Genomic DNA, 57671 nt, shown 5'->3' with positions numbered 1-57671 from the left:
CACCGCCGGCGACGATGCCCTCCTCGACAGCAGCGCGGGTAGCCTGCAGGGCGTCCTCGACGCGGTGCTTGATCTCCTTGAGCTCGGACTCGGTAGCAGCGCCGACCTTGATGACGGCAACGCCACCGGAGAGCTTGGCCAGGCGCTCCTGGAGCTTCTCGCGGTCGAAGTCAGAGGTGGTGTTCTCCATCTCACCCTTGATCTGAGCGATACGAGCGTCAATGGCCTCCTTGGAGCCAGCGCCGCCGACGACGACGGTGTTGTCCTTGGAGATGGTGACGGACTTAGCGGTACCGAGCATATCGGCGGTGATGTCAGCGACCTTCACGCCCAGCTCGTCGAGAGCAGCCTGACCACCGGTGAGAACAGCGATGTCCTCGAGGATGCGCTTGCGGCGATCGCCGTAGCCCGGAGCCTTGACGGCGCAGACGTTGAGAGCGCCACGGATCTTGTTGAGGACGAGGGTGGGCAGGGCCTCGCCGTCGATGTCCTCAGCGATGATGAGCAGGCCACGGCCGGCGCGCTGGACAGCCTCGAGAACGGGCATGATGTCCTGGACGCTGGAGATCTTCTGGTCGGTGATGAGGATGTACGGATCCTTCATCACGGCCTCCATGCGGTCGTTATCCGTGACGAAGTAAGCGGAGACGTAGCCCTTGTCGAACTGCATGCCCTCGACAGTGTCGATGGTGATGTCGAACGTCTGGGAATCCTCGACGGTGATGACGCCGTCCTTGCCCACGACCTCCATAGCCTCGGCGATCTTCTCGCCGACCTCGGGGTCACCGGCAGAGATGGTACCGACGGAAGCAATCTGCTCCTTGGTCTCGACCGGCTTGGCCTGCTTCTTCATCTCGGCGACGGCGGCGTTGACGGCCTTGTCGATGCCGCGACGGATGGCCAGCGGGTTGGCGCCAGCGGCGACGTTGCGCAGGCCGTCGTTGACGATGGCCTGGGCGAGCAGGGTTGCGGTGGTGGTGCCGTCACCCACGGTGTCGTTGGTCTTGGTGGCAACCTCCTTCACCAGCTGGGCGCCCATGTTCTCGATGTTGTCCTCGAGCTCAATCTCCTTAGCGACGGAAACGCCGTCGTTGGTGATGGTCGGGGCACCGAACGTGCGCTGCAGCGCAACGTAACGGCCCTTGGGGCCCATGGTGACGGTAACGGCGTCGGCCAGAGTGTTGACGCCCTTGGCGAGCTTAGCGCGGGCATCGGTGTTGAACGTAATGTTCTTTGCCATAGTGAGTAATCCTCCAAAAGAAATGTGACTCGCGTCGCCGCTTCCGAGTCCTATGCGGCGGGCGCGTTCAAAGACGAATCAGAGATTCTGACGAGACTAGGCCTCGACGACAGCGTAGATGTCATCGGCGCGCATGAGCAGATACTTCTCGCCGTCGACCTTGACCTCGTTGCCACCGAACTTACCGTAGATGACAACGTCGCCGACCTTGACGTCCATGGGGATGCGCTCACCCTTGTCGTTGACCTTGCCGGCGCCCACGGCAACGATGGTGCCGCGCTGCGGCTTCTCCTGAGCGTTGCTGGCGATATACAGACCAGAAGCGGTCTTCTGCTCGGCCTCGTCGGGCTTGACCAGAACACGATCTGCAAGCGGCTTCAAAGACGACATGCTTGTCTCCTCCTTTTTGGGCCGCGCGGTTATACCACGCGAATTAACCCTTTTTGTTTGCGTACGCGTTGAATGGTACCCACGAATGGCGGGTTATACAACACAGAGTCAAAAAATCTTATTTTTTGGCACTTAGATTTTCTGAATGCCGGGGGATAACTTAGCAGTGGCTCCCGTGTGGCTCCGGAGGGGCGGGGCATAAGGTTTTCTGCTCGGGCAGTCCTGCTCGCACGAAGGCCACATTAAGTGGCCTTCGGCTCGTGCGGAACTCGCGATAAACCTTATGCCCCGCCCCTCCGGAGCCACACGGGAGGCAGGTTAACTAATTCGGGCCCGGCATTCAGAAAAGTCAGTGCAGCAAAATGGCGATGCGGATGGTGCGAACAAGAAAGGGGCACGTTGCTGAAACGTGCCCCTTATGGGTGGGATATGGGGTTAGCGCTCGTAGATGAGGTTACCTGCAAGGTAGGTGGCCTGAACCTTGGTAGCTTGCAGCTCCTGGGGGTCGATGGTGAGCGGGTTTTGGTCTAGGACTACCAGGTCGGCGTATTTACCGGGTTCTAGGCTGCCGAGGTTTTGCTCGTCGCCTGCCGCATAGGCACTTCCCAAGGTGTAGTTGCGCAGGGCCGTTGCCGCGTCGATACGCTCGCTCGGTAACCAGCCGCCCTCGGGCCAGTGGCTGCGGGGGTCTTGGCGCGTGATAGCCGTGTAGAGCACGTTCATGCTAGTAACGGCTGTGATGGGGCTATCGGTGCCGAAGGCTTGGCGGATGCCGCGCTGCTTATAGGTCGCAAACGGCCACATGATGTGGCTGCGCTCCAAGCCCAAATCACGCTCGGGGCCGCCTGGATCGAGCGTGATATGGCAGGGCTGGCTCGAGGCGATCACATTGAGCTTGCGCAGACGATCGATGTCCTCGGGCAGTAGATTCTCGAGATGTTCAAGCGTGTTATGGCCGTGGTGAGGCAAGCCGTAGAGCTCTGCCGCCTCCTCAAAGATATCGAGTGCGGCATGGATGGCGCCGTCGCCGATAACGTGGATGCGCACGGTGTGGCCGCGCTCGGCTGCCGCCAGAACCAACTTGCGCATGCGCTCGGCGGGAACCGTCAGGCGGCCCTGGTCGCCCGGGAAGCGCGGATTAGCATAAGGCTCGGTGAGATATGCCGTGTGTTCGCTCGACACGCCATCGAAGAACTGCTTAAAGCCCGGAGCCGAGAGCAACGCGTTGTTTGCGTAACGGGTCTGAAGTTCTTCCAAGCGCGATTGGTCATCCAGCAGCGTGGGGAACAGGTGAGCGCGGATGCCCAGCTTGCCGGCCACCTGCAGTTTGTCGTAAACGTCATCGCGGATAAAGTCGCAGCCCGGCATGGGCATGAGCGACATATCGCAGATCGAGGTGATGCCCTGCTCGGCCATGCGCTTCATTTGATCGGCGTAGGCGCTCGCGATGCGATCCTCGCCCAGCCACTCAAGACAACGCGGCAGCAGCTGCATGGCCGCAGCCTCGTGGGCAATACCCGTGAGCTCGCCATTTGCATCCTTGTCGTAGCTACCACCCGCCGGCGGCTCGCTGTCGCACGTCACGCCAAGCGCCTCGAGCGCGCGGCTATTGAGCCACAGCGTATGCCCGTCACCCGAGTACATCACACAGGGGCGATCGGGAAAAGCAACATCGAGCGATGCCTTGGTGGGATGCTCGGGCGGGTCCCAGCGGTAATCACGCCAGCCCTGCGTCACGACCCAAGCGTCATTGGGCAGGTCTTGAGAAAACTCGAGCGCATGCTGGACCAGCGCTGCCTCGGACGTGCCCATATCCATGAGCATATACGGCGAGGAGCCAACCGAGGTATGAAAGAAGTGCAAGTGCGCGTCATGGAAACCGGGGCAGACAAACTGCTCACCGTAGTCGATAACCGGCGTGGCGGCGGGAGCGGCGGCAATCACGTCATCGGGCTTGCCGACTGCGACGATACGGTCGCCTGCGATGGCAATCGCCAGCTCGCGGGCGGTATCGATGCCGTCTTGCGCGGTAAAGACGTTCTTGGAGCGGATAATCCGATCGATATGTAGCATGGGCGCCCCCATCTCTGGCAGGAAATTCAATATCCTCGAGTGTACTCCCCCACCCCTGATACAAAACGCCAAGCGGCAAACGGCGACTTTCCCCACCCCAACGGCCCCTACCTGCCACCTGGGGACGGGGTAGAAATGGTAGATTTCAAGCTTGACAATCGCATTTGAAGCTGCATGCGCAAGCAATCTGGACCTGTCAAGGTTACGGAGGCATCCATTTCTTCCATTTCTACCCCGTCCCCAGGTGGCAGGTGGCATACTGGAGAAAGCCTGTACGATTTTGCGATCAACCCAGCAAGGAGCAAATCGACCATGACGAAGACCAAGGCACAGCAAATTATGGCGGCGACCGAGGCGCGAGCGGCAGACGACGTCACCGCAGCCATTCAGGATATCGCCGCCGAGTTTGAGCCCTACATCATCAAGCAGCGCCGGCACTTTCATAAGCACCCCGAGCTGAGCCTTGCCGAGGAGCGCACGACCTCCGACATCGCCAACCAGCTCGACGCCATGAATATCCCCTACGAGCGTCCGCTCAAGACCGGCTTGGTGGCAACGCTTCGCGGTACCGCGCCGGATGCCTACCGCGAGGACGGCACGCCGCGCCGCCGTGTCCTGCTGCGTGCGGATATCGACGCCCTACCGGTCACCGAGCAGACCGGCGAGGAGTTCGCCAGCGTCAATGAGGGCTGCATGCACGCCTGCGGTCACGATTGCCACATCGCCATGATGCTCGGCACGCTGCAGATCCTGCGCCATATGACCGACGACATCCACGGCGAGGTCCGTATCGTCTTCCAGCCCAGTGAGGAAAACGGCCAGGGCGCCAAGCTCATGATCGGCACCGGCGTGCTCGATGGCGTCGATGGCGCCTACGCCGCGCACATCTGGAGCGAGGTCGATGCCGGCACCGTAAGCTGCGAGCCCGGCCCGCGCATGGCCAATACCGACTGGTTCCGCATCGACGTTCGCGGCACCTCATGCCACGGCGCCATGCCCCAGCGCGGCCACGACGCCGTTATGGTGGCCGCCGAGATCGTCAATGCCCTGCAGACCATCGTTTCGCGCGAGATCAGCCCCTACGAGCCGGCTGTCATCACCGTCGGCGAGCTGCACGGCGGCACCGCGCGCAACGTTATCGCCGGCACGGCCTACCTCGCCGGCACGGTGCGCACCTATGGCAATTCGACCCACGAGGAAATGCCGGAGCTTATGCGCCGCATCGTGGAGCATACCGCGGCCGCCTTGGGCGCCGAGGCCGAACTTACCGACTACACCATCGCCAACTACAAGGTCGAAAACGATGCCGCCTCGAGCGAGCGCTGCCGTCAGGCCGTGGTCAAGTGCCTGGGTGCAGCTGGCGAAGGCCATTATCGCGGCACACTTTCGGGCGAGGACTTCTCGGAGTATCTGCGCCGCGTGCCGGGCGTGCTCGCCTTTATCGGCACGCGCAACCCCCAGATTGGCGCCACGTACGCCCAACATTCTTGCTTCTACAAGATTGACGAGTCGGTACTGGCCAAGGGTTCCATGGTAGCCGCCCAGTATGCCATCGACTTTTTGGCCGAGCCCACGCAAGAGGAACTCGACGGCCCCACGATCGCCGCGGTTGCCGAGACCAACCCCGACTTGGCCGCCAAGCTGCGCTCTGCCAAGGCCACAGCCGCCGAGGCCCGCGACGCCATGCACGACGCCCGCGCCGCGCGCCACGCAGCAATCAAAGGTATCCATGATGCACGCGCTGCCGCTCGTCACGAGGAAAGCCATGACGAATAGTCGGCTCGCGGCCAGCGCACAGTCATAGCCACATCGCAATGACAAAGCGGGGGCGGACGTTTCGAAGACGTCCGCCCCCGCTCATTTGTCAAGCGCTATTTCTACCATTTCTACCCCGTCCCCAAATGGCAGACGGCATGGCTACTCGTCCTGAGGGTCCTCATCGGAACTTGACTCGGGCGCCGGCTCAGGCTCGGGCTCGGGCACAGGCTCGGGCTCGGGCACAGGCACCGGCTCAGGTGCAGGTGCCGGCTCAGGCGCAGGTGTCGGCTCAGGCTCGGGTGCCGGTGCGGGAGCAGGCGTGACATCCGGAGCGCTGTAACCCGAAGGAGCGGACTTCTTCTCGAAGGGCAATACAAAAGTCAGGACGTCGTCCTTGTCCTCGTCGGCCCACTCACTTGCATAACGTGCAACCCAATAGCCAACGGCACGGTACTTGAGCATCTTGCCAAAAACCGTGAGGAATACCGTGACAAACGCCGTCAGCACCAAGAACAATACGAGCGTAATGCCACCGCCGGTAACAAGCGCCTCAATAGCCGTAGGACGGTAGTAGTAGCTATACATACCGACAGAGGCAATGGTGCCAAAGACGAGCGCCAGGATCCATGTGACAACGTTGGCGACCAGACCCGTCAAAAACTCGGGAAGGAACGATGCGCAGAACAGCTTGGTCTTATTGTTCTTAAAGGCCGCCCAGACCTTATCGAGCGAAAACGCGCTCTCGACGCGACCGGTCACCGCAAAGTGCATCACGGCGATGTCGGCGAACATAGTAAAGAAGACACCCAGGACCGCCGTGGCAATCATAGCCAGAACAAACAGGCCCAGCGAGCCAAACAGCGCGGCCTCAAGCGCATAAGTGCCGTAATACGAATACGAGCCCGCGGCACCAATTACCACGCTCTCCACCAGCGAAAGCGCTACACCAATAACGGGAATAGCCGCGATAACCTTGAGCACGCTCGAAATAACGCCCGAAAAGACGCCAAGGCCAAACGACGTGGAGCGCATCAGCGGACGATCCATGCCGATATCGACCTTAAGCGACAGGTCGCGACCCCACTCGATGCCAAAGCCCGAACCGCACGCGCTCGCCACGTAAGCGGCCAAAAAGCCGATGGCAGCTGCAATACCGCCGATAACGGGAATAAACAGCACGAGCACCGACACGACGCAGATAAGCGCCGGCAAAAAGGCGATCTGGCACACGCGCTGCAGTACGCCCGGCGTCTTGGTCATATCCTCGAACGCCTGAGCCGTGCAGCCCTTGGGCACGTTCATGACAGGCTGAGGCTCAAACTGCTGAGACTGCCCCTGAGGATTGGAGGTTGCAGCACCGGCATTAGGAGCACCGCACACGCCACAGAACTTGTCGTTATCGCCCATGGGAGCGCCACACTGCGAACAGAACATCGAAATCATCCCTTCGTATCTAGAGCGAATCACCTGGATCGCAAACGATGTCTTTGGCAACATTATCGCCCAATGTGGGGACAAATACTCCAACATGACGGATTTGCAACGCACGGGGCGTTATTCGATTGTTCGATATGCGTACCCGCATTAGTTCGTTCCGCGGAAACCTTTGCCAACAATCTCGGAGCTGTCGACGATGGTGATAAATGCGCCCGGATCAATCTCGCGCGCATAGCGACGCAGCTGCACGGCCTCGCGACGGCTCAGCACGCTCATGATTACCGTCACGCACTTGCCCGAGAAGGCGCCATAGCCGCGGCTGATGGTCGCCGTACGGTTGAGATGCTTGACGATAAACTCCTCGACCTTAAGGGGTTCTGAGCAAATGACCGTACAGACCTTGCGCAGGTGAATGCTCTCAATGGCCTTGTCGACCACAAGCGTCTTGGCAAACAGACCGAGCACGCAATACAGGCCGACGCGTGGTCCGTACAAGAAGGCCGCAATAGTCACGATGCCGATATCGACCAGCAGCAGCGCGCGACCGATTTCGAGCGTGGTGCGCCGCTTGAGGATCATCGCCAAGATGTCCGTGCCGCCCGTCGAGGCACCGATGTCAAAGACGATGGCGCTGCCGAGCGCCGGCAAAATCACGGCAAAGCACAGGTCGAGCCACATATCGCCCGTCATCGAGACATCGGTCGGAATAAAGAGTTCAAACAGCGAAACATAGGCGGAAAGCGCAAACGAGGCGAAGACACTCCACAGAATTGCCTTGCGCTCCAAAAAGATAAAGCCCAAAACGACCAGGACCGCGTTGATAATCCACATGAAGACGCCGACAGGCAGGGTCGGAAACAGCGTGGAAAGAATAACCGACACGCCCGAGGTGCCGCCAAAAGCAAAATGATTAGGGGTTTTAAATGCGACGATGGCGAATGCCGTGAGAATCAGGCCCAGATTGAGCTCGGCGAAAAAGCGCGGGAAGCCCGGCTCCTGGCTGCGCTTTTGGCCGGCGCGCTCGCCGCGCTCGATATCGGCGCGATCGACCACGCGCTCCATCGGCACCACGGGAGGACGATGTGCCTCCTCGGCGGCACGCGACGCCGCCTCTACCGCAGCGGCCTCAATAGTCCATGCCTTGCTCTCTGCTTCGTGTTCGTCGGCCATTACGGCAGCCCCTCGTTAACAATTTAGAAACAATGTGCCCATTAGGGTAACGCGGAACGCAGCGATTGCAACCCCTCATTTGACGAGCGGCATGCCTTCATCGGGGACATACAAATACGGCCGGCCGCGCTTTTGCGTGCGCGGCCGGCCGTTTGACGTTTTCGCAGATAAAACCTGCCAAAATAAACCTGTCCCTTTTTGGCACTTTTTGGCAGGTTACTCGTGCTGGCTGGTGCGGTGCTCGTATTCCTCGGGAGTGATGACATCCTCGATGCTCAGGTTGACGCCTGCCACCTCAAGGCCGGTCATCGCAGCAAGGCGCTCGGTCACGCGTGCCTTGACATCGTCGAAAATCGCGGGCGCATAGGCGCCGTACTCGATAATGACGGAGATGTTGACGACCACGCGATTATCGTCGGTGACCTCGACCGTCACGCCCTTGGTCAAGTTCTCGGCACCAAACTGCTCCTGCACAAAGTGCATGAGGTTGCCCTTCATGCCCAAGACGTGCGGCACCTCGCGGGTGGCCATGGCGACGATCTTCTCGATCACGCCGTTGGAATAGGTCAACGAGTCCTCAGACTCGTCCGTTTCCTCATCATCCTCATCCGCATCGTCGGCGGGCTCGGCCTCGACGAGTGCCTCATCCTCGAGCGTTACGTCCTCGACCTCGGCGGCGACGGTCTCGTCTGCCTCGAGCTCGGTATCGGCCACATCGACCTTCGTGTTAAAAGCCATGGTTCCTCCTTATGCCCACCGCACACGCGGCGGTCGAATACATGCTAGCGGCCGCTAAACAGACGGCCGAAGAAGTTGACGATCCCGTTCTCGCCGTCTCGAATTTGGCCAATCACGGCGCCGATCAGCACAAAGAAAGCGATGACCAGCGTGTCCCACAGGCCAAGCGTGAGCACCAGCACGGCGAGCACAAAGCCCGCGACGGCTCCAAGCGTGGTGTTGGGATGACGGACGGCATAGCTCCAGATAGCCGCCCCCGTACCCTTGATGAGACCCATGGCCTCATCAAAATCATCGGCAACCGCGTCATGCGACTCGGCGCCCTCTTCCTTGGAATCGACGGCCTCGCTAGCCGGCGCGGTGCTCTGATCGATTGCCAGGCGAGGTGTGCGGACGATCTTTTCTTGATTGGTATCACTCACCGGAAACCTCCACGGTCTGGACGGTAGTCTTGGACGGCAAAAAACGGACACGCGCGGTCGTGCCCGGCATACCGAGCATGGCGTCGCAGGCCTCCTCGATGCGCTGCTGCATCGCAGCGGCAAGGGAGACCACATCCTTGTCGTCGAGCGCAATGGCATCGACTTTAAACCGAACGCGCGATTCATCGGAACCCTGGACGCGCGCCTCGACATGCTCGACCATCACGCGGTCGTCGCGCTCCGCCGCGGCACGGGCGCACGAAGAGAGCGCCGCAAGGGTGACCTCGATGCTGCGCTCGCCCGCCGGATGCACGCAAGGCGGCTCGCGGCGCGCAAACATAAGTCGGCCGACGCCCACTAACACACCGAGCGCCACAATGGCGCCGCATACCGTAACAACAATGCGGGGCGCGGGGTCGCGCATGAGCAGCATAAATCGATACGTATAGGGACCCCAGTACAGACAGACAAACGTACCCAGCGCCACGATGGCTGCGGCAAGATACACAAGTGCTAGAGCTCGTTTGAGCACGCGCATGCGGCGCTCCCTTCTTTTGGCGACAGGCTGCAAAACGATTCGCATCATTATAAAAGAGCCGGGTCCGGTGCCATACGCACGCGGATCCGGCTCATCTATTCCACGAGACTTGCATGCTCGCTTCATTATGCCCAGATATACACGGCTTAACCCGTGCGGGCGCTACTCCTCCTCGAGGGCAGCGATGACCTCGTCGGTCATGTCCATGGTGCTGTAGACATCCTGGACGTCGTCGAGCTCCTCAAGACGGTCGATGAGGCGCTGAACCTTCTTGGCATCGGCACCGGAGACCTCGGTCGGGGTGGTCGGGACCATGGTGGTCTCGGAGCCCTTGACCTGGACGCCCTGCTCCTCGAGCGCCTTGGAAACAGCCATGACCTCGTTGGCAGTGGTCCAGACGATCCACTCCTCGCCGGCGTCCTCGTAGTCCTCGCCACCGGCCTCGGCGATTGCCATCATGAACTCGTCCTCGTCACCGGCAGCACCGTTGGCGATCATGGTCTCCTTCTTGGCGTTCTCGTCCAGGATCTCCTTGGCGACGACGATCTGACCCTTGCGCTCAAACTGGAAGGCAACGGAGCCGGAAGTGCCCAGGTTGCCACCAGCGTGAGAGAAGGCGGAACGGACGTCGGCAGCGGTACGGTTGCGGTTGTCGGTCAGGCAGTCAACATAGACGGCGACACCGGCAGGACCGTAGCCCTCGTACACGATGTTCTCGTAGACTGCGGCATCGGCACCCGAACCAAAGGCTTTATCGATAGCGGACTTGATCTTGTCCTTAGGCATGGACTGAGCCTTGGCCTTGGCGACGGCAGCGGCGAGGCTGGCGTTATTCTCGGGCAGCGGGTCGCCGCCGAGACGGGCAGCAACGGTGATGTTGCGGCTCAGCTTGGAGAAGAGGGCGGAACGCTTGGCGTCCTGCGCGCCCTTACGATGCTTGGTTGTGGCCCACTTAGAGTGTCCGGACATACGTGTCTCCTATCGGTTTCGACCTAAAGCCCAGCGCGAATGCTCGGGCAATATAAACAAACGTCGTTATGATATACCTACCAGCCTGCAAGATAAACCCCAAAATGAAGGCGTCGTGATGATGCAAACCCTTGGTACATTGGGGACAGGTTAATCTGCACCAAGTTGGTGCAAAATAACTTGTCCCCAATGCACCAATCTTGTCTCCGATGCACCGACATGCCCTGCAGCCGCTAGGTCCATAGAAGATCGCTGCGGGCGATAGTGGCACCGACGGCAAACGGCATGCAGGCAATGACCGGGTACAGGTAGCGCATGTAGGTCGAGCCGTTGCAGGGACCGATCAGGCACATGGCGAGCACGCCCAGCAGCGGCACCCAAATGGCCAGCCCGCGCCACGAATGACGACGTAACAGATAGACCACCACGGCGATCATGATCCATACATAGGTGGCCGAGCTCATGGTGAGCGAGATAAACGGGACGCGTTGTACTGCCACGCGATACAGGTTGCTCAGGTGGTCGCACCAGCGCACGACCTTGCTATCGACCGGATGGAAGTCGAAGTACTTGAGATTATTGGGACGTGCCATAATCTCGGCACTGCGCGCCGTGCTGTAGACCCACGCATCGCGGGCACTCGGATAAAAGTAGCCGTAGTAGTTATTGATGAGCGCCGAGATATAGCACTCGGGATCCTTTTTTAACATCTGGGCCCACACCTCAAAATAGGCCTTGATGTCCTCCTGCGAGGCGTACTCGTTAAAGCAATTTTTGACGGCGTCCGACTTATTCGGGTTGTAACGGCGGCCCAGATTGTCGTACTTGAGTACCCGGTCGATCACGGCACGCTCTTCATCGGTCACCAAGCCGTCGCAAGGAGCCTCCACGATGGTGCCGTCCTCCTTAACCGTGGGGTTGACGCCCGAGTTGAGGCCATCGTGCTTTTGGACGAAACGAGCCGTCTGCTGGAACGGAATCGAGAGGATTTCGCGCTTGGAACCAGGCGTGATGTCGTGCGCCGGCATAAAGACCTTAGTGAAGTACATATTAGAGGCAAGGCAGAGTGCAAGCACCGCAAGAACTCCCACCCAGCGGAAACGCGGGATGGCGCCCGAAGGCGCAGCACCAGTCTGCTTGGCTGCACGATGGACCACATGCGCGTCCCATGCGCAAAACGCCGCCGCGATTACGCATGCCGCCAGGGGAAACACCAGGCCGCCGTTGCGCAGAAACGTGGAACCCATGGCGCCCAGAGCGAGCAGCAGCCAGTCATGGCGTGCAAAGAGCACGGGCCTGGGATCGCCCGCACGCTCGGCATTGGCATAGCGATGGGGCAGGCCGCAGGCCACGAGCTTCACGGTCTGAACCAACAGCACCAAAAACGCGTCGGCAAACAGCACATCTTTGGTAAGCAGGGCCGCGTAGTTGGAGAACATGGGCATAAACACAAAGAACAGCAAGATCACGCCGCGGACTGGCAGACTCACGCCCAGCTTGCGCAGCGACGAGATGGAATAGGCCATGCAGGTGGCCGTAATGACGAACTGAGTACAGGTGTAGATGGCAAGACCTGCATTGGCGCTGTTGAACAGTGAAAGCCCCAGCTGGACGCACGAACCGATGATAGCCGTGTGCACCACGGGGTGATGTCCGTTGAGCAACACATTGGGATTGAGCAGACGCAGGTAGTCACTCGTGCCGTTGGGGTAGTTGAACCACTGGCGAATCTGCGCACCCGTATCTCCCATAAAAAGGCCGGGCAGCGAAGCGATGAGCGTGGGCGCCCAGGCGATCATAAGCACCAGGAAGGGCCCGGCAAAGGGATGAACCGAGAGCGCGGCGTGAGCCACGCGCCATACGCGGCCAAAGTGCGCTTCGGAAAACGGAATGCGCCGAGAGCTCAGCCAATCTAGACACTCAAAGGCAAGGTAGAAGGCAACGACCGCCAAGAGCATCCAGCCCACACCGCCTATCCAGGCGCAGATGATGCGGGCCTTGTCGCCGAGCACGATCTCGGCCGAATCGGTGAGGTCGTAGCTGCGGCCAAACACCATGCAGACGGCAAAGAACAGCGACGGAAGGACCACCGAGGGACGCCAGGCGTCGCCGCGGCCAAAGAATACGTAGCGAAACGGCAGCGTGAGCAGGCAGGCAAGTGCAAGCAGCATGACCGCGTCGGTATGGCCGGCAAACGAGAGGAGCACCTCGTAGCACACGTACAGCGCACCCGTCGCCTTGGGGTCAATCGCCAAGACTGCGTTGCTTGACACCGGGGCGGGATCGATGGAAAACGCCGTGGTCGCCAACAGCGCGAGCAAAAATGCGATGAGCGTCTGTTTGGCGGGGTAGCGCTTAAACCAGACGATGCGGGCAGCGTCGCGCGCAGCCGTTGTGGAGAGGTCGGAATCCTTCACAGTCCGAAAGCCTTTCTAGAAGCCTGCCAAAAAGGGACAGGTTTATTTTGGCAGGTTTTATCTGGGAAAACGTTACGGTTTTGTCATCGTTGTCCAGCGAACCACCACAAAGGCGCCTGTCCCCTTTTGGTGGTTTTGGTGGTTAGGCGTCCAGGTAGATGCGCTGGGGGCGATTGCGGTGTCGGGCGAAGATGATGAGCACCAGACCGGCGATCACGAGCGGCAAACTCAGCAACTGGCCCATGGTGATGACACCGCCCAGCAGATAGCCCAGCTGGGCATCGGGCACGCGCACGAACTCAACGAGAAAGCGGACGATGCCGTACCCCATCACGAACACGCCCATAAACGTGCCCTGGGGCAGCAGCGGCTTTTTGCGGCTGAGCACCTGCAGAATGCAAAAGAGCACGATGCCCTCAAGAAATGCCTCGTAGAGCTGGGAGGGATGACGCGGCATATCGCCCGCGGTGCCGCCAAGGACAACACCCCAGGGCAAATCGGTCGGCTTGCCCCACAGCTCGCCGTTGACAAAGTTGGCACAACGGCCCAGGCACAGGGCCAGCGGGGCGCCGATCACGGCAAGGTCGGCGACGGTCCATGCATCAAGCTTGTACATGCGGCACACGATGATGCCGCCGATAATGCCGCCCACCAAGCCGCCATGGAAGCTCATGCCGCCCTCGTTGGTGGCAAAGATCTCGAGCGGGTGGGCCCAATAGTAGCCATCGCCGTAAAAGACGACGTAGAACAGGCGCGCACCGATAATGAGGCCAAAGACCACGCCGACCACGACGCTCGTCAGGTCATCAATCGTGATGTTAAAGCCCCAACGACGCTGCGTGCGGTACATAACGACCGCCGTGAGCAGGGCGCCGACCACATAGGCCAGGCCATACCAGTAAATCGTGATGGGCCCCGCCGAAATCGCGACGGGATCAAGCATATGGTAGAAGTCGTTGAGCATGTCGACCCTCCTACTCCCTACATACAAATGCGGCCGCGGGCCTTGCGCTCGCAGCCGCATATTTGGACGTAACGTCTATGCGGAGTATGTCGTCCGCAGCCTTCGCATCTTAGAACGGCGCGTACTCGTCGTACAGGTCGTCGGCCTCACCGGAGGCATTGACCTGCTCGACGCGGGTAACGCCGGGCACGTGCTCCTTCAGGATGCGCTCGATGCCCATAGACAGGGTCAGCGAGCTCATGGGGCAGCCGGCGCAGGAGCCCTGCAGTTCCAGCTTGACGACGCCCTCGTCGTCGACGCCCACATACTCCATATCGCCGCCGTCGGCCTGCAGGTTGGGGCGAATCTCTTCAAGAACCTTCTTAAGCAGCTCTTCGTTAACAGCCACAGGGGCTCCTTTCTCACAACAACGCGGGCACGCCCGCGGACAGAAAGCTATGTTACTACAGCCATGTACCCGCTCGCGAGCCGTCCATGCGCGCAGACGCTACTTTCACGAGCAGTCAATTTGGGACGTGGCTTTTTTAGCTGCCTTTTGTTGCCAGCTAGCGTTGCCACGCGCTACCGCCGAGCCTGTCCCCCGGTACCAATCTGGACATCGACGATAACCTGGCGGTAGCTGATGCCGCAGGAGTCGAGAATGCGGCGGCTGATACGGCCGTCGTCGGTGTCGGCATACTTGTTGTCCAGGTAGACAACCTCGCCTACACCTACCTGCGCCAGGATCTTGGCACAGTCGTGGCACGGGAACAGCGTGACGTAGACTGTGGAACCCTCAAGATCTTTGAGCGAGCCGCGGTAGTTGAGCACGGCGTTTGCCTCGGCATGCACCACGTAGTTGTGCTTGTCCTGCAACGGGTCATCGCTCGTTCCCCACGGGAAAAAGTCGTCGTTGAGCGCCGAGGGCGTACCGTTGTAGCCCACCGAAAGGATGCGGTGGTTGGTGCTGGCGATGCACGCGCCCACCTGCGTGTTGGGGTCCTTGCTGCGGCGCTGAGCGGCGATGGCCACGCTCATAAAGAACTCATCCCAGCTAATAACGTCGCGGCGCTTGCCCGACGCGGCTTGATGAAGATCGTCCGACATGGCAGACACCTCCGAAATCGCAATAGTTTGACCCATTGTAGCAGGTGAAAGGTGGGGGCGTTTGTCCCACCGGCACCCTCACTTTACACGCGGCGGGGCTTTTGGTTGATGTGGTAGAGCTCGGCGAGACCCCGCAGCGTCAACGCGTCATCGACCGTCAGGCTATGACCGACCAGGGCCGCAAGTGCCTCGGCATCGTTGCCGGTAATGACAATGGGCACATCGCCCTCCCCCGCGGCCTTGGTCGCACGCATCTCGGCAAGCACCATGTCGAGCATGCCGTCGATGCGGGCTACCTCGCCCAAAACCACACCCGAGCGCATGGCCTCGCGCGTGTTGCGTCCGATGACGTGCGTTGGCGCCGAGGGCTCAACCTGGGGTAGGCGCGCTGCTGCCGCCGAAAGCGAACGGGCGCCGAGGGCCAGGCCTGGCGCGATAACGCCGCCCACAAAGGTACCGTGCGCGTCGATGACCTCGATATTGGTCGTCGTGCCCAGGTCAATCACGATGCACGGCGAGCCGTAGACGGCGCGGGCCGCCACGGCATCGGCGATGCGGTCGGGACCGATCTCGGCCGGGTCATCGTAGTGCACAGGCATGCCGGTCTTGAGACCCGGCCCCACGGTGAGCACGCGCCCCGTGCAGGTGCGGGAAAGCGCCGTCTTCCAAGGGCGCTCGAGCGCCGGGACTACACAGCTCAGCACGGCCGCGGCGGGTGCAAGCACCCCGGGCACACCTGCATCGGCGGCGAGCGCGCCCATGACCTGTACAAGTCGCATGCGTGCCTCGTCGGCCGTAATGCTCGACGGCGTCGTGATCTCGCATGTCGCAAGCGGACATTCCTGCGCCGCGGCCGAATCCTCTGCAAACAGGCCAAAGCGAATGAACGTGTTGCCCACGTCGACCGTCAATATATATGCGCACCCATTAAGCATCGTCGGCGCTCCTTTCGTCTGCCCAGCAGTATATCCCGATGATTATTCTGGGACGGGGATATAAAAATCATTGCGTACCTGATGATTTTTAAATCCCCGTCCCAGAATAATCATCCTTCGGCTTCGCTTGGGATAGCTAAAAAAGCCCAGTCCCAAATTAACTGCCGTGCCGCTATACTGGTGCGCGGTCGTTTGCGAGCTCATGCGGCGGCCCTTGGTAACCCGACTTCCCGCGCCGTATCCGTAGCGGCGCTCCCGGGGGAAGCGGATATACGCAAAGGAGTTTTATATGAGCAATCCCTCGAACCGCGCTTCGATGCGCGGGCAACTCACGCTGCGCGGCGTCGTCATCGGCGTCCTTGGCTGCGTGGTCATCACGGCAAGCTCGGCCTACACCGCCCTCAAGATGGGCGCACTCCCCTGGCCGATTATTTTCGCTGCTGTCATCTCGCTGTTCTTCCTGAAGCTCATGGGCAACGCCAGCCTCAACGAGGCCAACGTCACCCACACCATCATGTCCGCGGGCGCCATGGTCGCCGGCGGCCTGGCGTTTACCATCCCGGGCGCCTGGATGCTGGGCTATGCCGACCAGATCAGCTGGCTCGACATGTTTATCGTGGCACTCGCCGGCACCATCTTGGGCCTGCTGGCAACGGCGCTCATCCACCGCCACTTTATCGTGGACGCCGCGCTGGAGTTTCCCACCGGCAATGCCGCAGCTCAGACACTGCGCGCCACCGAGGCCGGCGGCAAGACCGGCAAACAGCTCTTTGGCTCCATGGCCATCGCAGGCATCTACAGCGTGCTTCGCGACGCTCTGGGCGTGGTGCCCAGCATGTTGTGCACGCTCAATATCCCCGGCGTGACCTTTGCCATCTATAACTCGCCCATGCTGCTCTCCATCGGCTTTTTGGTTGGCTTCGCCCCGGTTGCCTTCTGGTTTGCCGGCGCGCTGCTAGGTAACTTTGGCATCATCGTGGGCGGCACCGCTGCCGGTCTATTCGACGTTGTGACTGCGCAGGGCATCGTCAAATCGCTCGGCATGGGTCTCATGATGGGCTTTGGCGTCGCCGTCGTCCTCAAGGACATCCTGCCGCAGGTCGCCGGCATCGCCCGCGGCCTCGCCGCCGACAGCTCCAGCGACACCGACGAGCAGTCGCTCATCTCGGGCTCGCTTAAGCTCGACGCCGGCATCATCGGCCTGGGTACTGCCGCCATCGCCGTGATCGTCGCCATCGCGCTCGAGCTGGGCCCCGTCCCGGCCGTCATCGTCACGCTGTTCACCTTTGTCACCACTATCATGAGCGCGCAGAGCTGCGGCCAGACGGGCATCGACCCCATGGAGATCTTCGGCCTCATCGTCATGCTCATCGTGGCTGCCTTCGCACAGATCGCCCAGGTCAAGCTGTTCTTTATCGCCGGCATCGTGGCCGTGGCATGCGGCCTTGCGGGCGACGTCATGAACGACTTTAAGGCCGGCGCCGTGCTGGGCACCAATCCGCGTGCGCAGTGGATCGGCCAGGCCATCGGCGGCATCGTGGGCGCCCTGGTCGCCGCTGCCGTCATGGTCGCGCTCGTCACCGCCTATGGTCCGGATGCTTTCGGCCCCGACAAGAGCTTTGTGGCCGCGCAGGCAAGCGTCGTCGCCACCATGGTCTCGGGCATCCCGAGCGTGCCGTGGTTCGCAGGCGGCTTTATCGCCGGCATCGTCATGTACTGGCTCGGCATTCCGGCCATGATGATCGGCCTAGGCGTGTACCTGCCGTTCTACATGTCGCTCACGGCCTTCTTGGGCTCCTGCGCCAAGCTCGCCTACGACAAGTGGGCCGCACGCCGCGACGCCGCTGCCGGTCTTTCGGACGAGGAGAAGGCCTCCAAGGATGCCGCCTTCCAGGAGCAGGGCCTGGTCGTCGCCAGCGGCCTGCTCGGCGGCGAGTCCATCGTCGGCGTTATCCTGGCGTTTGTCTCTGTTGGTCTGAGCCTGCTAGGGTAGGACGAACAACAACGCACCAGCGCAGAGCGCGGGGTCGGAATCAAACCGGCCCCGCGCTTTTTTGTCTATTTGACTCTTATGATCCTCACGGCGTTTTAGCCATGTCGATTAGCCTGACTTCCAGGTCAACAAACCTTGTCTGACACCTCGCCTAACGCGGTGTAGAGTAAAGACGACAGACGCAAGAAGCGGCTCAGAAGCTAAACGAGGTAAGCATGGAACTCGACAAACAACAGATCAAGCGGCTGCGCGAGCGTCATCATCGTCGTCACGGTATACGCCCTGCACACAGCGAGGCCATGGAGAATGCCACCCGTTTCCTTAAGCAGGCGTTCAACATACGCGAGGGACGCGCGCCCTATCACGTGATTCGCAAGCGCTTTGTAAACGGGGCGCGCCTGACTGGCTCGCACTTGTGCATCCTCATCATCGCCATGCTGATCGCGAGCATCGGCCTCGATATCGACTCGGATATCGCCATTGTAGGTGCCATGCTCATCTGCCCGCTCATGGGCTCGGTCCTTGCCATGGCATACGGCATTGCCACGCTCGACCGCGAGATTGCCGTCGAGGCAATTGCCGGCCTCGCGCTGCAGATGGTCTTTTGTCTAATCACGTCCACGCTGTACTTTAAGCTCTCGCCCCTTGGCACCACCACGGCCGCCATCATCGATAACTCGACACCCACCGTATGGGACCTTGCCGTCGCGCTCGCGGGCGGCTTTGCGGGCGGACTGGGCAACTCGCGCGACCAGGAACCCGCCACGCTCATCGCCGGCGTGGCCGTGGCGACCGCGCTCATGCCGCCCCTGTGCGCGGCGGGCTATGGCATCGCCATCGCAAGCGGGTCGCTGTTTCTTTCAGCCCTCTACGAGTTTGGCATCAACGTGGTCTTTATCGCACTGGCTGCCGAAGCCGTGCTGCTTCTTTTGCGCGTGCCGCTCAAGCGCGACCTCAACGGCGACGGCATTGTGACCGCCGAGGAAAACGCCGAGGTCGATGAGCTGTCACACAAGGTGCGCCTCCGCATCATCGTGGGCACGGTGATCTTTGCCATCCCCTGCATCGTTATGACCGCGGGATCCATTGGCTCGGCGCAGGCCGGCGTGCAGGACGGCTATGGCGTCACCGAAACCACGCGCGAGCTTGCCGCGGTGCTGCCGGGCTTTAAGGATTACACCGTTGCCGTCGAGACCTCGGCCACCGAAGGCGAGGAGGAGGGCCTTGTCGAGCGCGAGGTTGTCGCCCATGTGACGACAAGCGAGGCGCTTGGGGCACACGACCGCCGTGTAGCCCGCAAGCTCATCGACCTCAATGTGCCCGAGCTCGATCGCGTGGAGTTTGATGTGCAGTAATACGCGACGTGGGATGGATGCGCGCAGCCGCGAGTCACGACATGGCGCAGACGTGACGCGGGCCACGAGCAAATAGCGGGACGCGGTCCATGGCCGCGCTCCGCTCGCTGATTTATTGCCGTGAATCAGCTGTCCGCATCGACATCGCCAGACTCCACTGTAAACGCCGGACCGGTACTCACCAGATAAAAACGGGTCACCCTGGTATCTCTAAATAGGTAGAGCAAGCCCTGATCGCGTCGGCGCGAAATATACGCCACGTGGACCGTACCGAATTCTTCGCCGTTTTCCTTCTTTAATATCAGGATGTTGGGGTCATCCGTACGCTTAAACTGCCCGTCTGTGCAGATTCCGTCTTGGTCGACCAGCTGCCATCGACAGTTGTCCTCCTCAAGAAAAGCCAGGGTTTCCCGACTTGTTTCGTCATCCCGATAGTAACCGTCAATGGCAAAGCCTTCGGAAGCACATTCCTGCATATAGGATGTTTCTCGACTTATAGCGAACTGCCCTATAGCGCCCAGGAGCACAGCTAGGCAAACCACTGCAAGGGTTATCGAGATAGTACGGCGGCCCATATTAACCAGCCCGATACTTGTTTAACGGAGCACGAAACATACTTGGTACCTCCGATATCATGGCGAATGTCACCTACGGCCTGTCGGCAATCATATGTTTCCAACATCAAACCATATGGCAACCACTCGCGAGAGGAGTATCGGCGAACGGTGCATTTTTGCGTTCTATTGGGCAAACGTCAACGCGCGCTACAGCTCTTGCTCGACCTATTCAGATCTTGTCGCATACTACCGTAGATCCTCAACGCTTCCGCCCCCAAGAGATCATTTTTAGTACGTAAAGAAGCCCTCGCCCGAGCTTTCGCCCAGCTTACCTTCGTCGAGCATCTTCTTGAGGACGGACGCCATAGCCTTAAAGTTGTAGGGCATCATCATCTTCTTGAGCAGCGGGCTCACCAAGCCCGGGACCTTTTGGTACTGCATAACGATGTTGTACACCGTCTGGATGCCCACGGTGTCGAACACGCGGAACGGCCCCTTGGGAGCGCCGGTGCCGCGCGTCCACGCGAGGTCGATGCTCTTGGGGTCACTCACGCCCGAGACATACAGGTCAAGGCCCGAAAGCAGCCACGGCACCAGCATGGAATTGAGCAGGTAGCCGTTCTTTTCCTTGTTGACGGGCAGGGCAAGCATACGGATATCGTTGGCAAAGTCGACGAGCTCGTCGAAGTAGCGCTTGTCGGTTTGGTCCTGTGCCATGACCTCGGTCATGTTGTTCTTCCAGATAGAGTTGGCAAAGTGCAGCGACAGGTACTTCTCGGGACGACCGGTGTACTTGGCAAAGGTGCTCGGCAGCAGCGTGGATGAGTTGGTCACGATGACGGTCTTTTGCGGCAGAACCGGGGCGAGCTTCTTGTAGAAGTCGATCTTTGCCTGGGTGTCCTCGGCCATAGACTCAATGACCAGGTCGGCGTCGGCCACGGCCTTGGCAAGATCGAGCTCCAGCTTGAGTGTGGAGTAGGCACGCTCGACGGCGGCGAGCGCCGCTTCCTTGTCGAAGGGCTGGGTGCCATCGGCGATACCGGCGCACCACTCGCCCGTACCGTCCGCCATGCCCTCGATTGCCGCGATGTACTCCTCGCGCACATGATCGATCTTGGGCCGGGTGCGGCCGATGCTGCCCTCGCTGCGCAGCCAAATCGTTACATCAAAGCCGCAGTAGGCAGCCTGAAAGGCAATCTGGCTTCCCAACACGCCGCCGCCGGCAACACAAACGGTCTTGTAGCTCATAGGACGGTCCTCTCTTACGTAATTCCATAGATGTGTATTTATTCAACCGTAAGGATGACGCGCGCTGGGGGTAGGTTCTATAAACGGGCGGTATTTCGCGGCAAACGGCTACATATGTTCATTATCTCAGGGTTCCGAGGGCAGTTTTTGGTGCCACCGAGACGTCGTTTTCGGAAGTATGCGGCAAATTCCGGAACTCATGAGCACATCCTGGTTTTTCGCCAATAAAACCGCAGGTACAGAGCTTGGACATATCCGATGTGCTCGGCCTATTCAGATTTTGCCGCATACTTCCGAAATCTAAGTTCGCAAAGGGTGATAGTTGGGGCGTTTACGCAACAGATGTCTAGTAAAAACGGGTGGTAGCCGGTATGGCTACCACCCGTTTGTCTCATATCTAGCCCATAGCGGGCAAGCTACTTCTTAATGCCGCGTCCCAGACGCTTGGCGACCGATGCAACGGCCTCCTCGCTGGCCGGTCCGCAGCTCACGCAGCCATCGTGGGCACGCATCTGGCCGGTGACCTCGTCCATCGCGAGCGGCGCCACCTTCTCGAGCTTAAAGCCCTTGCCGGCGCGCATGTTTTCCTTGGCAACGCTGATCATGAGCTTAATACGGTTGAGCTGGTTGACCTCGGACGCACCGGGGTCGTAGTCCACCGCGACAATGTTGCTCTCGGGATGCTGGCGGCGCAGCTCCTTGATCACGGCCTTGCCAACCACGTGGTTGGGCAGGCACGCGAAGGGCTGCGTGCAGATGATGTTGGGCGCACCGTGGTCGATGAGGTCGAGCATCTCGGCCGTGAGCAGCCAGCCCTCGCCCATGTTGTTGCACACCGAAAGCACCGTACGGGCCTTGTCGGCCATAGTACCGATGCGCTCGGGCGCCTCAAAGCGTCGGGACTTTTCGAGCATCTCCTCCACCGGCGTACGCATCCAGTCCACGAGCTTGATGAGCGCCTGCATACCAGCGCGCGTGGTAGCAGAGCTTCCCAGCTCGTCCTTCTGCAGCTCGGCATTACTCATGGAGTACAGGAAGAAGTCGAGCAGGCCCGGCACCACGGCCTCGCAGCCCTCGCGCTCAATGACATCGACCACGTGGTTGTTAGCCGTGGGATGGAACTTGACCAAGATCTCACCGACCACGCCCACGCGCGGCTTGGTGCCCTCGCCCACGAGCGGCATGGTGTCGAACGCGCGGATGGCCTCGCGGCACAGCTTAGTGTAGTTGTGGCGGTTAAACTTGGGCGCCAGCTTACGGGCACGCGCCATGTACTCTTCATAGAGCGTGTTGGCGGCACCAGGCGTGGCCTCGTACGGGCGGCAGCGGTAGAGCATCTGCATCATCACGTCGCCAAAGAGCACCGCGTAGACTGCCTGCTTAAGCAGCGCCGGCGTCAGTTTAAAGCCGGGGTTGTCCTCGCCCAGCGCCACGGCCGAAAGCGAGATCACGGGGATCTCGGGGTGGCCGCTCTCGCGCAGGGCCTTGCGGATGAGCGCGATGTAGTTGGTGGCACGGCAGCCGCCGCCGGTCTGGCTGATGACCACGGCGGTCTTGGACAGGTCGTACCGACCGCTCTCGATGGCCTCCATAATCTGGCCCGTCACCAGAATCGACGGGTAGCAAATGTCATTGTTCACATAGCGCAGGCCAGCCTCGACGGCATCGTGGTCGGTCGAGGGCAGCAGCTCCAAGTTGTAGCCGGCACCGCGGAACACCTCTTTGACCAGGTCAAAGTGGATCGGCGCCATCTGCGGGCACAGGATGGTATAGCCCTCGTCGCGCATCTGCTCGGTAAAGGGCACCTTGGGCCATGCGGTCGAGGCGCTCTCACGCTGTGCCTCGAACGTGTACTTGCGGCTCGCGAACGCGGGGGCATCCGTGGAGGGCGCCACCGGCGCAGCGTCGCCCTGCTCAAAGACCTTGCCCGCAGCCGTGGCCTCGGCCAAGCGCTCGGCCTCCTGGTCCTTGAGCGCCGCCATGAGCGAGCGGATGCGGATGCGCGCGGCGCCCAGGTTGGACACCTCGTCGATCTTGAGCACGGTGTAGATCTTGCCACTGGCCTCCAGGATCTCCTGCACCTGATCGGTGGTCAAGGCATCGAGGCCGCAGCCGAAGGAATTGAGCTGGATCAGGTCCAGGTCGTTGCGCATCGTCACAAAACGGGCGACGGCGTACAGGCGACTGTGGTACATCCACTGGTCGACGACGCGAATCGGACGCTCGGGCTTTACCAGATGCGCGAGCGAATCCTCGGTAAAGACCGCAAAGCCAAAGCTCGAGATAAGCTCGGGCAGGGCGTGGTTGATCTCGGGGTCGTTATGGTAGGGACGACCGGCGAGCACGATGCCGTGACCGCCGTGGTCCTCGACCCACTTAAGAGCCTCCTCGCCCATGGTCTGGATGTCCTCGTGGAAACGCGCATCGGCCTCAAAGGCAGCGTTGACGGCGGCATCGACCTCGGAACGCGTGATTTTGGGACCGCGCACGCGGCCGCGCCCGGCCTCAGCATCGGCCACACGGTCGACAGCGAGCACCTGGTACAGACGGCGCTTGAGCTCGGTCTTATCGTGATAGGGCACAAACGGGTACAGGAACTCGATGTTCTGCTCGCGGATCTCGTCGATGTTGAGCGCCAACGCGGTGGGGTAACTCATGACGATGGGGCAGTTGTAGCAGTTACCGGCCGTCGGGTCCTCTTTGCGCTCCCAGCGCACGCACGGCATCCAGATAAAGTCAACGTCGCGGTCGATAAGGTTCATCACGTGGCCGTGGCTCATCTTGGCCGGATAGCACACGCTCTCGGACGGCATGGACTCGATGCCCGCCTGGTAGGTCTTCTTGCTCGACTGGTCGGACAGCTGCACGCTAAAGCCCAGACGCGTAAAGAACGCGTGCCAGAAGGGGTAGTTCTCGTACATGTTGAGCGCGCGCGGAATGCCCACGGTGCCGCGCGGGGCCTCGTCGGGGCTCAGAACCTCGCGGTTAAACAGCAACTCGTTTTTCTTTTTGAAGAGGTTGGGGGCCTCGGTCTTCTGCTTTTTGTGGCCGGCGCCCTTCTCGCAGCGGTTGCCGGTGATAAAGCGCCTGCCGCCGCCAAAGTCGTTGACGGTAAGCTGGCAGTTGTTGGAGCAGCGGCCGCAGCGAACATGCTTTTGCGTCACGGTGAGGTGCGCGATGTCCTCGGCCGAAAGGATGGTCGAGGTGCCGTCGGCGCCGGCGCGATCGCGGGCGAGCAGGGCCGCACCGTAGGCGCCCATGCAGCCGGCGATGTCGGGACGCACGGCATCAACGCCCGTGAGCTGCTCAAACGCGCGCAGCGTGGCATCGGACATAAAGGTGCCGCCCTGGACGATCACCTGGCTGCCGATCTCCTTGGGGTCGCGCAGCTTAATGACCTTGAACAGGGCATTCTTAATGACGGAATAGGACAGGCCGGCCGCGATGTCGCCCACCGTGGCGCCTTCCTTTTGCGCCTGCTTGACGCGCGAGTTCATAAAGACCGTGCAGCGGCTGCCCAAATCGACCGGGGCCTTGGCATGGATGGCGGCATCGGCAAACGCGCGCACGTCCATGTTCATAGAGACGGCGAAGCTCTCGATAAAGCTACCGCAACCCGACGAGCAGGCCTCGTTGAGCATGATGTGCTCAATCACGCCGTCCTTGACGCGCAGGCACTTCATGTCCTGGCCGCCAATGTCCAGAATAAACTCGACGCCGGGCAGGAATGCCTTGGCACCGCGCAGGTGCGCGACGGTCTCGATCTCGCCGGAGTCGGCCTTGAGGGCCTCGATGAGCAGCGCCTCGCCGTAGCCCGTGGTGGTCACGTGGCCGATGGTGCAGCCGGCGGGGATGTGGTTGTAGAAATCGGCCATGATGACCTTGGCCGTGCCCAGGATGTCACCGTTGTTGTTGCCGTACCAGGTGTGCAGCAGCTGGCCGTCCTCGCCCACGAGCGCGGCTTTCATGGTGGTGGAGCCGGCGTCGATACCGATGAACACGCGGCCGGTGTAGCCGTCGAGCTTGCCCTTGGGGACGACTTCTTGGTCGTGGCGACCCTTGAACTCGGCAAAGTCCTCGTCGGTGGCAAAGAGCGGATCCAGGCGCTCGACCTCAGCACCCTGCGTGTCGCCCAAGCTGTCGATGGCCTCGATAAGCTGTGGGAACGTGCTGAGCTTGTTGGACTCGTGCGCCATGGCAGCGCCGCTCGCCACAAACAGGTGGGCGTTTTGGGGCACGATACGGTGCTCCTCGTCCAGGTTGAGCGTGAGGTAGAAGCGGTGGCGCAGCTCGGAGAGATACTGCAGCGGGCCGCCCAGGAAGGCGACGTTGCCGCGGATGGGGCGGCCGCACGCCAGGCCCGAGATGGTCTGGGTCACGACGGCCTGGAAGATGGAGGCAGCCACGTCCTCGGGACGGGCGCCCTCGTTGAGCAGCGGTTGCACGTCGGTCTTGGCAAATACGCCGCAGCGACTGGCGATGGGATAGATGGTGGTCGCGTTGGCCGCGAGCTCGTTGAGGCCGCTCGCGTCGGTGTGCAGCAGGGTTGCCATCTGGTCGATGAACGCGCCCGTGCCGCCGGCGCAGGTGCCGTTCATGCGCTGCTCGATGCCGTTATCGAAGTAGATGATCTTGGCGTCCTCGCCACCCAGCTCGATGGCGACATCGGTGGCGGGGATAAGGGTCTCGACGGCGCGCTTGCTGGCGATGACCTCCTGGACAAACTCCAGATCGAGCCACTGGGACAGCAGCAGGCCACCCGAGCCGGTGATGGCGCAGGTCATCTGCGCCGTCGGTAGCACGGTCGCGGCCCCCTCGAACAGGTCGCGGGCGCAGGCGCGGACGTCGGTGTGATGGCGCTGGTACTTGGCATAGACGATTTGGTTGTCGTCGTTGAGCACGGCGAGCTTGACGGTGGTGGAGCCCACGTCTATGCCCAGATGCAGGTTGCCGCGGGCGACCTCGGGGTTGAAGATCGCGCCTTCGGGGGCGTGGGCGGCGGCTACGGGCTCGGCGGCGGCGGGCTCGCTAGCAACGGACGTCTCCCCTGCCGTGTTCTTGGCATCGGCAACTGCCTCGGCGACCTTCTCGGCAGCGGCAGTCGCGGCCTTCTGCGCGGCATCCACCACGGCGGGCGCGGCCTCGCGTGCGGCAGCGACCATACGGTCCTTAATGCCCTCGACGAGTTTGCTCATTGTCTCTCCTCTTAGTTGTTGGACTCGACGGTTGCGGCGGTGTCGGCCGCGTCCTCAAGCTGCAAGTTCAATAGCTTCATGCCGTATTCCGGCACGTTGATATCGATGGGTTGGCCATACAGGTCACCAGGGCGCACAAAAGCGAGCACCGTCATAATGCGCGCCATGGCCTCGGGCGATTCGGTGAGTCCACGCTCGAACCAGCGCTGAATCATGCCGACCTCGGCACTCACGACGTAGGTAACGTAGTAGTCAAAGAACGTGCCCAGCGCCAGGCCCAAAATGCCCGTCTGCGCACGCGGCACCACAGCCTCACGCGCGGTGTCGATAATCCTTTTAATGAAGGCCTGGTCGCCGCCCGGACCCAGCAGCGCACCGATTAAGTCGCGGTTGGCCGCAAGATAACGCAGCAGCTCAACCGAACCGGGCGCCGGCTCGAGCTCATCGATGTTGTGATAGAGATCGGGCAGCTGAGCTGCAGTGATGAGCTCAATGCGCTCACGAATCTCGGCCAGCAAGCCGTCCTCGATTTGATTGATAAAGTCGGGAATATCGCGGTAGTGCGAATAGAACGTGCGGCGCGTAAGACCGGCGCGCTCGGTGAGCGACGCAACGTTAATGCGCGAAAGGTCGCCGCTTTCGGCAAGCTCGCTGGCAAGTGCCTGGCGAAGGGCACGCTGCGAGCGAAGGGATCGGCGATCGCATTTCTCGAGCTGGGACAAGCGTCCTCCCTGTTACTCAACCTGTGCACTATTGCACAGTGCGAGTATTATTGCACACCGTGTGCATCAACACGTAAAGGCAATATTTAGAATGTGACGAGGGGCAGTCCCTTTGTCACATTATTATTCGATGACGGTGCGGAAGTTTTGTTTGCGCATGGTGGCGAGCATGTGTTTGGGAACGGCGTGGACCATGCAGCTGCCGATGGTCGCGCTCGCGGCGGCTTTAGCTGCATCGCTAGCGTTTTTGGTCGCGTAGCTGTGGCGGAAACGCTTGAGCATGGCGATGTCGTTTCCGCCGTCGCCATAAACCGCAACCTCGTCCTCGGCAATGCCGTAGTAGCCCGCCAGCCAGGCCACACTCTCGCCCTTGTTGCATGCCACATCCGTGATCTCGAACATCACCGGGTCAAACGGCGCGTTGACCACGCGGTCCGATCGCTCGGCAAGATACGCCTTAAGGTCGCGCTCCAACTCGGGCGAGATCACGCGGCAGTTGATCTTGCATACATCGTGACGCAAGATATCGCCGATCGACTGGTCGAAATACTGTTCCTCGTGGTACCCGCCACGCGCACGCATACCGCGCATCACGATGCGCTTGATGGGGCTGTCCTTTTTAAAGCCCGCCTGATGCATCTCGAACGATCCACTCGAAAACATGCCATCGGGCGTGGAGCAATCAAAGCAAATGTCCGGGAACGCCTTGAGCAGCTCCTCGGTAACCTGCGGGTCGATGGTCCAGGTTTTGAGCACCTCGCCATGACTGTCTCGCACGATGGATCCATTGGAGCAGCAGGCGTCAAGCGCCAGGCCCGTAAAGCCATGCTCGCCGATCGGCAACGTCGAGCGTCCAGTCGCGGGAACCACGTGCAGGCCAGCCTCAGTCAGCTCGCGAATGGCGCGGCGGATAGTCCCATCTGCCTCGTGCAGGGCGTTAAGCAGCGTTCCGTCTAAGTCACTCGCAAACATCTTGATCATGGGCATGTCTCTCCTTCGTCTGCCCGATATTGTAGACGAAGGAGAGGCATGCCCAAACAATGCCGTCCCGGCGCGGCGGGCCACTGCCTCCGCAAATTCACGGTGCCCCAGCGCGTCAAGACAATCGCCGCAAGCGATTTTTCAGACGATAAAACAGCGCCGTCGTCAACGTCAGCACCGCCAACATGGCTGCGAATACAATCGCCGGTGTCCATCGATCATATGCAACCCCGTACGTCAATTGGCCGATAGGTGTTGCGCAGGAAAGGACCATGTAAACGACCGAAAGCACTTTTCCGCAGAGCTCAGTCGGCGCTGCCCGCTGAACAAACGCGGTGATTTCAACCGACGCAATGCTTGCCCACACCATGATCCATGCCGAACCAACCGCAAACACGGTGAACACGCATACATCTACGCCGAACAGCAGCGTAACAATAATCGGCGCGACTCCAAAACAGATCATCGCAACATATCGACATATGCCATTGAAAGAAAAACGATGCGGCCAAATGCCGACCAAGCCACTGCCGGTAAGACCACCCAGGCCCAGAGCAACCTCAACTATCCCAACGCAGGACGATTGCATGCCGAGATGCTTTGTAACAATAATGGGAGCGCCAATCGTTAGCCCAACCAACGCAAGGTTCAAAACTGCCGCAAGCAAAATCACAGCGACCAATGATGCATTTTGCAACAGATACCGAATCGACTCCCGAAAATCGTTTCGGCATGTCGTACGAGTCGCGCCGTCTCCCATCGTTTCAGATGAGGCATTTTGCTTGAGTACGCCACCAAACAACAGAGCTGAAATCGCAAACGTTACCGACGCGATTGTGCAAAGAGCATCGATGCCAAAGCACCCATAGACTGCCGTCCCGACCACAGGACCCAAGATATTGCTCACCATGGTCACCTGCGAAACCAATGCAGTGGCCCGCTCAACCTTCTTTTCACCCGCCATGCGCACCGTCTCAATTTGGAGTATTGGCTTTAGCAGCGATTGAGCGCCATATTGAACACAAAGTATCGCTACTACGACGACCGCAAGAGGCAATGAGTGCTTCATGGGGATAGACAGCAGTGATGCAGTCATCAGAGCAATGCCGAGGGCCACGAGGGCCTCGCGATGTCTTCCCCTATCCGCCAAGATTCCGCCAATCGGAGTTGCGAGTACGCCGGGTATGAACGCTATCGCCACGGCGGCGCCATATAACGTTGACGATCCGCTGCAATCGAACAAGTAAAGCGGATACGCAAAGCACAGCGCCGACAGCATCGAATACGTGCACAGCTGCGCAACCAGAAGTTCCGCGAGCCTGATTGACCGCACTGTTTTTGATTTCAACGAGACGCCGACGTCTCTCAGCCCAGCCATAAGCCCACCCCCTATACATACCACTAGTATGTATTTAATGACTTGAAAAGGGCAGCCGTGGCTACCCTCACAAATCAATTACATACCGTTGGTATCTATATTACCACCCAGCGCGGTCCCATACGTCCCAAATCCGTGCCGTTGTCTGGAGCACTTCCTCGCCCAAATCGAGTCCCACCGCAGCGGCCATCTGCGCCAGACATTGTGCACGAGCGAGCATTCGCTCCTTGGGCTCGAGCGGACGGAACAGCGGCAGCAGCCAGAGATTCGCCAACAACGATACGGCCTCCGCCGCTTCGCGCGGGCATTCGCACGCAATGGAGCCGTCGGCGATGCCCTCCTCGATCACTGGCAAGAGACAGCCATCGGCTGACTCGTCAAACGAGCCCTGGTACTGCATCGCCAGTAGACGCGAGCTTTTTACCGGATCCGCCGCAGGATGCATGCGTGCCCATAGCTCAATTTGCGGAACAACGGACTCGGGCGCGTACAGCCGCCTGAGCTTTTGGGCTCCGGTCATATTACCGACGCCAAGCATCGAGCGGCGGTGCTCAACAATCGGAGTCATCGCCCGATCAAACGCGGCGTTGAAAATCTCTTCTTTGCTCTTGAAGTGATGATAGACAGCGCCCTTGGTCATGCCGTCGAGACGGTCAACGATATCTTGAATACTCGTCCCCTCATAACCCTGTGCGCAGAATAGCTCCAGTGCCGCGTCGAGAATCTTCGCGACCGTCTCCTCGGGATATTTATTGCGACCCATAATCCGCCCATCCGCAACGCAAGCCTTATGCCTCATTGCAGCATTTTAACGTTGCGGATGGCAGACGGTCGATTCTACACCGCGGCCGGGCCGTGTTCGCCGGTGCGAATGCGGATGACTTCTTCGACCGGCTCGACCCAAATCTTGCCGTCGCCGACGGCACCGGTGCGGGCGGCATTGCAGATGATGTCGACAATTCCGTCAACGTGCTCATCAGCGCAGATGAGGGTGAACTGCACCTTGGGGATGGTATTGACGAGCAGTTCGTTGCCGCGCACGTATTCCTTCCAGCCATGCTGTGCGCCGCAGCCCTGCACCTGGTTGATAGTCATGCCGCGAACATCAGCAGCAAACAGCGCATCTTTGAGAACCTCAAGCTTCTCCTGGCGCACGATAGCCGTAATTTTCTTCATAGTGAATTCCTCTCTTCAATAAAAGAAATGAATTGTCCTTCACATGGCACGGGTTTTCCAGGTGCCCGAGATTGCCCCGAAAGAGGAGCGCCGCGTACTTCGGTACGCAAGCGACGGTTTGAGGGGCAAGGTCGGGTGCCTGGGAAAGCCGTGCTGCTAATCGAGTCCGGAGAACGAAGGATATGCGCTCTCGCCGTGCTGACTCGCATCCAAGCCCAGCGCCTCATCGGCCTCGTCCACGCGCAGGCTGCCGCGGAACAGCGCCTTGACCACCGCGGCAATCACCAAGTCGAGCACCAGCACAATAGCGACCGTCACCACAATGCCCAGGATTTGCGAGATGAGCAGCGACATGTCACCCGTGTAGAACAGGCCGCCCTTACCGGTCCACGAAAGCTCCGGCACGCAGAACAGGCCCGTGAGCACGCCGCCCAAGATGCCGCCGATACCATGGCAGCCAAACGCGTCGAGCGCATCGTCGTAGCCGAACTTGGTCTTGAGATGGCTGATGGCCAGGTAACAGACGGGAGAGACGATCAGGCCCATGACCAGCGCCGCCCACGGCTCGACAAAGCCCGCGCCCGGCGTGACCACCACAAGGCCCGCAACCAGACCGGTGCTGGCGCCCACCAGCGTGGGACGACCGGTGTGCACGCGCTCGACGGCAAGCCACGAGACCATGCCCGCCGCGCTGGCCGTCACGGTGTTGAGGATGGCGAGTGCCGCCACGGCGTCGGCCTTAAACTCGCTGCCGCCGTTAAAGCCAAACCAACCAAACCAAAGTAGACCGGCGCCCAGCGCCACAAACGGCACGTTATGCGGACGGTAGCTCACCATGCCAAAGCCGCGACGACGGCCGAGCATTAAGCAGAGAATCAGGCCCGTGAGACCAGACGAAATGTGTACCACGTCGCCGCCGGCAAAGTCGAGCGCGCCGATGATGTCGCCGATAAAGGAACCATCGCCGCCCCAAACCATGTGGGCGAGCGGCGCATAGACCACGAGCAGCCAAATGCCCAGGAAGGCCGTCATGGCACCAAACTTAACGCGGCCTGCCAGACTGCCCGTAACGATAGCGGCGGTGATCATGGCAAACGCCATCTGGAAGGCGATGTTGATGATCTGAGGGTAGACGGCACCGCCCGCGGCATTGCCCTCGGCCGCCTGCAGCACCTGGTTGAGCACCGGTAGGCACAGCAACTGGTCAAGGCCTCCAATAAACGGACTCGAGCCGTCGCCGCCGTAGGCCAGCGACCAGCCGGCAACAATCCACAGCACACCAACCAGGCCAATGGCGCCAAAGCACATAAGCATGGTGTTGATGACATTTTTGCGCCTAGACAGACCGCCATAGAAAAACGCCAGGCCCGGTGTCATTAAAAACACGAGCATGGTGCAGATGAGCATAAACGTTGTCGATCCCGTATCGTACATTCGTCCCCCTTGGTCGCATGAACGTTGTCGGCGCCCATAATGCGGCCGAGGGGCAACTGGTGTAGACCAGATACGGCGTTGTTAAACGCTGCGTTGTCGAATGGAAACGGTGCCGCAATCTTGGAAACGGCGCGGCAACGGGCGCGAAACGAACGGGAAATACGCGAGCAAGGAAGCCGTGAGCGCGCCCGCCCCGCCTAGCGCCGGAACAGCTCGCGAGCTCGGTCGCGGAGATCGGTGGCCCGGATGACGCCCTCGTAGCGATTGATGCGCAAGCGCGGAAAGGCATTGAAGAAGCGCAGGTCGCGACGACTGAGCGACACACTCGGCACCGGACGGCTCATGCGCTTGCCGGCAAGGCGACGACTGAGCGACGGACGCGGCATGCTCGGCGCGGCATCGGCAACGCGGCGGGCAGCAAGCGCCAGGCCGCGAGCACCATCCGAGATAAACGTCGGCATCGAAGCCTTCTCGCGCAGGGCATCGAGCGCCGCGTCGCCCAGCTCGGCCAGCCAAGCGTTAACGGCGCGACCGCGGATATGCGTCTGCGCCACCGAGTCGATCGCCGAATCGGGAATACGTTCGAGCATAGAGTCGGAGGCGTCGGCAAGCGACTCATTGATGCGGTCGGCAAGGTCGGCACGCACACGCTCAAGCTGATCGGACAGGCGGCGCCAGCTGGCCAACGAGCACACCGCATCGACCATCATCGCGACCGCGACGATAAAGGCGGACAGCCGCACAATCAGCACCGGCAGATGGCCAAGCAGCCCCAGCAATGCCGGCTCCACTAAACGGCAAATACACAACGCACCCAAGCCAAATGCGCAGGCCCAGTACAGGCAGATGCGTCCGTGCAGGTTAAACGGCAGATGCGAGTAATCCCAAAACCGGGCACCCGTCGTTTTTTCCAACAGCACGCCCACGCTATATTCGATCAGGCTGCATACGAGCGCGGCAGCGACAAACTGGCTCGAGGCGTCTGGGATTCCACGCAGCAGCAGCCAGCACGCGATGCCGCCCGCACCGTAGATGGGACAACACGGCCCTAGCAAAAAGCCGCTGTTGGCAAAGCGTCCGTGGTTGAGCATGGCGCAGACTGTCGACTCCCATACCCAGCCGCAAAAACCGTAGAAGGCAAACGAGAGTACCAGCGCCGAGAGCGGACAGGCGGCAAGCGTCGCGCCGTCAAATGCCATGTCGATCGCGGTTCCCACCGTCTACTCACTCCTCTTTTCGTTCGATTCTTTGCTCGAGCCGTCACTCGGGCCCTCGTTCAAATCGTTCGCGCCGCCTTTGCGCGGCAGACGGCCGGCAATCGTCTCGCGCAGTGCGCACCATTTATCCGCCAGGCACACAATCCATGCCTCACGACACGTCGGCGGCACCGGCACCAGCGGAAACATATGGCGCGCGATGATATTCCGCTCGCGCGACGTCAGCTCAAAATCTTCCTCCGCACGCGCCAGGGCAAAAAACGGGTGACGAAAGCCATGCAGTCGATGGCTTGGGTCGGGGTCGTGCCAGTCATAGAGAAAGTAATCGTGCAGCAGGGCCCCGCGCAGCAGCGATAAGCGGTCGACGGAGATACCGACGCGGCCCAGGCGCTCGGCAAAGGACAGACTTGCCCGCGCTACCGAGGTCACATGTGTATAGACCGTCACATCGCCATGTTGGATAAACTCATGCATCAGGTCCAAGCGGCCCGCCTGGGCAAGCTGACGGGCGGCATCGTCGACCTCGCGCGCGATTTTCTCGGCACGAACGGTATCGGACATGCGGCCTCCTTCCGGCGGCGCTCGGCGGCAAGCCGCAGCCTGCACGCAATGAATAAAATCATCATCGAAATTACCAGTATGGCATCGGACAAAACGTTTTGCCCCACCAGTTGGCGAATTACCGCGCCGCCGTCACATATCAAACGCCAAAATGTGCGAGACTGTCTTGTGCAATTGTGCCGGCCGAGGGAGTGCCGGCGCACGATTCACATGGAGTAACCCACAACGATGCTGCTTACGCAAACGACAACGCCCGAGGATGTCAAGGCTCTCGATTGCGCCGAGCTTCCGCTGCTCTGCGGCGAGATCCGCCACGCCATCCTCGAAAGCTCCGCCGCCGTCGGCGGGCACGTTGCCCCCAACCTGGGCGTCGTTGAGCTTACGGTTGCGCTCCATCGCGTGTTTAACTCCCCCACCGACAAAATTGTCTTTGACGTGTCGCACCAGACCTATGCCCACAAGGCGCTGACTGGGCGCGCGTACACTTATATCGACCCGGCACGCTACGGCGAGGCCTCTGGCTTTGCCAATCCCGACGAGTCCGAACACGACCTGTTCGCCATGGGCCACACCTCCACATCGGTGAGCCTGGGCTGCGGCTTGGCACACGCCCGCGATCTGGCGGGCGACAGCTACAACGTCATTACTATCATTGGCGACGGTTCGCTTTCGGGCGGTCTGGCGTTTGAGGGCTTTAACAATGCCGCCGAGCTCGACAGCAACCTGATCATCATCGTCAATGACAACGACCAGTCCATCGCCGAAAACCACGGTGGCCTGTATCGCAATCTGGCCGAGCTGCGCGCCAGCAACGGCACCTGCGAGCGCAACGTTTTCCGCGCGATGGGGCTCGACTACCGCTATCTGGACGCCGGTAACGATGTGTTGGCCCTGGTCGACGCGCTGCAGGAACTGCGCAATATCGATCATCCCATCGTGCTGCACGTCTCCACCGCCAAGGGCAAGGGCTTTGAGCCGGCCCAGAGCGACCCCGAGCGCTGGCACCACGTGGGTCCGTTTGACATGGCGACTGGGCGCAAGCTCTGCCCGGGCCATCCGAGCGAGCCTGCGCCGCGCACCTATGCCGACATTACGGGCGAGGCGCTCAGCGCCGCCATCGAGCACGATCCGCAGGTCGTGGGCATCACGGCCGCCACGCCCTACATCATGGGCTTTACACCCGAGCTTCGCGCTGCCGCCGGCAAACAGTTCGTCGATGTGGGCATTGCCGAGGAGCACGCCGTCACCTTTGCCACCGCGCTCGCCAGCGCCGGTGCCAAGCCGGTCTTTGGCGTGTACGGCACGTTTTTGCAGCGCGCCTACGACGAACTGTGGCACGACCTGTGCCTCAACGATGCCCCGGCGACGATCCTTGTATTTGGCGCGTCGATCTTTGGCACCACATCCGAGACGCATCTTTCGTTCTTTGATATTTCCATGCTGGGCGGTCTTCCCAACATGCACTACTTGGCACCGGCCTGCATGGAGGAATATCTGTCCATGCTGAGCTGGTCGCTCGACCACCGCGAGCATCCCGTAGCGATCCGTGTACCGGGCATTGGCCTGGTAAGCCGCCCCGACCTGGCGCCTGCCGAAGACACCGACTACAGCGCCGTTCGCTACAACGTGGTGCGCCAGGGCCGCGACGTGGCCGTGCTCGCACTTGGCGACTTCTTTGAGCTGGGCGAGCACGTGGCAAATCGCTTGGCTGCCGAGTACGGCATCGAGGCCACGCTCGTCAACCCTCGCTTTGCAACCAAGCTTGACCGCGAGTTCCTCGACAGCCTTGCCGCCGAGCATCGCGTTGTCGTCACCCTCGAGGACGGCATCTTGGACGGTGGCTGGGGCGAGCGTGTCGCGTGCTACTTGGCCTGCACGCCCGTGCGCACGCGCACTTTTGGCATCGCCAAGGGCTTCCCCGACCGCTACGACCCCAACGAGTTGCTCGCTCAGAACGGCATGACGGTCGAGAACATGGCCGCCGAGGCCGTAAGGCTACTCAACGAGTAAAAAACCTCCGCAAGGGAAGCACCCCTGCGGAAGTTTTTATTTTTGAGCTCAACTATCTCAATCTGTAACATCTAGGGCCCGAATTCCCGTCTAACTGTTACAGATCTATACAAGACGTCTTAGTCCCTGACCTTTGTCTCAATCTGTAACAGATAGAGACCTTCTGGCCGTCTACCTGTTACAGATCGAGACATTCGAATTCCCCTGAAGAGAAAATCTCAATCTGTAACAGTTACTCGGCAAAAATGGCTGCAGATGTTACAGATCGAGACAAAACAGCAAGGCATGCCGCTGCATCTGCAAGAACCACCACAAAGGTGCCTGTCCCTTTATGGTAGGTAGAATAACCCATAAGGTAAGTATGTTTCTGAGTTATTTCGTGTTGACCCATTTGAGCGCGATAGGGTATAACTCTACTCAACCGCTAGGGATTTTATTGAGAAAGGTGTTCTACCATGAGCAAAAACCTCTCCCAGCAGGTCGTTCTCGACCGCCGCGGCTTTGTCGCCGCCACCTTCGCAACCGTTGCCGGCCTTGGTCTTGCCGGCTGCTCCGACACCAGCGCCGAGGCCGACAAGGGTTCCGCCGCCGGCTCCTCCAAGAGCTCCGAAGATACCGAGGCTTCCACCATACTCGATGCCAAGGCATTCGACAAACTCGTCGACAACGGCCCCAAGGCCGATGACGACGCCATCGCCGCCAGCACCTGGGCCACGGCCGTCAAGGACGCCGGTGTCTTTAAGATCGGTGGCGTTCAGACCTCCACACTTTTCTCCCTCCTCAACGAGAAAGACGGTCAGACCCGCGGCTTCGACGCCGGTATCGCACAGCTCCTGTCCAACTACATTCTGGGCGAGAACAAGGTCGAGATCACCCAGGTGACCTCGGACACGCGCGAGTCCGTCCTGCAGAACGGCCAGGTCGACGCTGTCTTTGCCACCTACACCATCACTGACGAGCGCAAGAAGCTCGTCTCCTTCGCCGGTCCCTACTACTACACCCAGCAGGCTATCCTGGTGCTCGCCGACAACGACGACATCAAGAGCGTCGACGACCTGGCCGACAAGAACGTCGCCGTCCAGTCCGGCTCCAACGGCCCCGCCATCCTGGAGGAGTTCGCCCCCAAGGCCAGCCAGCAGGAGTTCAAGACCGACGAGGAGGCCCGCCAGGCACTCCAGCAGGGCCGCGTTGACGCCTACGTCATCGATAACAACATGCAGCAGAGCGCCCTGGTCCGCGAGCCCGGTAAGTACAAGATCGCCGGCAAGCCCTTCGGCAGCAAGGAGCCCTATGGTATCGGCCTGCCGCTCGATTCCGACGGCGTCGCCTTTGTCAACGACTTCCTTAAGAAGATCGAGGACGACGGCACCTGGACCGAGCTGTGGCAGATCTGCATTGGCGACCGTACGGGCGACACCAATGTTCCCGAGCTGCCCGAGATCGGCGCCTAGGCAGCGAGCCTAGTAACGGCCGCTACGAAACCATACGGAAACGCACGATGCGCTTTATTGCGCTAAACTGTTTCCTCACTGAGTTGTCGGGGCTTCCGTACACACGGGAGCCCCTTTCCTTACCGGCGGGAGGTCCGCATGAGTCTCTCCGAGCTCTGGTCGCTCTATGGCCAGAACTATATCGACGCGCTGCTAGCAACCTGGGGCATGACGCTTGAGTCGTTTGCCATCGCCATGGTGCTGGCCGTCGCCGTCACCGTGATGCGCGTGTCGCCGCTCAAGCCGCTGCGCGTCTTTGGCGACCTGTATGTCCAGGTCTTCCGTAACATCCCCGGCATCGCGCTGCTCATTATCGTCGTCTACGCGCTGCCGCCGCTCAAGGTCGTCCTGCCCTACCGCACCTGCGTCATCGTCGCCACAGTGCTCTTGGGTTCTGCCTTTGGCTCCGAGAACTTTATGAGCGGCATCAACACCGTCGGTGTCGGCCAGGTGGAAGCCGCCCGCTCGCTGGGCATGAGCTTCAGCCGTATCCTCGCCAAGATCGTGATTCCGCAGGCGCTGCGCTCGAGCGTGCTGCCCATGACCAACCTCTTTATCGCCGTCATGCTCACCACCGCGCTCGGCAGTCAGGTGCCGCTTAAACCGCAGGAGCTCACCGGCGTGGTGAGCTACATCAACACGCGCTCGCTCGGCGGCGTCGCCGCGTTCTTTATCTCGGCGCTCGGCTACCTGGGCACGGCCTTTGTGGTGAGCCACATTGGCAACTATATCGATAAGAAGGTGAGGATCCTCCGATGAGCAAGCACTCCACCTCCGCGCTCACCATGCGCGATGCGCTCTACGAGGCTCCCGGCCCCAAGATGCGCGCCAAGATTCGCGTCGGCACCGCCATCTCACTTGTTGCCGTGGCCGCGCTCATCGCTCTGGTACTGCAGCGCTTTTATGTGACCGGCCAGCTTTCGGTCCATTACTGGTACTTCTTTACGCACCTCACCACCTGGAAGTTTTTGCTTGCCGGCTTTGAGGGCACCGTTAAGGTCGCGCTCACCGCCGGCGCCATCGCACTGGTGCTGGGCTTGGCCCTTATGCTCGGCCGCACGAGCGACATCAAGCCACTGCAGCTGGTCTGCCGCGTGCTCACCGATTTCTTCCGCGGCGTGCCGAGCCTGCTGTTCATCTACTTCTTCTTTTTGGTGCTGCCCCAGTACAAGATCGCGCTGCCGTCGTTTTGGATGCTTACGCTTCCCGTCGCGCTCGCTGCAGCCGGCGTGCTTGCCGAGATCTTCCGCGCCGGCGTAAACGCCGTGCCGCGCGGCCAGGTCGAGGCCGCCCAGGCGCTCGGTCTCTCCAAGGCTAAAATCACCTTTAAAATCGTGCTGCCGCAGGCTATTCGATTTATTATTCCGTCGTTGATTTCGCAGCTTGTGGTCGTCGTCAAAGACACCACCGTCGCCTACGTGGTGAGCTACCCCGACCTTATGCAAAACGCCCGCGTGCTCATTACCAACTACGACGCCCTCGTGTCGGTCTACCTGGTGATCGCGGTCATCTATATCCTCATCAACGTCGCAATCAACAAGGCCGCTGTCTACGTTTCGCACAAGACCGGCGCGACCATCATTCGCTAACGATTTACCATTTCGAGTCATAAGGAGCCGAGCACCATGGCACAGAGCACTTCTTCTACCGGTAATCAGCCGCTGATCGAGCTCAAGCACGTCGATAAGCACTATGGCGATCTGCACGTCCTCAACGACATCAATCTCTCGGTCGACCGCGGCGAAGTCGTCGTCGTGATCGGCCCCTCGGGCTCGGGCAAGTCGACCATGTGCCGAACCATCAACCGCCTGGAAACCATCGACTCGGGCGAGATCCTCATCGAGGGCGAGCCTCTGCCGCAGGAAGGCAAGGATCTTGCCCGCATGCGCGCCGAGCTGGGCATGGTGTTTCAGCAGTTCAACCTGTTCGCGCATATGACGGTGCTGCAGAACGTCATGCTGGGGCCGGTCGACGTGCTGGGCGTGTCCAAGGAGGAAGCTCGTGAGCGCGCCATGGACCTGCTGAGCCGCGTGGGCGTTGCCGAACAGGCCGACAAGGTGCCCGCTCAGCTCTCGGGCGGCCAGCAGCAGCGCGTGGCCATTGCCCGCTCGCTCGCCATGCAGCCCAAGGCCATGCTCTTCGACGAGCCCACGAGTGCCCTTGACCCCGAGATGATCAACGAGGTGCTCGAGGTCATGGTCCGCCTGGCCCAGCAGGGCATGACGATGATCGTCATTACGCACGAGATGAACTTCGCCCGCCGCGTTGCCGACCGCGTCGTGTTTATGGCCGACGGCCAGATCGTGGAAACCGGCACGCCCGACGAGTTCTTCGACCATCCCCAGACCAAGCGCGCCCAAGACTTCCTCAACTCCATCAAGGGCCACTAGCCCAATTGCCATATCCGCTCGCCATGACCATCCAAACTCGAAAGCAACACCTATGATCGGAACTCGCACTTCATCGTCATACACCCCGCACGTCAACGTCGACCCCGCCGACCGTCCGCTCATCCTGGTGGCGCCGCGCTGGGAAGAGGCGAAGCCGTTTTTAAGCGAAACGCTCTCCCCCAACGAGGAAATCGCAAGTGTCTTTGTCGATGCCATCCTTGCCGCCGGCGGCCTGCCGCTGCAGATGTCCATCACCGAGGACATTGAGGTCATCCGTCATTACGTCGATATCGCCGACGGCATCGCCATTCCCGGCGGCCCCGATGTCAACCCCAAACGTTGGGGCGATGATCGACCCTACGACCCCACCCTCTGCTGCGAGATCCGCGATAGCTTTGAGTTTAAGCTGGTCGGCGAGGTACTCCGCGCCAAAAAGCCGCTCTTTACCACCTGCCGCGGCACGCAGTTGCTCAATGTCGCCACTGGCGGCACCCTGTGCATGGACGTGCCGAGCCTGGGCGCTCGCGAGGGCCGCACGCAGTGGCGCCATAGCCACGTGCTCAACGACCCCGTGCATCCCGTCGAGGTCGTGCCGGGCTCGCTGTTGGAGCGCGCGCTTGGCGGGCACAGGCTGATCCAGACCAACTCCGCACACCACTGCTGCGTCGATCATCTGGGTAAGAGCACGCGTTTGGTCGCCAAGGCAACCGACGGCGTTCCCGAGTGCATCGAGGTCGAAGGCCAGCCATTCTGCTTGGGCGTGCAATGGCACCCTGAGTACACGTGGAAGACGCTCGAGACCGACTTTAACCTGTGGAAGTCGTTTGTCGAAGCAGCGGCCAAGGTAAAGCAGGCCCGCTAGCTCGCGAACCACTCAGGTTAAAGCCTCCTAAGCCAGGGGGGCGGACACCAGCTACGGTGCCCGTCCCCCTGTATTTGATATGCTCGGTATGATTATCCCTCACAAACAATCAGAGAAATCTCGACCGCAATCGGTCGACAGTAAAGCAAATGGCAACAACGCTTGCTACGTTTATGAGACAGTCAATTAAAATCGAAATGCATTGACCATTCCCCAACGGGGTCACGCCGCAAATCCACATGAGCATCGAGGCTGGAAGCGGAAGCATGGAATTGGCCCAGAGCTGTATATAGATCGCTACGACGTTGACAAGCAGCAGCATGCCAATCGGACCGAAGCCGGCCCCAAAATAGGAAACAGCGATCACGCAAGAGACCACATATGCAAGACAGACGGCACTCGCCAGAAGAAGTCGATAGCAAAATATATTCAGGTTGAAATACTGTTGAGCATCCAAAACGATCGTGCAATTAAGGCAGTACAAAACGACACTCGACAGGATAAAAGCGCCCAAAAGCGCGAAAGAAGACAGCGTCGCTCGCGCAACGATAGCGCACACACGCTTCCCTCCCCGAGCCTCCGACAACCCCCACGGTTCCTCAATAAAGCCCGAACTGACAAAGCGCGGTACAATGCAAGCCGCGATGAACGGAAAGAACAATGCATGAGCCAACGGGGCTACGTTGAACAGCAGACCACGAAAAACCTCTGCATTACCAAATAGAAGGACATCCTCCGCCGATAGCGGAAGCGTCGGGTCTGGGAAAAAGCCCAAGAAACTGTTCTCACGGAGGCTACAGAACCACATCGGGAAAGAATTAAGCTGCAATATCACCATGTACGCATAAATTACCAGGATTAAGGCGTACGCCCATTTGCTCACATGCTTCAATTCTGACTGGAGAAGTCTTTTAATCTGACGAGCCATTGAGCACACCCCCAGCGCGAAAGCTCAAGAGAGCGTAAATCAATACCGATAGACAGCTGGCTGCCACGCCATATCCCAGAAGCGTCAGCTGCCCCATATCGCTATACCCAAGGGCACATCCGACTCCAAGGTACGGCCCCGGAAGGAAGAAGATCCATCGCAAGGATGGTATAGGTGCCTGAAGGAAGGCTCCGTAGAGCGTCAAGCTCATGACAAATCCAACTATCACCACGGCCCCGCTCAATACAGCGCTGCCCGTTATCCGATAGATGGTCACCGTCTCCAGCGCAACCGATATCACCAATACGGCGTTGACTACCATTGCAGGCAAAAATACAGTTAGTATGTTGTGCGAGTAGTTATGCCCTCCACGTATTATGGCTATTGCAAAAAGAAGAAGGCAAAGCGCGCTATACGCTGCGCCAATTATTAAAGCAGACGAAAATGCATGGGCTAGAGCCCCATAAAAGCGGTTGAGACCTCTTGCCGAAGAAATTCGGTGCCCCTCTTTATAGCCATGCTCCTGTAAAAGCACCAAACAAACGATGAGTGGAACGAACAGGGATGTACCGGCAAAAGCGCTGCGCGCAAGGGACTCATCAGGCGCAGAAGGATCGATTGCATTCCAGAGGAAACCAATATCCTCCCCACAAACGCCATAGCCAAAGACGAGCAACGTTGTTCCGTTTTTTAGAAAGATGCCGAAGAGAAGGCCGAACGTCAGCATAAGCGCAAGACCAAACTGCGCCGGAAATATCCTGTGCAAACGCATCATATCCGCCTTTATGGGATGGATCGCCCGCTTCATAGCGAGACCGCCTTCATCAAGCGCCTGTAATACTCTTTTAGGGACGACGCCTCATCCCTTATGACGTCCATCGATTCCTTTTTTAGCAGTTCGCCGTCATGAATAAACAGGCAGCTTGTTGCAACCGATGCCAACTCATCCAAATCATGACTAGAGATGAGCATGGTCTTACCCTGCTCTCGATTCAATCGACCGATAAGGGCCCATATACTCTCGATGCCCAGCGGATCCAATCCATTTGCCGGCTCATCGAAAATTAGTACGTCGGTGTCGCCCAATAAAGCCGTAGCTATATCCAGTCGCCGTTTCATTCCCAGAGAAAAACTGCCTACGCTCTTTTTCTCATCGATGTCCAGCCCGACTAGGCCCAAGACGCGAGGAACCTCACGTTTCTCATCGAGCCCCCATTCCGCACATCGGATCCGAAGATTCTCAGCCGCACTGAGAGATTGGTATGCTCCGCAGGAATCTGGCACATAGCCGACACGCGTCCGCATCAAGCTCAGCTCTTTTTTCGACTTGCCTCCAAAGAGCTCCACGCTCCCCGACGATGGCTCACAGAGGCCCAGCACTATTTTAATAAGCGTGCTTTTGCCCGCCCCGTTTGCACCAACAAGGGCGCAAAGCTCAGACTGATCCACCTCGAAGGAAACGTCATGCAAAACGCGGCGCCTCCCATAGCGCTTTGACACCCTTGATAGCCTTATCGTCGATGCGTTCATTGGCCTCCCGTTCCGCTTGATAGCAAAACCGCTCATATCGTTCCTTCTTTACTTTATCGTTTTCCATAGTTGTTATTGTTTTTCGATAACTCATATTTGTCAAGATAATCTAAAAGAAAGAACCCGTGTTAGACACGGGTCCCTTCACGCTGATATTTCGTTTTAGTTGTTCGCCTTAAGCTACTCGTCGCTCAAATCGACAGCAAAGACTGATGTCGGAAGCGACGCCTCATTGCCTCCGCCGTCCCGCATCTGCCTCACAACGTTTTTTGCACGCTCAACAATAAGCTCCTCAAGCTCTTTCTCACTCACGCGCTGAATAATATCTCCCGGTTGACAATCAAGCTCATCACAGATATCGAGGAGCGTCTTTAGGCGAATAGCTTTTATCTTTCCGTTTCTAAGCTTTGAAATATTAGCCGGAGTATGCCCCGTCGCCCGAATCAGATCAGCACTGGTCTTTCCGGTCTTAAGCAGCTGCGTCTCAAGCTCGATGATGAGATAGCTCATGTTTCCTCCTACACAAGCTCGTCAGACTGCTCTTGGAGCAGCGAGGCATAACTCCAGATCGCCGAGATAAATAAACAGACAACTGCGCCGATAAACGACCCCGCATCAAAGGTAGCGCCTTGGCAAATCTCAATAACGAAGGAATGAGGCACGATGTAAAGCTCCAGTCCGCCAATGGTGAGATTGACCGATCCATAGGCACCAACAAGCGAAACCGCGGCGTTAACAGCAAAGGCAAGCGCGAGAACACGGATAAGCCGCACATGCGTCTTGGTAAAGGGCGAGACGCCTCGCGAGATGTTACGGCTGATCCCGCACAGAACGACAAGCGAAATACCCATAACAAGCGCCATGCACAGTCCGCTTGGGATAACGATGCACCCGCCATCGAGAAGCGTCACGACACCGAAAGAATCGACAGAAGCAACGTTTGTAACCGCATACCAGATCACGTAAACAACCAACGCGGCAAAAGCGACGAGCATCCCTGCAAAAACGGCTGCCATGCAAAAACCGAGCTTCCTGATATTTTCGCCCGCCTTGGCCATACGCTGAACGCTGTTGGACATACACTCACCCTCATCGACTCTATCGTTATTCGAACAGTTTATCGAACAACGATATGGATTGCATGCGGAAAGCCCCGACAGTGTGCATAGGCAATTCACTAATCAGAAGAGGTGAGCGTGGATTTTTGGACACGTATCGAACGAGCGTGGATAATCTCCCACTTTGAGGCCGCCACCGGGCCTAAAACGGGAGATTATCCACGCTCATAGTCATCAAGGCTCACAGCCTCTTACTCGGCCGCCTCGCGCAGAGCCGACATCGTAGCCGCATATTGCTGCTGCAACGCATGCATCCCCTCGCGGGCGCCGTCAACGGCATCAGCGCCGCGCAGCGCTTCGGTTACCACGACCGCCGGCTCGTACAGATTATCGAATCCCAGGTTCTGGCTCACGCCCTTGAGCGTGTGCGCTGCCATAAACGCACTCTCGGCGTCTCCTGCCGCCATGGCAGCCTCCAGCTTGTCCATGCTCTCGTCATCCAAAAACTTGAGGGCAAAGCGGGCAAGCATTTCCCCGCCCATCAGCCGAGCGCACGCGTCGTCATAATTAGCGCCGATCTTCTCATACGCCTCACGCATGGAAATCATGGATTAAAAACTCCTTTGGTCAAACTAAATCGTGGGAAACGCGACGACGTCGGCGGGGCGTGCCAACGTCTCGGCAATTTGGTCTTGCACCTCGAGCAGGCAATCGAGCAGCAGCGGGTTAAAGGTGCCGCACTTACCGTCCAGGATCATCTGGATCGCCTCCTCGTGCGGGATAGCGTCCTTGTACACGCGCACGCTCGTCAGTGCATCGTACACGTCAGCCACCGAAACCACCTGCGCGGCGATGGGAATTTCGTCGCCCTTAAGGCCATCGGGATAACCCTTGCCGTCCCAGCGCTCGTGATGCCAACGCGCAATCTGGTACGCATATTCCATAAGCGCATTGCCGGCGTGATGGCTGCCCAGCTCGAGCAGCATGTTGGCGCCAATCGTGGTATGCGTCTTCATAATCTCGAATTCCTCGGGCGTGAGGCGCCCGGGCTTGTTGAGGATCGCATCGTCAATCGACATCTTGCCGATATCGTGCAGCGCCGAAGCCAGGGCGATCGTGGAGCGTTCCTCATTGTCGAGGGAGATCGTGCCGCTACGCTGGACCAGATAGCCAAGCAGCAGCTCGGTCAGCTTTTCGATGTTCGTAACGTGCCTACCGCTCTCGCCGTTGCGAAGCTCCATGACGCCGGCCATGATGTCGATGAGCATGCGACTGTTCTTGACGCGCTCGTTGTACTGTTGGGACAGCAGGTTCGTCAGGCGGCGCTGTTTGGCGTACAGGCGGATGGTGTTGCTTACGCGGCGGCGCACGACACGGGAGTCAAACGGGCGGTTGATATAGTCTGAGGCGCCCAGCTCGTACGCGCGCAGAACCGCATCATCGGAATCTTCGCTCGAAATCATGATGACAGGCAGATTATCGATACCCGATCGGCGCGACAGATCGGCCAGCACCTCAAAGCCGCTTATGCCCGACATCACAATGTCCAGCAGCACGAGCGACAACTCATCGCCATAGCGGTCGACCATGTCGAGCGCCGCACGACCGTTATCGGCCTCGAGGATGCAATGCTCGTCCTTGAGCATCTCGCTGAGAATGGCTCGGTTCATCTCGGAGTCATCGGCGATAAGCACCAAAGGCTTTTCGCTTTGGAAGGCCTCGATGGAATCGGCATCGGTCACGACCGTACCGGCTTTTGCCTTAGCGCGGCTCAGTAACTGAGCAGCGCGGCCAACGCCCTCATCGACCGTCTCGCCATGAATGCGAACGCCACCAACACATGCCGTCAAGCTCACGTACTCATGGCCCGGAATAATCGTGGAATGAACGGCATCGGACACCTGATGCAGGCGACGGGTGAAGTCATCGGAGGGAATATTGGGCATGACAACCACAAACTTGTCGCAGCCATAGCGCACAAGCTCGTCAGTCGAACGGATTCCGCTGCGTATGGCTGTCGCCACAGCACCGAGCGCAAGGTCGCCGGCATGACGGCCACACGTATCGTTGAAGGCCCTAAAATCATCAACGTCGATCATCGCAACGCCGGCATTCATGCGGGCGCTGCGAAGCTTTTCCTCGTAATATCGGCGATTGCGCACGCTCGTCAGCACGTCGGTGTAGACAAGGTCCTCTTCCGCGGCCTCTTGCTCATCAATCGGACGCACCATCAGCAAGACGTGAGGCTCGCCCTCGACCTTCAGAGGGCGTAGACGGGCGCGGTACTCAGTGCCATCATTGAGCAGTTGCTCCGACACCTCATCGGAGTCTGCCAAAGCCTCAAGACTCGACTGACGCAGACAAGGGCAGCGATCGCCGGCGAGCAAGCAGTTAGGCTCACTCTTAATCTGATCGGCCGACAGTAAACGCACCACGGGGTAGGTCTTCGCGACGCGGGCGACCTCGACGGCAGCCTCCTCGTCGGTTAGATTGACCTCGTGAGTATTGAGCATATGGGGCCCTTTCGATAGTTTCGCATGGAGCGGTGGGTTCCAAATGTTACAAGGGTAACACCTTGTCGATGCAGGTAAGTACGTGAATGCTGCCACATTCTTATGAGTTGGCAGACGGCGCGATTGAAGCCGCAGACGCGAGGTTTTGAGCACGTTTGTTAATACGGCCGAAACGTTTGCGGATGAAGCCTGCTTTGGCTATTGCGGATGCTAGAGCCCCAGGATGCCACGGACAGCCCGGGCAGCCGCTGCCGGGCGATCGCGCAGACCGTTATGCGCGCCCGGGATCGTCACGAGAGGGCAATCGAGATATTCGGCAGCCGCTCGCGTGCCAGCCTCGCGGGGCGTGCCAATCGAGAGCTCGCCTAGGAGCACGGCGGCCACCGTTTTCGACGCGCGAACGCTATCCCAATCGGGAACGCAGGTCATAGTAATCCCGTATTCGTTTGCCATGAAACTGCGGCCGTTGCGCAGGGCATGCTTGGCTTCTGCCTCGGTCGTTCCAGGAGCCTCGGGGTCCAAGTCGCCGAGGGCTCCCAAGAAAAGCCGGAGCGCCCTTGAAACCTTTCCAGCCGCAATCATATCGAGCAAAACCGGAGCTGCGCCCATGCCGACGCCTTCGGCCGACACAGCCGGCTCATGCAGAATCGCACGGGCGACGAGATGGGGTTCAGTGCGAAGAAGCTCCAGCGCCACCAACGTACCGGCGCTGTGCGCAAGCACATTTGTCGGAGCGCCAACGTGTTCGATCACGGCCTGCAGGTCGGCGGCCTGAGCGGCAAGATCATAGCTGCCGTCTGCCGCTTCGCTGCTGCCACCACAGCCGCGGCGGTCGTAGGCAATGACGCGGTAGTCACAGGCGAGCTCGCGGGCGATACCGTCAAAAAAGACGCCGTCAACACAAGCGCCGTGCACGCACACCAAGGCAGGAGTATCAGGCGACACATCCGGGCCGGCATATTCGCGACAGGCAATCGTGGTGCCCGCATTCTCGACCGTAAAATCCATGTTGTGCCCCCATCATCAATGCTCATCCAGTTGCACGTCAGCACGGTTGGATGGACCCGCATTGCTTTACGCCTTGTTAACAGATTAACTGTACCCGACCCGAGGCTTTTCATGGCACGGCATCATGAGCGACGTGAAAAAACGAAACTTGTAAAGCAAGAGCCCACACCTTGCTTTGGAGCCGATGCTATGCTTAGGCACAATTGTCTTGAGGAGCATATGCCTATGTCTACGTTTTTGAATGCCAGCCCCATCTTTGGGCCCGTTCGCAGCCGTCGCCTTGGTCTCTCGCTCGGCGTCAACATGATGCCGGCCAGCGGCAAAATCTGCACGTTCGACTGCATCTACTGCGAGAACGGCCTCAACGCCGAGCGCCCCTGCCATGAGCCGTATAACACGGCTGCCGTGGTACTCGAAGCGCTCGAGGCAAAGCTGCGCGAGATGGCAGCCGAGGGCGAGCCCCCCGATGTAATCACCTTCGCAGGCAACGGCGAGCCCACCGCCGCACCGGAGTTTCCACAGGCCATCGCCGGCGCCGTCGCGCTGCGCGATCAGCTAGCCCCCAACACCAAGATTGCCGTGCTTTCCAACGGCACGCGCGCCGACCAGCCCGCTGTGCACGATGCGCTCATGATGGTCGACGACAACATTCTTAAGCTCGATACCGTCGACCCGGCGTTTATCCAGCTGCTCGACCAGCCCGTTGGCCCCTATGACGTCGAGCACCAGATCGAGACGTTCGCAGGCTTTAACGGTCATGTCATTATCCAGACGATGTTTTTGAGCGGTGAGTACCGGGGCAAGTCTCTCGATAACACCGGCGAGGAGTACGTCGGCCCTTGGCTCGCGGCGCTCGAGCGCATTCGTCCGCAGGAGGCGACCATCTACACGGTGGCACGCGAGACGCCGGTCGCCGGCCTTGCCAAAGCAGCGCCCGAGGTGCTCGACGCCATTGCCGCGCGCGTCCAAGCCCTCGGCATTCCCTGCCAGGTGAGCTACTAGCAAAACCACGCAGCGGCTAGTGTCAGCCATCCCGCTCCATCAGTTGCGGTGATATAGTTCCTATTTGTGCTGTTAAACCGCTTAAATCGGAACTATATCACCGCAACTTTTATGGACGCGTGGGTGGGCTATACTAGCTGCGAATGAAAGGAAGTTAGCCATGTATGACAAAGGACCCGTGCCTGGCCGCAACGACGCTTGCTGGTGCGGCAGCGGCAAAAAATATAAGAAATGCCATAGCGCCTTTGATGAGCGCCTCGAACGCTTGTGGGAAGAGGGCTGGGAGGTTCTGCCCCGCACGCTCTACAAGACTCCCGCCGATATCGAGGGCATCAAGCGATCGGCCGCCATCAACGTGGGCGTGCTCGATTACGTAGGCGAGCACATCGCCGCGGGCATGACCACCAACCAGATCGACCAGATGATCTACGACTACACCGTCGAGCACGGTGGCACGCCGGCCGACCTCAACTACGAGGGCTACCCCAAGAGCGTGTGCACCTCGATCAATGATGTGGTCTGCCACGGTATCCCCTGCGATACGGACGTGCTGCACGAGGGCGACATCATCAACGTGGACTGCTCCACGATCTTGGACGGTTACTTTAGTGATTCGAGCCGCATGTTCTGCATCGGCGAGGTCTCGGCCGAGCGCCAGCGCCTGGTCGACGTCACCCGTGCCAGCGTGGAGGCGGGTCTGGCAGCCGTCAAGCCATGGCTACCGCTCTCCGTTATGGCCGAGGCAGTGCAAAAGACCGTCGAGGACGCCGGCTTTAGCGTGGTGCGCGAGTACGGCGGGCACGGCATCGGTAAGGAGTTCCACGAGGACCCGTTTGTGGGCTTTACCACCGAGGCGCCCGATGTGGACACCATCATGGCCCCGGGCATGGTCTTTACCATCGAGCCCATGGTCAACGCCGGAGCGCCCGACATCAAGATCAGCAAGGGTGACGGCTGGTGCGTGCGCACCAAGGACGGCAGCGATTCGGCCCAGTGCGAGGTACAGCTCGTGGTGACCGAGGACGGCTACGAGCTGCTGAGCTGGTAGCCGCGGATGCGCCGGATGCTGACGGGCACGCTCGTCTTGCATCCGGCGTTTTTGTTTGAACGTTTTACCTGATAAAACCTGCCAAAAATAAACCTGTCCCTTTTTGGTAGGTTGAGCGGAGAGGACTGCTTGTGAACATCCTGGTTTTGTTGCCCGTCAACAATCGCCATCGCGCAATTCTTGAGTCGAGCGCTCCGGGCGAGGACTTTATCTACACGAGCGCCGACGCCGCCACGCGCGAGCAGGTCGCCGGTGCGGACGTGATCTTGGGCAACATCGACCCTGACATGCTCACGGCATGCGAGCATCTCCAGCTGTTGCAATTGCAGACCGCCGGCTATGACGACTACCTTGCTGCTGGCACCGTGCCGGCTGACGCCAAGCTGTCTTGCTCGATCGGCGCCTACGGTCAGGCCGTAAGCGAGCACATGTTTGCCATGGTCCTTTCCATGATGAAGCGCCTGCCTGGCTACCAAGATTTACAGCGCGAACATCGCTGGGAAGACCTGGGGCCGGTCACCTCGCTCAAAAATGCCAACGTGCTGGTGCTGGGCGCGGGCGATATCGGCGGCCACTTTGCCACGCTCTGCCGCAGCATGGGTGCACACGTCCGCGGCATCAAGCGCCATCCACTCGTCTACCCCATTGTGTTTGAGGACATGGACGGCATGGACGCCCTGCCCGAGCGCCTGGCCGAGGCTGACATCGTCGCATCCTTTATGCCCAGCACGCCCGAGACCCGCGGTCTGGCGAACGCCGAGTTCTTCGCCGCGATGAAACCGGGCGCCTTCTTTGCCAACGGCGGCCGCGGCGATCTTGTGGTTGCCGACGACCTAGTTGCCGCCCTGGAATCAGGACATCTCGCCGGCGCCGCGGTCGACGTCACCGACCCCGAGCCGCTGCCTGAGACAAGCCCGTTGTGGGATACGCCCAACATGCTCATCACGCCGCACATCTCCGGCTGGTTCCACTTGGCCGCCACGCTCAACAACGTGGTCGACATCGCCGCGGAGAATCTGCGTCACCTGCAGGCCGGCGAGACCCTGCGCTGCTGGATCGAACACTAATTGTTCCGGCGTTTTGCCAAACGCCGGAACCCCTCGACGCTGCGAGCCCCATGGGTTCCGCCGTTCTAACGAACGGCGGACCGGTCGACGCTGCGAGCCCGCCGTTTGGCCAATCTGCCGTTCAATTTCAAAGGCGCGACCAGAAGGTCAGCGCCTTTTCATTTCACGGCACCTTGGCTCAAACGGCAGGCTCTCGCTGACTTTTGCTCAACCTGTGGGGTCTTCAAATTGTTAGAGCGTTGCTAAGTAATTCTTTGCGTCTTCTACGCTCATTGCTGCGACAGGCGCGTGTGAACAGAGTTTGACATCGTTGGTGACCAGTAAATCTGCTTGGGAGCGCATCGCTGCCGCAATGATTAAATCGTCTTCGTAATCGCTATGGAGATTACGCTGCTTGCTCGCCATCCATATGTCACTCAGGTCGCAGGGTACCGGCGTGGCAAGTTGCGACAACACGTCGAGGCAATCCCATGCAAGTGATGTCGCCGCCACGGCGGCATCTTGGGATAGTGAGCCATGCTCGCGCCGATACCATGCCTTATGTTCGCTTGAAATCAAATAAAACAGGTCTTTGGACGATGTCGCCGCATACAGCAAATCAACCTGCGCCGTGCATGCATCGCGTAAAAACTCAATCGCCACCGAACGACCACGTCGTGAGGGAATGAAGTAATCGAGCCACACGTTGGTGTCAACCAAGATGCGCTTTGGAGTCTCACTCATAGAGCCAGCTCATCTCCTCGCCATAGCGATCCGCATAGGCATTCCGTTTGAGCTCTTCGTCGTCCGATGGCTGAGCCTTGACCATATCGATTCCCGATTCACAGCAAGCGGCAGCGAACAGCTTCGACCCCTGATCCATAAGCTCGAGCTTACGTTTGACAGCCTTTTCGCGCTCGCGCTGTTCCGCCCGGGCACGACTGGGCAGCAGGATATCCTCGAGCGCACCGGGGCGATCGGCCAGCGACGCTGCAAGCTGCCAGAGCGCTCGCACCGCTTGGCTCGGCGTCATACCGGCCTTGGAGAGAGCGGCGTCCCCACTCCTTTTAAGATCGGCATCGAGACGTACGTTGATCTGAGCGGCTGTTGTGGTCATGACCCCTCCTTAATACTTCAAAACTATCATAAAACTCTATGGTAGATACGTAAAGCATGTATAGCATTTACAAGCATCAGCCGTACTCTGTACACAAAAAGCCGCCGAGGCACACTGCACCTCGGCGGCTACGCATCACCAATCCAGTTCGGTTTCACCTTTTGCATTCGCCCAGATAAAACCTGCCGAAATTAACATCCCTTTTTGGCAGGTTTTAGAGCTCCACGCTTTCGGCTCCGTTGATGGTCAGGTCACGCTCGTAGAAGGCGGTAAGGGCGCGGATGGCGTACATCACGTCGCGCACGCCGCCGGTCTCGTAGCTCGAGTGCATGGCCAGCTGCGGCAGGCCCACGTCCACGGCATGCATGCTCGCCTGCATATTGGACAGATTGCCGAGCGTGGAGCCGCCGGCCATATCGCTCTTGTTGGCGAAGGCCTGCGTGGGCACGTCGGCGTCATCGCAGATAGCCTGGAACACCGCGCGGCTAAAAGCATCGGTGCAGTAGTGCTGGTTGGCGGCTTCCTTGATGACGATGCCGCCGTTAAGCACAACCCGGTTGCGGGCATCGCACTTCTCGGCGTGGTTGGGGTGCACGGCATGCGCGTTGTCGCAGCTCACGAGCATCGAAGCGGCAAGTGCGCGGTGGTACGACTCGCCATCGAAGCCCAGCGACCCGTTGATGCGGCGCAGCGCGTCGGCCAAGAACGTCGACATGGCGCCCTGCTTGGTCTCGGAGCCAACCTCCTCGTTATCGAAGCAGCAGAAGACCGAAACGTCGTGCGCATTCTCGGCACCCAAAAATGCCTGCAGCGAGGTGTAGGCGCAGGCCAGGTCGTCGAGCTTGGGCGTCGAGATAAACTCGTCGGCCCAGCCCCAAATGCGCGCATCCTGACGATTGACCAGGAACAGATCGCGGCCCAGAATCTGCTCGGGCTCAACGTCCAGCTCTTCGGCGATCAGGGCATCGAAGTCACCCTGCTTAAGCTCGCCGGCGCTGATGAGCGGGCACAGGTCGACGGCTCGGTTGGGAGCAAAGCCCTCGTTAACGCCGCGGTTCATGTGGATGGCAAGGCTCGGGATGATGGCGACTTCGCGCTCGGTGGCAAGCAGGCGGCTCTCAATGCGGTCACCCTCGCGCACCAGCACGCGGCCCGCGAGCGCCAGCGGGCGATCGAACCAGGTGTAGTCGATCATGCCGCCGTAAGCCTCGGTGTTCAGGCGCAACGTCTCGCCTGCGCCATCGAGCTCGGGCACGGCCTTGACCTTAAACGTCGGCGAATCGCTGTGCGACGCCGTGAGCTGAAAATGATAGTCGCCGGCAACGCCGTCCTCGCCCCACGTAGCAGCCAGGTCCTCGCCCACCTTAAAGGCAATGACGCTCGAGGTGTTGCGCTGCGTGTAATAACGCCCGCCCGGCTCGATATCCCATGCCGCGTTCTCGGGCAGATAGGTAAAGCCCGCCTCGTCGAGCTCGGCCATAATGGTCGCCGCCGTATGGAACATGCTGGGGCATGCCTCGATAAAGTCGATAAGGTCGTTGGCGGCCTCGATATCGTCGGCCGTCACGTGCACGCGCTCGGGCGCTTCCTGATCCGTCATGCTCTCCCCTTTCGCTGGGTTGATGGTCCCCTCCAGCATACTCCGCCACGCCAGTGCCGCACGCTTCATTCCGTGCTTAATTCCGCGCCGCTCACCAAGTTGAGCCGTCATGCCCGCGCTCCTTTTGCGACAATTGCGCTAACAGGACGAGAGGAGCCGTCATGAAGCCACGTAACATTGCCATCGCCTGCGGTGTCGCGGGCGTCGCCGTCGGCCTTGCCGCTGCCACCGGCATCGTTTACCGCAAACAAATCAAGTCCGCCGCGTCGCTCAAACGCTTGACTGGCTACGCAGACGGCTATGACCTGTACGGCATCGACATCGCCTACGACTACGACCTTGACCGCATCATCGCAGCCGATGTGCGCGACGACCAGGCCTACATCGATGCCGTGGTGGCGCAGGTGCTGCCCGGTGTGCCGGCACGTGTCCAGGCGCCCCAGTTTGCCTGCAGCGCTTTTGTCGCCGTAGATGCCGAAGGCCGCGTGCGCACCGGTCGCAATTACGACTTCAAGGACGACACCTCGGCGCTGCTGGTGCGCAATCACCCGCGCGGCGGCTATGCCTCCATCGGTTTTGCGGCCCTCAACAACCTGGGCGATAATACTCCGCTTGACTCCGTCGCCGGACGTGCCGCCGCACTCATGGGCCCGTTTGCCCAGCTCGACGGTGTTAACGAATGCGGCGTATCCATTGCTGTGCTCACCCTGGATTCCAAACCCTGTGACCAGGACACGCAGCGTCCCGTCATCAATACTTCGCTCGCCATCCGCCTGGTGCTCGACCGCGCCGCCACCACGCAAGAAGCTGCCGACCTGCTTTCTGCCTACGACATGCACGCCATGGCCGGACGCGACTACCACTTCTTTATCAACGACGCCGCCGGTGATGCGCGCGTAGTAGAGTGGGATCCGCACGATCCGGACCGCGCTTTCAAAGCGACTCCTGTACGACAGGTTACGAACTTCTACGCCTGCTATGGTGACGAAGTGCTGCCCAACCAAAAGAATGGCGAGCTGGGCCATGGTAAAGAGCGCGCCGTCGCAATCGCCGATGTCCTTGACGCCCATGTCGGTGCCCAGGACGAGGCAGTCGTTTGGAAGGCCCTACGCGCTGCGGCGCAAGAACCCGATCCGGAAGACATCACCAGCAATACGCAATGGTCGGTCGTCTTTGACAATACCGAACCCGCCGCCGCCATCACGCTGCGCCGCCACTGGGGCGACGTCGACGCCTTCGCACTGTAAGGAGCTGACACCGTCGTCCTTACGCTCGTCTGACATTGCTTACATTTCTATACATTTGAGCTAACACGTTTTACCCCCGCATCAACAGTGTGCGGGGGTAAACTTATGCGCATGTTATAACTTGCCCGGAAGGATTCATAATGCTTAGGATCGGTCTTCTTACTAGTGGCGGCGACTGCCAGGCGCTCAACGCCACCATGCGCGGCATCGTCAAAACGCTCATGACCAATAGCGAAGAGCCTATCGAGATCTACGGTTTTGAGGACGGCTACCAGGGCCTTATCTACAGCAGGTTCCGCGTCATGTCGCCGGCCGATTTTAGCGGCATCCTCACCCGCGGCGGCACTATCCTGGGCACGAGCCGCACACCGTTCAAGCGTCTGGACATTCCCGAGGCTGACGGCGTCGAGAAGGTGCCCGCGATGGTCCACACCTATCACAAGCTGCAGCTCGACTGCCTGTTTATGCTGGGCGGCAACGGCTCCACCAAGACTGCCAACCGCCTGCGCGAAGAGGGCCTCAACGTTATTGCCTTGCCCAAGACCATCGATAACGACACCTGGGGCACCGAGATGACCTTTGGCTTTACGAGCGCCATCGACATCGCCACCAAGTGCATCGACGACATTCACACCACCGCTTCGAGCCATGGGCGCGTGTTCGTTATCGAGATCATGGGCCACAAAGTTGGCTGGATCCCGCTGTATGCCGGCGTCGCGGGCGGCGCGGATGTCATCTTGATCCCCGAAATCCCCTACGACATGGATAACGTCATCAAGACCATCGAGCATCGCATGGAAACCGGCAGCCGCTTTACCATCGTGGCCGTCGCCGAGGGCGCCATCTCCAAGGAGGACGCGGCACTGCCCAAGAAGGAGTACAAGAAGAAGCTCACCGAGCGTACGAGCCCGTCGATCGTCTACGACATCGCCAAGGAGATTGAGGCCAAGACCGGTCGCGAGACCCGCGTCGCCATCCCCGGTCACACGCAGCGCGGCGGCCAGCCCGACGCTCAGGACCGCATCTTTGCGACCCAGTGCGGCGTCGAGGCGGCGCTCGGCTGCCTACGCGGCGAGTTTGGCTACATGATCGCCCTGCGCGACGGCAAGATGTGCCACATGCCGCTCGAGGAGGTCGCCGGTAAGCTCAAGTTTGTCGACCCCCAGAGCGATCTGGTGCGCGAGGCCAAGGCGCTGGGCATCAGCTTCGGCGAAGAATAGCCTCGGCCGAAATCCATCCCATCGAGCCCTCCGACCCCGCCCGACGTATTTCGATTTGGCTCCTCCCTTGACTCCGTCAAAGGTCGCCAATCGAAATCGTCGGGCGGGGTCGGAGGGCCCTTCGTCTACATACTCGCCGAGGCTATTCGTCTTCTTGCTGCGGGTGCCTGGTCTGAAATTAAGTTGCGGTGAAATAGTTCCTGCTTAGCCCGCAAATGGCTGAATCTAGGAACTATTCCACCGCAACTTTTGACCCGGGCTCTTAGCTGTTGTGCGCACTAACATTTGTCATATAATTGCTGGTCATGATGGTTGCTACCGGTAGTTGCGGTAGGGTTGGGGCAGATTCTAACTAGAAATGGTGGTCGCTACCGGTTGTTCTCGGCATACTCGGCTCATTCGATTACGGTCACCACACGAAAGGAACCACCATGGATCTTGCGATGGCACAGCGCCTCGTCAATCGCCGTAAAGCTGCCGGCCTTTCTCAGGAGGCGCTTGCTGCCCAGCTGGACGTAAGCCGCCAGGCTGTTAGTAAATGGGAGCGCAGCGAGTCCTCACCCGATACCGATAACCTCATTGCGCTCGCCGCGCTGTATGGTGTGTCGTTGGACGAGCTGCTATATGGGGAGGCGGCCAACGATGCCGACGACCTGGAGGACGGTAGCGCCGATACCGAGACGGCGGATGTGGCTGACGAGGCTGAGGATTCTGCCGAGCACACCGATTGCGGCGACAAACCACTTGTCGATATTTCCCTCGCGCGCGGCATCCACGTTATTGATCCCAACAAAGGCGAAGAGGTCCATGTTGGCTGGAGCGGCATCCATGTGACCAACGAGCGCAAGGGCGAAGAGGTGCATGTGGGGCCGGGCGGCGTGCATATCGATACGCTTGAGGACGATGGACATAGCGTGCGTACCAATGACGACGGCACCGTCACCATCGACGGCGAGACGTTCTCCAGCTGGAAGGAAGCACACGACAAGCTCGACCATCATGGCAAGTATTTCCACACCAAGGTCGGACGTGCATGGAACAAGTTTCCCTTTCCCGCACTTGTCACTCTCGCCTATCTGGCGCTCGGCATTGTCTACGGCACATGGGCTACGGGACTCTTCCTCGTCTTTTTGATTCCCGTCTATTACGCGCTTGGCGACTTTATCGATCGACGCCGCCTGTCCAAGCTGATTGACGGCGTTTACCCAGCATCCGCCATTGCATGGTTTCTCTATATGTGGCTTTGCCTGGGACAGCCCCATCCTGCATGGATCATCCTCATCACGATTCCCATCGTAAAGGCGCTCATGCGCTGGTGTCGCAAACAATGGAAGTGCCGCAAGCAGGCCTAAACCGCCCCAACCAGCCAGCGCCACTCATCCGACACCGCCCGCCCTTCCAAGTTGCGGTGATATAGGGACTGTTTTGAGGCTCCAAAGCGCCAAACAGTCCGTATATCACCACAACTTACAAACAACTGGGTCAGTTCCGGCACGGAGATTAGCATTAAGCTGACCGCACGCCAAGAAAAGGGCCTATTTACTACGTTTAACTCGAGAGGGCCGACCATAGGTGACGCATAATTTCTTTCGCAAATTGACAACCGCATAGCGGAACACGGCCCGCGCCCCGTCATATGATTTCTAGC

The 57671-nt window shown here is 59.8% G+C and carries 51 protein-coding genes (1 of these 51 running past the window's edge); 15 read left to right on the top strand and 36 right to left on the bottom strand.

Annotated elements, in window-relative coordinates; translation table 11 throughout:
* The 3 genes from groL to PMW67_RS01475 form a co-directional block, all read right to left on the bottom strand.
* Positions 1–1240, bottom strand: the 5' portion of a protein-coding gene (groL, locus tag PMW67_RS01485; protein WP_006234938.1) for a chaperonin GroEL. 398 nt of this gene lie to the left of the window's left edge; 1240 of the gene's 1638 nt are visible here — the first part of the coding sequence; its start codon is at positions 1238–1240; the stop codon falls past the left edge of the window.
* Positions 1241–1336: 96 nt separating this feature from the next.
* On the bottom strand, positions 1337–1630 hold the full coding sequence (gene groES / locus PMW67_RS01480) for a co-chaperone GroES (protein WP_022094351.1): 294 nt from the start codon (positions 1628–1630) through the stop codon (positions 1337–1339).
* 435 nt (positions 1631–2065) lie between these two features.
* Positions 2066–3703: an amidohydrolase gene (locus PMW67_RS01475; protein ID WP_271738597.1), complete on the bottom strand. Its 1638-nt coding sequence runs from the start codon at positions 3701–3703 to the stop codon at positions 2066–2068.
* Positions 3704–4015: 312 nt separating this feature from the next.
* Between PMW67_RS01475 and PMW67_RS01470 the strand changes: the two genes are divergently transcribed.
* Entirely contained in the window at positions 4016–5479 is a 1464-nt protein-coding gene (locus PMW67_RS01470; protein WP_271738596.1) for a M20 family metallopeptidase, read from the top strand.
* A 141-nt stretch (positions 5480–5620) separates the two neighbouring features.
* Here the strand turns inward: PMW67_RS01470 and PMW67_RS01465 are convergent, their stop codons facing one another.
* The 11 genes from PMW67_RS01465 to PMW67_RS01415 form a co-directional block, all read right to left on the bottom strand.
* Positions 5621–6895 (bottom strand): DUF4013 domain-containing protein, encoded by a 1275-nt coding sequence (locus PMW67_RS01465; protein ID WP_271738595.1) that lies wholly within the window; start codon positions 6893–6895, stop codon positions 5621–5623.
* A 150-nt stretch (positions 6896–7045) separates the two neighbouring features.
* The gene (locus tag PMW67_RS01460; RefSeq protein ID WP_271738594.1) at positions 7046–8068 is read right to left on the bottom strand and encodes a YitT family protein; all 1023 of its coding nucleotides are present in this window, start codon (positions 8066–8068) and stop codon (positions 7046–7048) included.
* Between the two features lie 216 nt (positions 8069–8284).
* The gene (locus PMW67_RS01455) at positions 8285–8806 is read right to left on the bottom strand and encodes an Asp23/Gls24 family envelope stress response protein (protein WP_271738593.1); all 522 of its coding nucleotides are present in this window, start codon (positions 8804–8806) and stop codon (positions 8285–8287) included.
* A gap of 44 nt (positions 8807–8850) precedes the next feature.
* Positions 8851–9228 carry a DUF2273 domain-containing protein gene (locus tag PMW67_RS01450; RefSeq protein ID WP_271738592.1) on the bottom strand — a complete coding sequence of 126 codons (378 nt, stop codon included), beginning with the start codon at positions 9226–9228 and terminating at the stop codon, positions 8851–8853.
* Positions 9221–9766 (bottom strand): Asp23/Gls24 family envelope stress response protein, encoded by a 546-nt coding sequence (locus PMW67_RS01445; RefSeq protein ID WP_271738591.1) that lies wholly within the window; start codon positions 9764–9766, stop codon positions 9221–9223. Before PMW67_RS01445 ends, PMW67_RS01450 begins: the two co-directional genes overlap by 8 nt.
* A 162-nt stretch (positions 9767–9928) precedes the next feature.
* The gene (locus PMW67_RS01440; RefSeq protein WP_006234926.1) at positions 9929–10735 is read right to left on the bottom strand and encodes a YebC/PmpR family DNA-binding transcriptional regulator; all 807 of its coding nucleotides are present in this window, start codon (positions 10733–10735) and stop codon (positions 9929–9931) included.
* A 233-nt stretch (positions 10736–10968) separates the two neighbouring features.
* Positions 10969–13152 carry a DUF6020 family protein gene (locus PMW67_RS01435; RefSeq protein WP_271738590.1) on the bottom strand — a complete coding sequence of 728 codons (2184 nt, stop codon included), beginning with the start codon at positions 13150–13152 and terminating at the stop codon, positions 10969–10971.
* A gap of 142 nt (positions 13153–13294) precedes the next feature.
* Positions 13295–14116: a prolipoprotein diacylglyceryl transferase gene (gene lgt / locus PMW67_RS01430; RefSeq protein ID WP_271738589.1), complete on the bottom strand. Its 822-nt coding sequence runs from the start codon at positions 14114–14116 to the stop codon at positions 13295–13297.
* Between the two features lie 109 nt (positions 14117–14225).
* A complete protein-coding gene (locus PMW67_RS01425; RefSeq protein WP_118377469.1) occupies positions 14226–14504 on the bottom strand; it encodes a NifU family protein in 279 nt (92 codons plus the stop codon).
* Between the two features lie 173 nt (positions 14505–14677).
* Positions 14678–15202: a deoxycytidylate deaminase gene (locus PMW67_RS01420; RefSeq protein WP_271738588.1), complete on the bottom strand. Its 525-nt coding sequence runs from the start codon at positions 15200–15202 to the stop codon at positions 14678–14680.
* 83 nt (positions 15203–15285) lie between these two features.
* Positions 15286–16137 (bottom strand): type III pantothenate kinase, encoded by an 852-nt coding sequence (locus PMW67_RS01415; RefSeq protein WP_271738587.1) that lies wholly within the window; start codon positions 16135–16137, stop codon positions 15286–15288.
* 289 nt (positions 16138–16426) lie between these two features.
* On the opposite strand from PMW67_RS01415, the gene PMW67_RS01410 reads away from it, so the two are divergent.
* Entirely contained in the window at positions 16427–18130 is a 1704-nt protein-coding gene (locus PMW67_RS01410; protein ID WP_271738586.1) for an OPT/YSL family transporter, read from the top strand.
* 215 nt (positions 18131–18345) lie between these two features.
* Positions 18346–19485 (top strand): DUF389 domain-containing protein, encoded by a 1140-nt coding sequence (locus PMW67_RS01405; RefSeq protein WP_271738585.1) that lies wholly within the window; start codon positions 18346–18348, stop codon positions 19483–19485.
* 125 nt (positions 19486–19610) lie between these two features.
* On the opposite strand, the gene PMW67_RS01400 is transcribed toward PMW67_RS01405, so the two are convergent.
* From PMW67_RS01400 to PMW67_RS01350, 11 genes are all read right to left on the bottom strand, one after another.
* Positions 19611–19961, bottom strand: a complete 351-nt coding sequence (locus PMW67_RS01400; protein ID WP_117778602.1) for a hypothetical protein — start codon at positions 19959–19961, stop codon at positions 19611–19613.
* A gap of 369 nt (positions 19962–20330) precedes the next feature.
* The gene (locus PMW67_RS01395; RefSeq protein WP_271738584.1) at positions 20331–21290 is read right to left on the bottom strand and encodes a 3-hydroxyacyl-CoA dehydrogenase; all 960 of its coding nucleotides are present in this window, start codon (positions 21288–21290) and stop codon (positions 20331–20333) included.
* Positions 21291–21706: 416 nt separating this feature from the next.
* The gene (locus PMW67_RS01390) at positions 21707–26485 is read right to left on the bottom strand and encodes a 2-hydroxyacyl-CoA dehydratase (RefSeq protein WP_271738583.1); all 4779 of its coding nucleotides are present in this window, start codon (positions 26483–26485) and stop codon (positions 21707–21709) included.
* Between the two features lie 11 nt (positions 26486–26496).
* Positions 26497–27207 carry a TetR/AcrR family transcriptional regulator gene (locus tag PMW67_RS01385; protein ID WP_040358972.1) on the bottom strand — a complete coding sequence of 237 codons (711 nt, stop codon included), beginning with the start codon at positions 27205–27207 and terminating at the stop codon, positions 26497–26499.
* Between the two features lie 123 nt (positions 27208–27330).
* On the bottom strand, positions 27331–28188 hold the full coding sequence (locus PMW67_RS01380; protein ID WP_271738582.1) for an HAD-IIB family hydrolase: 858 nt from the start codon (positions 28186–28188) through the stop codon (positions 27331–27333).
* 115 nt (positions 28189–28303) lie between these two features.
* Positions 28304–29566: an MFS transporter gene (locus PMW67_RS01375; RefSeq protein WP_271738581.1), complete on the bottom strand. Its 1263-nt coding sequence runs from the start codon at positions 29564–29566 to the stop codon at positions 28304–28306.
* A 100-nt stretch (positions 29567–29666) separates the two neighbouring features.
* Complete coding sequence (locus PMW67_RS01370; protein WP_158548909.1) at positions 29667–30329, bottom strand: TetR/AcrR family transcriptional regulator; 663 nt, start codon at positions 30327–30329, stop codon at positions 29667–29669.
* Between the two features lie 74 nt (positions 30330–30403).
* A complete protein-coding gene (locus tag PMW67_RS01365) occupies positions 30404–30742 on the bottom strand; it encodes a P-II family nitrogen regulator (protein WP_099432138.1) in 339 nt (112 codons plus the stop codon).
* A gap of 156 nt (positions 30743–30898) precedes the next feature.
* Positions 30899–32176 carry an ammonium transporter gene (locus tag PMW67_RS01360; protein WP_117563834.1) on the bottom strand — a complete coding sequence of 426 codons (1278 nt, stop codon included), beginning with the start codon at positions 32174–32176 and terminating at the stop codon, positions 30899–30901.
* Positions 32177–32373: 197 nt separating this feature from the next.
* Positions 32374–33393 (bottom strand): putative ABC transporter permease, encoded by a 1020-nt coding sequence (locus PMW67_RS01355; protein WP_271738580.1) that lies wholly within the window; start codon positions 33391–33393, stop codon positions 32374–32376.
* Between the two features lie 3 nt (positions 33394–33396).
* Positions 33397–33954: an HD domain-containing protein gene (locus tag PMW67_RS01350; protein WP_271738579.1), complete on the bottom strand. Its 558-nt coding sequence runs from the start codon at positions 33952–33954 to the stop codon at positions 33397–33399.
* A gap of 228 nt (positions 33955–34182) precedes the next feature.
* On the opposite strand from PMW67_RS01350, the gene PMW67_RS01345 reads away from it, so the two are divergent.
* The 6 genes from PMW67_RS01345 to PMW67_RS01320 all read left to right on the top strand — a co-directional run bounded on the left by PMW67_RS01345 (position 34183) and on the right by PMW67_RS01320 (position 40706).
* Complete coding sequence (locus PMW67_RS01345) at positions 34183–35964, top strand: 1-deoxy-D-xylulose-5-phosphate synthase (protein ID WP_271738578.1); 1782 nt, start codon at positions 34183–34185, stop codon at positions 35962–35964.
* 455 nt (positions 35965–36419) lie between these two features.
* The gene (locus tag PMW67_RS01340; RefSeq protein ID WP_055251966.1) at positions 36420–37415 is read left to right on the top strand and encodes a glutamate ABC transporter substrate-binding protein; all 996 of its coding nucleotides are present in this window, start codon (positions 36420–36422) and stop codon (positions 37413–37415) included.
* A 138-nt stretch (positions 37416–37553) separates the two neighbouring features.
* On the top strand, positions 37554–38213 hold the full coding sequence (locus PMW67_RS01335) for an amino acid ABC transporter permease (protein WP_022094657.1): 660 nt from the start codon (positions 37554–37556) through the stop codon (positions 38211–38213).
* Positions 38210–39043: an amino acid ABC transporter permease gene (locus PMW67_RS01330; RefSeq protein WP_117758387.1), complete on the top strand. Its 834-nt coding sequence runs from the start codon at positions 38210–38212 to the stop codon at positions 39041–39043. Before PMW67_RS01335 ends, PMW67_RS01330 begins: the two co-directional genes overlap by 4 nt.
* A gap of 36 nt (positions 39044–39079) precedes the next feature.
* On the top strand, positions 39080–39844 hold the full coding sequence (locus tag PMW67_RS01325) for an amino acid ABC transporter ATP-binding protein (RefSeq protein ID WP_089572310.1): 765 nt from the start codon (positions 39080–39082) through the stop codon (positions 39842–39844).
* Positions 39845–39896: 52 nt separating this feature from the next.
* Positions 39897–40706: a gamma-glutamyl-gamma-aminobutyrate hydrolase family protein gene (locus PMW67_RS01320; RefSeq protein ID WP_271738577.1), complete on the top strand. Its 810-nt coding sequence runs from the start codon at positions 39897–39899 to the stop codon at positions 40704–40706.
* 109 nt (positions 40707–40815) lie between these two features.
* Here the strand turns inward: PMW67_RS01320 and PMW67_RS01315 are convergent, their stop codons facing one another.
* From PMW67_RS01315 to PMW67_RS01280, 8 genes are all read right to left on the bottom strand, one after another.
* Positions 40816–41634, bottom strand: a complete 819-nt coding sequence (locus PMW67_RS01315; protein ID WP_271738576.1) for a hypothetical protein — start codon at positions 41632–41634, stop codon at positions 40816–40818.
* Positions 41618–42442, bottom strand: coding sequence for a hypothetical protein (locus PMW67_RS01310; RefSeq protein ID WP_271738575.1), 825 nt, complete (start codon positions 42440–42442; stop codon positions 41618–41620). Before PMW67_RS01310 ends, PMW67_RS01315 begins: the two co-directional genes overlap by 17 nt.
* On the bottom strand, positions 42439–43200 hold the full coding sequence (locus tag PMW67_RS01305) for an ABC transporter ATP-binding protein (RefSeq protein WP_271738574.1): 762 nt from the start codon (positions 43198–43200) through the stop codon (positions 42439–42441). The genes PMW67_RS01310 and PMW67_RS01305 overlap by 4 nt, the downstream gene beginning before the upstream one ends.
* Before the next feature lie 144 nt (positions 43201–43344).
* Positions 43345–43674: a helix-turn-helix domain-containing protein gene (locus PMW67_RS01300; protein ID WP_089572320.1), complete on the bottom strand. Its 330-nt coding sequence runs from the start codon at positions 43672–43674 to the stop codon at positions 43345–43347.
* Between the two features lie 8 nt (positions 43675–43682).
* Complete coding sequence (locus PMW67_RS01295) at positions 43683–44243, bottom strand: hypothetical protein (protein ID WP_118449204.1); 561 nt, start codon at positions 44241–44243, stop codon at positions 43683–43685.
* Positions 44244–44473: 230 nt separating this feature from the next.
* Entirely contained in the window at positions 44474–44830 is a 357-nt protein-coding gene (locus tag PMW67_RS01290) for an Hpt domain-containing protein (RefSeq protein ID WP_117584145.1), read from the bottom strand.
* Positions 44831–44854: 24 nt separating this feature from the next.
* Complete coding sequence (locus PMW67_RS01285) at positions 44855–46735, bottom strand: diguanylate cyclase (RefSeq protein ID WP_271738573.1); 1881 nt, start codon at positions 46733–46735, stop codon at positions 44855–44857.
* A 210-nt stretch (positions 46736–46945) separates the two neighbouring features.
* Positions 46946–47743 carry an alpha/beta fold hydrolase gene (locus tag PMW67_RS01280; protein WP_117637637.1) on the bottom strand — a complete coding sequence of 266 codons (798 nt, stop codon included), beginning with the start codon at positions 47741–47743 and terminating at the stop codon, positions 46946–46948.
* A gap of 225 nt (positions 47744–47968) precedes the next feature.
* Here PMW67_RS01280 and PMW67_RS01275 point away from each other — a divergent pair, with 225 nt between their 5' ends.
* From PMW67_RS01275 to PMW67_RS01265, 3 genes are all read left to right on the top strand, one after another.
* Positions 47969–48745, top strand: coding sequence for a radical SAM protein (locus PMW67_RS01275; protein ID WP_271738572.1), 777 nt, complete (start codon positions 47969–47971; stop codon positions 48743–48745).
* Positions 48746–48905: 160 nt separating this feature from the next.
* Positions 48906–49793, top strand: coding sequence for a type I methionyl aminopeptidase (gene map, locus PMW67_RS01270; RefSeq protein ID WP_055286839.1), 888 nt, complete (start codon positions 48906–48908; stop codon positions 49791–49793).
* A gap of 131 nt (positions 49794–49924) precedes the next feature.
* On the top strand, positions 49925–50860 hold the full coding sequence (locus PMW67_RS01265) for a D-2-hydroxyacid dehydrogenase (RefSeq protein ID WP_117648266.1): 936 nt from the start codon (positions 49925–49927) through the stop codon (positions 50858–50860).
* A gap of 231 nt (positions 50861–51091) precedes the next feature.
* Here PMW67_RS01265 and PMW67_RS01260 read toward each other — a convergent pair whose 3' ends face one another.
* The 3 genes from PMW67_RS01260 to PMW67_RS01250 form a co-directional block, all read right to left on the bottom strand.
* Positions 51092–51583: a type II toxin-antitoxin system VapC family toxin gene (locus PMW67_RS01260; RefSeq protein WP_271738571.1), complete on the bottom strand. Its 492-nt coding sequence runs from the start codon at positions 51581–51583 to the stop codon at positions 51092–51094.
* Positions 51576–51956: a translation repressor RelB gene (locus PMW67_RS01255; RefSeq protein ID WP_158549108.1), complete on the bottom strand. Its 381-nt coding sequence runs from the start codon at positions 51954–51956 to the stop codon at positions 51576–51578. Before PMW67_RS01255 ends, PMW67_RS01260 begins: the two co-directional genes overlap by 8 nt.
* Positions 51957–52170: 214 nt before the next feature.
* Complete coding sequence (locus tag PMW67_RS01250; protein ID WP_271738570.1) at positions 52171–53556, bottom strand: M18 family aminopeptidase; 1386 nt, start codon at positions 53554–53556, stop codon at positions 52171–52173.
* A gap of 161 nt (positions 53557–53717) precedes the next feature.
* On the opposite strand from PMW67_RS01250, the gene PMW67_RS01245 reads away from it, so the two are divergent.
* From PMW67_RS01245 to PMW67_RS01235, 3 genes are all read left to right on the top strand, one after another.
* Positions 53718–54803, top strand: coding sequence for a carcinine hydrolase/isopenicillin-N N-acyltransferase family protein (locus PMW67_RS01245; RefSeq protein WP_271738569.1), 1086 nt, complete (start codon positions 53718–53720; stop codon positions 54801–54803).
* Between the two features lie 140 nt (positions 54804–54943).
* The gene (locus PMW67_RS01240; RefSeq protein WP_271730252.1) at positions 54944–56023 is read left to right on the top strand and encodes a 6-phosphofructokinase; all 1080 of its coding nucleotides are present in this window, start codon (positions 54944–54946) and stop codon (positions 56021–56023) included.
* A gap of 431 nt (positions 56024–56454) precedes the next feature.
* Positions 56455–57375: a helix-turn-helix domain-containing protein gene (locus PMW67_RS01235; RefSeq protein WP_271738568.1), complete on the top strand. Its 921-nt coding sequence runs from the start codon at positions 56455–56457 to the stop codon at positions 57373–57375.
* The last annotated feature ends 296 nt before the right edge of the window (positions 57376–57671 follow it).

The sequence above is a fragment of the Collinsella aerofaciens genome, from assembly GCF_028209395.1.
Lineage (GTDB): Bacteria > Actinomycetota > Coriobacteriia > Coriobacteriales > Coriobacteriaceae > Collinsella > Collinsella aerofaciens_AZ.
Note: the sequence above shows the minus strand (reverse complement) of the source record. Positions and strands in the feature narration are given on the sequence as shown.

Coding starts and splice junctions, on each gene's coding strand:
- groES (WP_022094351.1), bottom strand. CDS start 1,630: ATGTCGTCTTTGAAGCCGCTTGCAGATCGTGTTCTGGTCAAGCCCGAC.
- PMW67_RS01475 (WP_271738597.1), bottom strand. CDS start 3,703: ATGCTACATATCGATCGGATTATCCGCTCCAAGAACGTCTTTACCGCG.
- PMW67_RS01470 (WP_271738596.1), top strand. CDS start 4,016: ATGACGAAGACCAAGGCACAGCAAATTATGGCGGCGACCGAGGCGCGA.
- PMW67_RS01465 (WP_271738595.1), bottom strand. CDS start 6,895: ATGTTCTGTTCGCAGTGTGGCGCTCCCATGGGCGATAACGACAAGTTC.
- PMW67_RS01460 (WP_271738594.1), bottom strand. CDS start 8,068: ATGGCCGACGAACACGAAGCAGAGAGCAAGGCATGGACTATTGAGGCC.
- PMW67_RS01455 (WP_271738593.1), bottom strand. CDS start 8,806: ATGGCTTTTAACACGAAGGTCGATGTGGCCGATACCGAGCTCGAGGCA.
- PMW67_RS01445 (WP_271738591.1), bottom strand. CDS start 9,766: ATGCGCGTGCTCAAACGAGCTCTAGCACTTGTGTATCTTGCCGCAGCC.
- PMW67_RS01440 (WP_006234926.1), bottom strand. CDS start 10,735: ATGTCCGGACACTCTAAGTGGGCCACAACCAAGCATCGTAAGGGCGCG.
- lgt (WP_271738589.1), bottom strand. CDS start 14,116: ATGCTCAACGACTTCTACCATATGCTTGATCCCGTCGCGATTTCGGCG.
- PMW67_RS01420 (WP_271738588.1), bottom strand. CDS start 15,202: ATGTCGGACGATCTTCATCAAGCCGCGTCGGGCAAGCGCCGCGACGTT.
- PMW67_RS01415 (WP_271738587.1), bottom strand. CDS start 16,137: ATGCTTAATGGGTGCGCATATATATTGACGGTCGACGTGGGCAACACG.
- PMW67_RS01410 (WP_271738586.1), top strand. CDS start 16,427: ATGAGCAATCCCTCGAACCGCGCTTCGATGCGCGGGCAACTCACGCTG.
- PMW67_RS01405 (WP_271738585.1), top strand. CDS start 18,346: ATGGAACTCGACAAACAACAGATCAAGCGGCTGCGCGAGCGTCATCAT.
- PMW67_RS01400 (WP_117778602.1), bottom strand. CDS start 19,961: ATGCAGGAATGTGCTTCCGAAGGCTTTGCCATTGACGGTTACTATCGG.
- PMW67_RS01395 (WP_271738584.1), bottom strand. CDS start 21,290: ATGAGCTACAAGACCGTTTGTGTTGCCGGCGGCGGCGTGTTGGGAAGC.
- PMW67_RS01390 (WP_271738583.1), bottom strand. CDS start 26,485: ATGAGCAAACTCGTCGAGGGCATTAAGGACCGTATGGTCGCTGCCGCA.
- PMW67_RS01380 (WP_271738582.1), bottom strand. CDS start 28,188: ATGATCAAGATGTTTGCGAGTGACTTAGACGGAACGCTGCTTAACGCC.
- PMW67_RS01375 (WP_271738581.1), bottom strand. CDS start 29,566: ATGGCTGGGCTGAGAGACGTCGGCGTCTCGTTGAAATCAAAAACAGTG.
- PMW67_RS01370 (WP_158548909.1), bottom strand. CDS start 30,329: ATGGGTCGCAATAAATATCCCGAGGAGACGGTCGCGAAGATTCTCGAC.
- PMW67_RS01365 (WP_099432138.1), bottom strand. CDS start 30,742: ATGAAGAAAATTACGGCTATCGTGCGCCAGGAGAAGCTTGAGGTTCTC.
- PMW67_RS01360 (WP_117563834.1), bottom strand. CDS start 32,176: ATGTACGATACGGGATCGACAACGTTTATGCTCATCTGCACCATGCTC.
- PMW67_RS01350 (WP_271738579.1), bottom strand. CDS start 33,954: ATGTCCGATACCGTTCGTGCCGAGAAAATCGCGCGCGAGGTCGACGAT.
- PMW67_RS01345 (WP_271738578.1), top strand. CDS start 34,183: ATGCTGCTTACGCAAACGACAACGCCCGAGGATGTCAAGGCTCTCGAT.
- PMW67_RS01340 (WP_055251966.1), top strand. CDS start 36,420: ATGAGCAAAAACCTCTCCCAGCAGGTCGTTCTCGACCGCCGCGGCTTT.
- PMW67_RS01335 (WP_022094657.1), top strand. CDS start 37,554: ATGAGTCTCTCCGAGCTCTGGTCGCTCTATGGCCAGAACTATATCGAC.
- PMW67_RS01330 (WP_117758387.1), top strand. CDS start 38,210: ATGAGCAAGCACTCCACCTCCGCGCTCACCATGCGCGATGCGCTCTAC.
- PMW67_RS01325 (WP_089572310.1), top strand. CDS start 39,080: ATGGCACAGAGCACTTCTTCTACCGGTAATCAGCCGCTGATCGAGCTC.
- PMW67_RS01320 (WP_271738577.1), top strand. CDS start 39,897: ATGATCGGAACTCGCACTTCATCGTCATACACCCCGCACGTCAACGTC.
- PMW67_RS01315 (WP_271738576.1), bottom strand. CDS start 41,634: ATGGCTCGTCAGATTAAAAGACTTCTCCAGTCAGAATTGAAGCATGTG.
- PMW67_RS01310 (WP_271738575.1), bottom strand. CDS start 42,442: ATGAAGCGGGCGATCCATCCCATAAAGGCGGATATGATGCGTTTGCAC.
- PMW67_RS01305 (WP_271738574.1), bottom strand. CDS start 43,200: ATGAGCGGTTTTGCTATCAAGCGGAACGGGAGGCCAATGAACGCATCG.
- PMW67_RS01300 (WP_089572320.1), bottom strand. CDS start 43,674: ATGAGCTATCTCATCATCGAGCTTGAGACGCAGCTGCTTAAGACCGGA.
- PMW67_RS01295 (WP_118449204.1), bottom strand. CDS start 44,243: ATGTCCAACAGCGTTCAGCGTATGGCCAAGGCGGGCGAAAATATCAGG.
- PMW67_RS01290 (WP_117584145.1), bottom strand. CDS start 44,830: ATGATTTCCATGCGTGAGGCGTATGAGAAGATCGGCGCTAATTATGAC.
- PMW67_RS01285 (WP_271738573.1), bottom strand. CDS start 46,735: ATGCTCAATACTCACGAGGTCAATCTAACCGACGAGGAGGCTGCCGTC.
- PMW67_RS01280 (WP_117637637.1), bottom strand. CDS start 47,743: ATGGATTTTACGGTCGAGAATGCGGGCACCACGATTGCCTGTCGCGAA.
- PMW67_RS01275 (WP_271738572.1), top strand. CDS start 47,969: ATGTCTACGTTTTTGAATGCCAGCCCCATCTTTGGGCCCGTTCGCAGC.
- map (WP_055286839.1), top strand. CDS start 48,906: ATGTATGACAAAGGACCCGTGCCTGGCCGCAACGACGCTTGCTGGTGC.
- PMW67_RS01260 (WP_271738571.1), bottom strand. CDS start 51,583: ATGAGTGAGACTCCAAAGCGCATCTTGGTTGACACCAACGTGTGGCTC.
- PMW67_RS01255 (WP_158549108.1), bottom strand. CDS start 51,956: ATGACCACAACAGCCGCTCAGATCAACGTACGTCTCGATGCCGATCTT.
- PMW67_RS01250 (WP_271738570.1), bottom strand. CDS start 53,556: ATGACGGATCAGGAAGCGCCCGAGCGCGTGCACGTGACGGCCGACGAT.
- PMW67_RS01245 (WP_271738569.1), top strand. CDS start 53,718: ATGAAGCCACGTAACATTGCCATCGCCTGCGGTGTCGCGGGCGTCGCC.
- PMW67_RS01240 (WP_271730252.1), top strand. CDS start 54,944: ATGCTTAGGATCGGTCTTCTTACTAGTGGCGGCGACTGCCAGGCGCTC.
- PMW67_RS01235 (WP_271738568.1), top strand. CDS start 56,455: ATGGATCTTGCGATGGCACAGCGCCTCGTCAATCGCCGTAAAGCTGCC.